Source organism: Hymenobacter humi (genome assembly GCF_042665855.1).
In the GTDB taxonomy this organism is placed as follows: Bacteria; Bacteroidota; Bacteroidia; order Cytophagales; family Hymenobacteraceae; genus Hymenobacter; species Hymenobacter humi.
This window is the reverse complement of the sequence record NZ_JBHTEK010000001.1, coordinates 1744166-1801836: the sequence shown is the minus strand read 5'-3', so window position 1 is coordinate 1801836 and position 57671 is coordinate 1744166. Positions and strand designations below refer to the sequence as shown.

Genomic DNA, 57671 nt, shown 5'->3' with positions numbered 1-57671 from the left:
GCACCCGCTTGTAGGGCTCGGGGCACTCGTAGAAGCCCAGGGGCACGCCGCTGGTCCCCTCGAGCAGGCGCTGGAAACGCTCGTTGAATACCTCATCGGAATCTTCCTGCTGGGCTAGCAGCCCTGTGATGACGATGACGGCCTCGGTGCCGGCCTCGTACACCTCCTTCACGAAATTGGCCTGCTCGGTGAGCGTGCCGGCAAAGGTGCCGGTGGCCACCACAGGCACGGCGCCGCCCGCCACGTTCACCACGTGGCGGATGCTTTGCAGACGCTCTTCGGCGCTCAGGCTCAAACATCTCGCTGGAGAGGCAATTGGCGAACAAACCGGCAGCTCCGGCCTTTAAGTACATCTCAGTCAAACGGGTAAGGGCGGGATAGTCAATTTGCCCGTCGTTTTGAAAGGGCATGAGCATGACTGGGATAAATCCCTTGGGCGAATTTTTCATAAGAATAGGGCTTGGTAACGGAGGCTGCGGGCGGGCCGTGGGGGTAGAAAAACGTGACTCCGCCTAGTGGACGGATTGTTGGTATGCTTCGGGAGTGGGGCGCACGGCGCGGCTCCGGCGAAAGCGCGTGAGCAAGAGGCCGAGCAGGAAGATGGTGAGCGTGCCCACCACGATGACCATGCTCTTATGCAATGGGTTGCGCAGGCCGGCCAGGGTATCGGGCAGGTTGGGCGAGAGCGTGAGCCAGACTATCACCAGCACGCCGATAATGGTGGCCGTGAGGGCTTCGGCGTTGCGGGTTTGGCGGCTGATGATGCCCAGCAGAAACAAACCCAACATGCCCGCCGCGAAGATGCCCGAGAGCTCCCACCACACGTCGAGCACGCTTTTCACGCCTATCATGGCAATGCCGACGCCCATGCCCAACAGGCCCACCGCCACTGTACCCAGGTGCAGCGTGCGCATGGTTTGTTTCACGCCAAGGTTGGGCCGGAAGTGCCGCTCGTAGATGTCGACGGTGAAGACCGTGGCCGAGGCATTCATGCCCGAGCTGATGGTGCTCATGGCCGCCGACAGGATGGCCGACACGATGAGGCCGACGAAGCCGGGCGGGATTTTCGTGACCATGAAGTGCGGCATCACCTTGTCGCCGTAGTCGGCGGGATGGAGCTGCGCCGCGACCTGGGAAATCTGGGCGGCGGTGGCGGCCAGGGGCAGTTTTTCGGCGGCCACTTTCAGCTTCACAGCCTCAATCAGTTCCGGATGCACTTGGTAGTAAGCAAACAGCGCCGAGCCAATGATAAAAAAGAGCAGCGAGGCCGGCACGTAAATCAGGACGCACAGCCAGATGGATTTGGCTGCCTGCTTGGATGACGTGGCCGTGTGGTAGCGCTGCACGTAGTTCTGGTCAACCCCGAAGTTATTGAGGTTAATGAAGAAGCCGTAGAGCAGCACTACCCAGAAGGTCGACTGCGTGAAATCGGGCGCAAAGCCTCCGAGACTGAACTTGTGCTGCTCCTGCCCAATGGCCATGATGTGCGAAAAGCCGCCCGGCATGTTGGTCACAATCAGATATAGAATCAGCAGCGCCCCGAAGGTTTTCACCACGCCCTGGACCACCTCGGTCCAGATAACGGCCTCGATGCCGCCCAGCACCGTGTAAACGATGATGCAGCAGCCGGTGACGAGCATAATCATCTCCATCGAAAAGCCGGTGAGCGCCTGCAGCGTGAGGGCAATGCCGAAGAAGATGGAGCCGATGCGGGCCAGCCTGCGTGAGCAGAAAGCACACCACCGCGTAGGTGCGCGCCCAACTGCCAAAACGGTGCTCCAGATGCGTGTAGGCTGAAATCTCGCCGGTGCTGCGGTAGAATGGCACGAAGTATTTCGTCGCCACCCAGGCCGCCAGGGGCATGGAAATGCTGAAGACAAAGGCGTTCCAGTTGGTGCCAAAGGCCTTGCCCGGCACGCCCAGAAAGGTGTTGCTGCTCAGGAACGTCGCGTAAATCGACATGCCGATGGCCCAGCCTGGAATCAGCCCGGAGGCGCTGGAGTACTGCTCGGCGTTGAGGTTTTTTCGGGAGAAGTAGGCTCCCACGGCTATCATGGCCACTAGGTACAGCGCAATGATGACCAGGTCAAGAACTCGCAAATTGCTCATGAGGCCATATTACCGAATTGCCGCGACATGTGGCCCAAAACCGGGCTTGTCGTCCCATTAGCAAATTTACCAAGCGCCCCGACGGGCCGCCTGTATGATTTTCCCCACCTGTTGTACCATCTTGACTATCCTGCGGCCCGCCCCGGCCCTACTGCACATCCAGGCCCGATACGCTGAGCCCGGCGGCATCGGTGCCGCTGAGCTTTATCTTGTAGCTGCCCGCGTTAATCATGCTGCCCGTTGAGCTGGCCAGGTAGTTCCACTTGCCCGGTTTGGAGGGCACCAGGGTCACCTCCTCTTCCCGCAATAGCGTGCCATCGGCCAGCGACACCGACAGCTTGCCCGTCAGCGGCTTGGCGAGCTGGTTGGCGTAACGCAAGGTGAGCGAATACGTATCGGCCACGCCCACGCTGATGGTCCACTCCACGGCCCCGCCGCGGGGCTCTTTGAAGGTGATGCTCTCCTTGGTATTGACGGTTTCCTTCGACATGCCGGGGCCAGTTACGCGGGCTGTAGCGGGCTTGTAGCCGGTCACCGATTTCAGGTCGTAGGCCGGCTCGATGGTGGTGGCCCGGTTCACGGCCACGAGGTAGGGCCGCATCTGCGCCAAGCCGCTGTTTGGGCCGAGGTTCACCGGGGCGCCGGCCGGAAAGCGTTGGCGGTACACGCGGTACTGGTGGCCGCCGTGCTCGTTGGTTTCCAGCGTGGTTTTGGTATCCTCGTAGGCTTGCAGCCAAGCCGGGCGGGTGCTTTGCCGGGCATCGAGGGCCACGTAAACATCGGCGGCTGTGGTGACGGTGAAGCCAAGGCCCGGCCCAACAACGGTGGGAACCTTCAGCGGACCCCGCAACCATTCGGCGCCGTACAATGCCGAAGGCAATGCACTAAACGCAATCGGCGAGTTGGAGTATGGCTGGCTGCCCGTATCGAGCCATGTTTGAGTGGACCATAGCGCGGCTTGGGCCGGATTGGCTACCCGTAGGCCGCTGATGATGCTTTGGGGCGCTGCTGCCGGCTGCGCGGAGGCACCAGTGCTGGCGATGGCAATGCCGGCAATGATGGCCTGCCCGGAAGACACGTGCGGGAAGGAGATGGTGAGCTGACCGTCCGTCACCTGCGCTTTCACGGTTTTCTTCAGCGCGTGGTCGTGGCCGGCTTCCTTCCAGATGTCGAGGTCTTTGAGGACGGTTTGCCCGTTGAGGGCCACGTCGAACAGCCGCCAGCCGGTGCAGTCCAGTCCCCGCCGGTGCCCAGCCAGGGCTCCACGAAATATAGCTCCACCAAGTACTCGCCGTTGGGCACCGGGAAGTAGTAGCGCAGCTTCTCACGCCCGTAGCGGAAGCTTTGAAACATGGGCCAATCGGTGGTACCGGCAATAGGGTCGTGAGTGCGGCGCTGGCTGGCAAAGAAGGGCGAGAGGCCCGGAAAATCCTGGGTCCACGATTCGGAGCCCCATGCTTGCGGGTTGGGGCGGGGCTGGTCGGCCTGCCAGGTGCTGCCGTGACGGTCCACGTACTCGGGGCCGCCGCAGTTCACGCGGTAGAGGTAGTTGTAATTGGGCTGGGGCTGCGTGATGGGCTGGGCATCGGCCAGGAAGGCATCAAAACCGGGCGCTTTGGGCAAGTGGTGCAGCACGATGTAGTCCTTGGCCACCGCTTTGCCGCCCACGTAGCCCACGGCGTAGAGCACGTTGTACTTAATATCGACACCGTCCCATTGAAAATGGGTGCCGACGCCGGCGCGCGTTTTCCGGCCCAACGAGGCAGCTTTCACGTCGTTAAACAGCTCCACTTCGTCGCAGTTGGAGTACACGGTTAGACTGTCTTTGCGTCCGGGCGTCAGCCAGCGGTCGGGCCAGGTGTGGGAGGCGATGTACACCATCGGCTCCTTTTCCTTGGGCGCGTAGTTGGCCCGGAACATGTAAAACGCGTCGGTGGGCTCCTCCCAGGGCGTGAGCAGCCCTTTATAATTCACCGGCCCAATGCGGTCGAGCTCGCGCTGGCCTTCGCCGCCCTGCACCCGGCCGGGGTTGTCGTGCGAGGTCAACAGCCAGAAAAAGTGGCCCGCGGTCTGGTCTTTGGCCGATTCGGCGAGGCGCACTTTCTGCTCCATGAGCTGGGTGAATCGGTCCTCGCTGAACGGCCCGCCGTTAAGCACGGGGGCCTTCGGTGTGCAGGTCGAGGGTGCGCCAGGCGCCGTACTCGCCGATGAGGACTTGCCGGGCCACGTCGGCGGCGTAGGTGGCGGGGTCGCCGCCATAGGTGCCGGTCCAGTTCTGGGGCACGTCCCAGTCGCTGCCCTGGCCGCCGTTGCAGGTCGTGACTTTGCGCTCGCGCGAAGCCGTGGGGTCGAGCTGACGGATGAGGGCAGTGCACTCGCGGGCGAAGTCGGCCGGCAAGGTGCTTTCGTTTTCCAAGCCCCACAGCACCACCGAGGGGCTGTTGCGGCGCTCCTTCACCCAGTCGGTGAGCAGATTTTTGAAGTTGGCGCGAAATGCCGGTGTGTCGTACCACACGTGCGCCGCCAGTTGTGGCCACCACAGCACGCCCAACGAATCCCAATTGGCTTGGTAGCGCAGGTTGTGCGGCTGGTGGGCATCGCGGAAAGCGTTGAAGCCGGCGGCCTTCACCTGCTGCACCCGCGTGCGGATTTGTGCATCGCTAAAGGCATGGCTCTGGCCTAGTAGGTGCTCGTATTCGGCAATGCCATTGATGAAAACGGGCTGGCCGTTGAGCAGAAATTGCTTTTGTGTAGCCGCAGTTTTGCCAATCGGCCAGCTGATCCAACGAATGCCGTAGGGCGTTTCCTGCTCGTCAATCAGCTGGTCTTTGGCAAACACGCGTGTCACCAACCGGTACAAGTATGGGTCGGCCAACGACCACAGGTGGGGCTGCTTCAGCTCCGGCAGCTGCAGGCGAAACTGAGCTACAGTTCCAGCCTTTAGCTTCTGCTTCGCCTTACTTTCCGCAACGGTCCTCCCCTGCCGGTCGAATAGTTGATTAATGACTGTCAGACTTTGAGGCACGGCGCCGTAATTCTTCACTTCCGTCTCCACGCTCAGACGGGCGACTTGAGCCGACAAACTCGAATCGGCCCAGACGTGTACGCCAAATGGCTCAATACGCACCGGATTGGTGATAACGAGCTGCACCGGCCGGAAGATGCCCATGGGTTGCGAACCCTCTGAGAAGCCGCGCTCCTCGGAACAGCCGCCGCATACCCAGGGCAGGTCCTGAATGCCAGCCGGGTGGTCGGCACGCACGGCCAACACGTTGGGCTGGCCGGTGGGCTGCAGGGCTGTGGTCACGTCGAGTGTGAAGGTGGTGCGCCCCCGGCGTGGGTGCCCACGGGCCGGCCGTTCAGCCACACCGTGGCATAGGAACCCACGCCTTCAAAAACAGGAAGTAGCGGGCGTCCTTTTGCGATGCGGGCGTTGCAAACGTCTTGCGGTACCAGGCGTAGCCGTGGCGGTTGCCGTGGCGCTGGCGGCGGTAGCCTTCGTAGGCGTCCCAGTTGTGGGGCACGGCTACGGTTTGCCAGCTTTGGTCCTTGAAATTGGGCTGCTCGAAGCCGGCAAAGGCCTGCTGGTTTTTGTCGTCGGCTACGGTCCGCCAGTTGTCAAGCAAGGGGATGGTAGTGCGCGGCGTCGTTTGGGCGTGGGCATCGCTGGCCCAGGCCAAGAGGACAAAGAGAAACAGGCTAATTCGCCGAAATTTCAGAAATCCCGACAACCCCAAACCGTCATGCTGAGCTTGTCGAAGCATCTCTACTGCTTCGTTGTGGCAGCTTGAATTACTGCTGCGGGAAAGATGCTTCGACAAGCTCAGCATGACGGTCTGTTATTTGATTTGTAAGTCACCCGTGAGCCTATACACTTTGCCGGGTTTGGTAGCCAGGCGCAGCTGCTTTTCGCCGTACCGCACCACGCACTCACGCCCGGCTTCGGACTGAATTTCTACTTCCTGCAGCTGGCCCTGAGCCCACTTCATATTCACCAAGAAGCCGCCCCGGGCGCGCAGGCCACGGATGGAGCCCGTAGACCACGCGCTTGGTAGAGCAGGTAGCAGGTCGAGGGTACCGGTTTGACTTTGCAGCAGCATTTCGGCCATGCCGGCGGCCCCACCGAAGTTGCCGTCAATCTGAAAGGGCGGGTGGGCGTCGAACAGGTTTTTGTAGACGCCGCCCTGCTCGCTGCCGGTGGCGTTTTCGGCTGGGGAGAGCAGTTTTTCCAGTACCCGCAGGGCGTGGTTGCCGTCGCGGAAGCGGGCCCAGAGGTTGACCTTCCAAGCCAGGCTCCAGCCGGTGCCATCGTCGCCGCGTTGCGTGAGCGACTGTTGGGCTGCCCGCATCAGGGCCGGGTTGGCTTCCCAGTTGATGTCGGTGCCTGGAAACACGCCCCAGAGGTGTGACACGTGCCGGTGCGTGTCGGCCGGATCGTCTCGGTCCTCTAGCCACTCCTGCAGGCGGCCGTGCCGGCCAATCTGGTTGGGGGCCGCCTGGCGGGCTTTTTCAACCAATACTTTCTGAAAATCCGCGTCGACGCCGAGGATTTGGGCCGCGGTGCTGGTGATGGTAAATAGCTCGCGGATAAGCTGGTGGTCCATGGTGGGACCGGCCACCAGGCCGCCGTGCTCGGGTGAATTGGAAGGCGTGCTGATGAGCCAGCCGGTGCGCGGGTCCTTGGTCAGAAAATCAGCGTAAAACTCCGCGGCCAGCTTCAGCACGGGGTACTGCTGGCGCAAAAACGCTAGGTCCTGCGTGAACTGGTAATGCTCCCAAATGGGCTGGCACAGCCACGCCGCGCCCGTCACCCAGATGCCGTGGTTGGCGGCGTTGATGGGCGCCGTGCCGCGCCAGATATCGGTGTTGTGGTGCAGCACCCAGCCGCGGGCGTTGTAGTTGTTTTTGGCGGTGGCCTGACCAGCCTGGGCTGCTTCGCTGATGAAGCTGACCAGCGGCGCTGTGCAAGCCGAGAGGTTGAGCACCTCGGCCGGCCAATAGTTCATTTGCAGGTTGATGTTGGTGGTGTATTTGCTGCCCCACGAAGGCGTTAGCGACTCATTCCAGATGCCTTGCAAGTTGGCGGGCAGCCCACCAGCCCGCGAGGAGGCAATCAGCAAATAGCGCGCGTACTGCATGTACAGCGCCAGCAGTGCGGGGTCTGAGGTCGCCGTAAAGTGCTTGATGCGCTCGTCGGTCATTATTCGTTTCTCACCGGGGCCGTGCCCGAGGTCAACGGAGAAGGTGTCAAAAAGCTTCTGATAATCCCGGATGTGCTCTGCTTTCAGGGCCTCGTAATTTTTTGTCGAGACTTTATCTAGGACCTTTTTTGCCAGCAATTCGGGTTGGGCCGAAGCGTCCTGATAATTCTTAAAATTGGTGGCGGCAGTTAAGAAAATCGTGGCTTCGTCCGCATTTTCAAGTTGAATCTGATTATTCGTCACACGTAGCCGGCCGCCTTTCGCGAGGATGCGCAGGTAGCTCACGCCGCGGAGCACCCCGTCGCGCACCTGCACTGCCAGGGCCAGCGTGTGGTCGTCAACCCGGTAAATTTTCCGGTTGCCATGCGGGCTGTTAAAGTGAGCTGTGAAATTGAGCTTACCCTTGGTGCCAGCACCCAGATGGGAAATAATGGTTTGACGTGGGGCGCTAGCGAAATACTCTCGCACGTAAGGAATGCCGCCTTGCCTGTAAGCCACCCGAGTCACGGCTTGGCCGATGTCCAAATCCCGTAGATAGGTGGTGGTGCTATCAGTATTTGGGAAATCCAGCAGCACATCGCCGAACGGCTGGTACGACGCTTGGTAGCTGGGCGCGAGCGGCGGGTTGGCGTCTTGCACCCAGTATTGCCACGCAGGGCTCAGAGGCACGCCAGTTTCGGGAGCGGCGCCTTCGGGGTACACCACCAGCACCGGCTGCTTTTCCTTCACCCCAATCAGGCCGCCCTTGTCGAAATAGTTGATGACCTGAATGGACAATTCGTTGCGGCCGGGGCGCAGCATGGCGGTGGGCACCCGATAGCGCCGCTTCTTGCTGATGCCTTCATCGGTGCCCACTTGCTGGCCGTTCACGTAGGTCACGTCCACGTCGCGAATTCGGCCCAAGCCCAGCGTGAGGTCTTTGCCGGCCCAGGCGGCTGGAAGTTCGATGGTGGTGCGGAACCACACGGCCCCGTCCAGGCCTTCGAGGCCGGCGCTTTCCCAGCCGTTGGGCGTGGGCAGGGCGAGGGTTTCCACTCGTGCGAGGCGCTGGTGGCCTCGGCCACGTTCACGGCGCGCAGCTTTTGCAGCCAAGCGGCTTTTTCAGCTTCGTAGCTTTCCTCGTGGTCTTTCAGGCCCATGAAGTGCTGCTCGGCCAGTTGCTCGGCTTCGGCCTGCTTGCCATCGGCTAGCAGTTGGCGGATTTGCGGCAGGTACTGCGCGGCGCCGGGCCGGTTGTAGTTGCGCGGGCGCCCGGTCCAGAGCGTGGCTTCGTTGAACTGAATCCGCTCCTGCGCCACCCCGCCGAACACCATGCCACCCAGTCGCCCGTTGCCAATGGGCAGTGCGTCGGTCCACTTCGCGGCGGGCTGGGCGTACCAGAGTTTCAGCGGTTGCTGCGCCATGCAAGAGCACGCCATGAGCCAGCAGAGCAGAAACAGGAGGCGCGGAAGGGGCATAAAGGTTGAAAAATGTAGCGTGGACTCTGCGAGTCCGCGCGTGGCGGAACGTTCTAGCAATGCGCGGACTCGCAGAGTCCACGCTACTGCCCTACCACGCGTTCGGTCACCGCTGCGTCTTGCGACACGGGCGCCTTCACGTATTTGAAATTGTTATTTTGCAGCACAATGCTGCGGGTTTTGGCGCCCTTGAGCTGGAGGAAGGTTCCGGTACCAGCGGCTGGAAACGAGTTGTACACAAAGGCGTCGGCGACGTTGGTCAGTTCCAGCGGGGTGCCGGCTAGGGGCGTGGCGCTGCCCACGCCATCGAGCCGCAGCAGCTGCACGTTTTCGGCACGCACTGCCGGGCCGATGGTATTGTTCACCTGCACGTTGTGAAAGGCAATGTTGCGCGCCTCTCGAATGGTAAAGCCCTGCTTGGCGTCGAGGCTCAGGTTGCTGAACGTGACGTTTTCGATGGGCATTTCGGCCAGGCCGTTGAGCAGGCCGGCCTGGTTGCCTTCGGCCGTGATGTTGCTGAAATGGATGTTGCGGAAGCGCGGCGTGCGCTCGCTCACCGGCTCGGCCGGCGCGTTGGCGTACTGCATGTCCAGCACTATCATCTGCTCCCGGATATTTTTCATCACCACGTTATCCACCCGAATATCCTCCACCACGCCGCCCCGGCCGCGAGCCGTTTTGATGCGGATGCCGCGGTCGGTGCCGTCGAAAATGCAGTTCGAAATGGTGATTTTCTTCACCCCACCCGACATCTCGCTGCCGATGACCACGCCGCCGTGGCCCGAGAGCATCGTGCAGTTGGTGATGGTGTAGTTTTCGGCCGGCACGTTCATCTTGCGCCCCGCCCTGTCCTTGCCCGATTTGATGGTAATGCAGTCGTCGCCCACACTGATGTGGCAATTGGAAATGTGCACGTTGCGGCAGGATTCCGGGTTGATGCCGTCGGTATTCGGCGAGGGAGGGTTGGTGATGGTCACGCCCGTGATGGTCACGTTCTCGCAGAATTCCGGGTTTACCGTCCAGAAGGGGAGTTGCGGATGGTGATGCCCTCAATCAGCACGTTTTTGCAGTGCATGGTCTGTATGAACGGCGGGCGCAGAAAGGCCCGCTCAATCACGCCCGCCAGGTCGGGCTTGAGGATGTCGGCGTTGAGCCGCTGAAACTCCTTTTGCCACTTCGAATCCTGGCTTTTGCGCGACTGCCCTTCGGCGTAGTCCCACCACTTTTGCCCTGCCCGTCGATGATGCCGCGGCCCTTGATGGTGATGTTCTCGGCCTTGTAGGCGTAGAACAGCGGCGAAAAACTAGTCACGTCGATGCCCTCGTAGCGCGAAGGCACCATGGGCAGGTAGTCGTCAAAATTGTCGCTGAAATAAAGGATGGCCCCCGCTCCTATCTCAATGGTGATGTTGCTTTTGAGGTGAATGGGCCCCGTGCGGTAGCGCCCCGCCGGGAAATACACCGTGCCGCCGCCCGCTTTCGCCGCCGCCGCAATGGCCTTGGCAATGGCAGCCGTGGCCAGCTTGGTGCTGTCGTTGCGGGCGCCGTACTTGAGCACGTTGTAGTAGCCCTGGGCCTGGGCAGCCGGAGTACAGAGCAGAAGCAGGAGGACGCGGAGAAGGTATTTCATTGGAAACGAAGAAGGCAAACCGTCATGCTGAGCGCAGCCGAAGCATCTCGCCCGCGCAACTGATTTTCATTTACTGCTGCACGCGAGATGCTTCGGCTGCGCTCAGCATGGCGGTCTGTTTTGCCCAAATATTTAGCCGGGCAGCTTCGCTGTCAGGCGTTTCAACTCGCTGGCGCGGCCGATTTCCTTGCCATCGGCCAGGATGCGCAGGCCCTGGCCCTTGCCGTATTTGGTGCCCGTTTTGTCCCAAATCACGGAAATCATGCGGCCGTGGTAGCGCACCTGGTCGAGGCAGAAGTAGTCCCATTGCCCGGTAGGTACTAGCGGGAACACCTCTACCACGTTGTCAGCACGCGGTTTCAGGCCCACCAGGCCGGTGATGATGAGGTCGGCGAAACCGGAGTGGTTGTAGTAGCTGCTGCGCGGGTTGTCGCCCTTCAGCCACTCGCCGTTTTTTTCGTCCTGGTACTCGCCCAGGTAGGGCACGCCATTTTTCTGGTGCGAGAGGGTGTATTTGCGCAGTTCGGCGTAGTACACCTGCGGGCTCATGCCGTCGTGGTGCTTGTACTGGGTGAGCAGGTTGGCCAGGCCTTTTAGGGTTTGGGTGGTGGCGTAGGGCCACACGGCGCCGTCCCACTCGCAGCCGTGGCCCGAGCCGTGGGTACGAAAACCGGGCGCGCGCCGCTCGGCCGTGGTGATGCCCCACGGCGCCTGAAAGCCGGCCGGGTCGGTGAGCTGCTCCCACTGCTTGGCGTATTTAGCCTTGTCGGCCGGCAGCGAGAAATACCACGGAATGTAGCCCAATTCCTCGCGCGCTTCGCAGAGGCCGCCCTTTTCGTACTGCACCTTGAAGAAGGAAGCTTTGTCGTCCCACAAAGTACGCTGCACGTCGGCGCGCGCCTGCTTGGCTTTCCGGGCGTATTTGCGTTCCAGGCTGTCGGTTTTCGTCAGCTTGGCCATGGCCGCCATAGCGGTGGCATTGCCGTACATGTAGCTATTGATGGTGGGCCGGATGTTCTTCGCTTTGCGCCCACCGCTGATGGATTCCTCCATAGCATCGCGCACATCAAACTGCCAGAACAGGCCGTTGGGCAGCATTTTCTCGGCTTCCCACTGGCGGTAGTCGGCGCTGAGCACGGGCAGCAGTTCCTGCACCAGGGCTTGGTTTTGGCTTACCAGGTACATGCTATACACCGCATCCTGCAGCCAACTGCTGAAGGCGTGCAGCTTCTTGGTTTTCTTGGAATCCACGTTGAGCCAAAAGCGGGTGTACTGCTCTGTGAACTGCGGGTCGTGCAGCCAACGGCCTTCGTTGAGGTGGTGGCCAAGGGCGCTGCTGATGGTGTTGTGCAGCCCCGCGTGCTTCATCGGCGTGATGAATTCTGTGAACACAAAGCCGTCGGGCGTCTGCTTGAGGTGCTTGCGGTAGGTCCACCAGCGGTAGTAGTACGTTTCCTGCAGCGCCGAATCGGGGCACTCGAACAGCGGCACCTGTTGGGCCAACCAGTCGGCCGCCTGGGCATTGGGCACGAGGTTGATGACGTCCTCCTGGTCCAGGGCATTGAAGCGGGCCACGCTGGCGCGCAGGTGCTCAGCCGTCAGCACCGACGCGGGCGCTTGTTGCGCGGCCACCTCGGCCAGGCCGGTTAAGCCCAGCAGACTCAGAAGGAATAGAAACGGTTTGGTTCGCAACTGCATGGCGGGCTGAATTACTCAAATAACCAATCGATTTCCTTGACCTGCTCGCCTCCGCCGCCCAGGCCCGCGTTGTAGGTGCGCAGGGGTTGGTCGGCATCCATGAAACCGAGGATGAGGCAGGCGCCGCGGCCCAGGTTCAGGGTGTGCGTGCCTGCTTTGAAAGAATAGGCATGCACGTTCACCGGCGGCTGGCCGGCGACCAGCGCCGCGTTGGCGATTTTGATATCGGCTTGGCCGTAGTCGTTGGCGCTGGCGTCGGTTTCGAGCTGCGGCGAGGACAGGTAGCCGGGCTTTTTCTGCGTGAAATAGCCCACCAGCAGCTTCACCGGCTTGGCGGTTTTGAAGCTTACCTCGGTGCCCTGGCTTGCTTGCTGGGCTTTGCTCAGCCGCAGGCCTTTCAGGGCCAGCAGCTCCGGCGCCAGGGCGGTAATCTGCGCGCTGGTGTCGGCAAAAGGCGATTGTCCAAGGGCCAGTTTGTAGGGGCTGCCCGCTTTGCTCAGCAGGGTGACGAAGGCATTGTTGGACACGGCCAGCTTCTTAGCCGCCGGCACGGTTTTCACGGCCTTGAGCGAGTCGATGTGGTGGCGCAGGTTCACCAGGCTCCTTTTGGTACACTGGCAGCATTTCTACCCAGGTTTTGTAGGTGCCGTCTACGCCGCGCATGGGGATTTTGCGCTGCGAGGTCTGCATGCTATTGGCGTACAAATACGTGCCCTGCGTCAGGCCCACCAGCTTTTGCCAGTAACTCAGGCTGCGCTCCAGGTAAGGCACGGCCTGCTCCAGGTCGGCCACGTTGTGCGAGTACTTGTAGCGCAGCACGCGCAGGGCGGCCTGCACCTTTTCGGCGTAGAAATTGGCTAGGGCATCCTGGCAATACATATCGTTTTTCAGGCGCCCGAATTCCGCTTGGTTTTTGGTCACGACGGGGGCGGCGCGCTCAATGGCCGCGATGGCAGCCTTGCCGTGCGCCACCACTTCGGTGGCTACCTGCGGCGGCGTTTCGCCCACGTGCGGCAGCCCTTTCGCCTCTTTTTCGGCGTACTCGATTATCATCTCCCCTCCGGCGCTTCCGACTCATACAGCAGCGTGAACAGGCCGTAGCGCTTGGGGTTGATGAGCTGGCCCATGAGCATACCCAGGGTCAGGGTCTGGCGGTTGCCGTCGGTGATGCCGTAGCGGCGCAGCAGTTTCGGCTCAATTTCGCCCGCCTGCTCGTAGGCTTCCATTATCTGCTTGCCGGCGGTGGCATCGCAGCCGTACATCGTGCCCAATTCCTGGCCCCAGTAGGTCTGCTCGGCCGGGCGGGGGCGGTCGGCGTGCCAGGCGTAGCGCGACCACGCCTTGTACCAGAGCCAGTCGCGGTCGATTTGCAGCAGGCGTTCGGGAGCTTTGTCGGCGGTGTAGGGCCAGTCCCAGTACGAGGCCTGCGGGTAGAGGTGCAGGCCGTTGGCGCCGTAGGTGTTGTGCATGGCCAGCACGCTTTTCTGAATAAAATCGGCCGAGCCGTAGCGGAACGGCTCCAGGTTGGCCAGGATGTGCACATTCTCGATGTGCACCGAATTCATCCCGCTCAGCGTGCGGTGCAGCTCGGCCCAGGAGCCGCGCGGCGTGTAGGTAGTGAGCGCCTCGCCGTTGAATTTGGCCTCGGTGTAGAGGTTTTTGTAGAGCGGCAGGGCGGCGGTTATCACGCGGGGCGCGTCGGTGTCGTGGGCGCGCAGCACGATGGGTGGCAATTCCGTTTGCCCGGCGGCCTTGAGGCCGTCCAGCACGCCGGGAATGATGGTTTTCGTGAACCAGTCCACGTCGTCCTGCCCGGCGCCTTCCATGGCTTCGCCCAGGGCCACCATCAAACCCACGTTGGGGTATTTCTCCACGAAAGCGGCAATGGACTTGCGCGTGTAGTCGGCAATGAGCGGCACGATGGGCCGGGCGCGGTCCTGGGTTTTGATGTTGTGGTGCTCGGCGAAGGGCTTGGAGACGATGATGTTGTAGAACATCTGAATCACCCAGATGCCGCGCTTGTCGGCCTCGGCGGTCAGGAAGTGGTACATCTCCTCGTTCTTCTTGAAGGTGGCGTCGTCCACTTCCACGGCGTAGGGATAGTCCTTCAGCCGCACCAGGGAAGCAAACGGGTGCCCGTTCCAGAGGTAGAGCGAGTTCATGCGGTTGTCGGCCAGCAGGTCGAGGTAGCGCACCCACAGGGCCTTGTCGTAGAGCCACGGGAAGGTTTCGGGCGTGTACGGGTACTCGTACACGGTGCGGCCCGGCAGGTAGTAAGGCTTCTGCACGCCAATGCAGGCGCCGCGCAGCACCATTTCGGGCTGGTCGGTGAGATTTAGGCTTCCGCTGATTTTGCCTTGGCTGCGCACCCGCTCGGCCAGCTCCAGGCAGCCGTAGAGCGCCCCGGAATTGTCAGCGCCCGCAATGATAAGGGCGTTTTTCTCGCCCGAGACGATAGAAAAGCCTTCTTTGCCCGGCGTTTTGCCCGGGCTCAAATGGTACGCGGCGGTGGCTTGCCGCAGGAGTTCGTCGGTAGTCCGGCCCACTACAATCAGGCCGTTGCCGCCGGGCAGCTTATCCTGCTGCTGCACTTTCACCTGGTAACCGGCGGCCCGCAGGGCAGTAGCCAGCCGGGCGGCACCGTACCGCAAGCGGGCATGAGCACTCTTGGGCAGCAGAATGGTGCGATTGGGCTGCGCAGGCACCGGCGCGGCGTGGGCATCTACGGGAGCCAGCAGCCAGCAGCTTAGGCAGAAATAGCTGGTGGCAAGAAGCTTCCACAGATTCCGGGGCATTGGCGCGGCTTGTTAGAGTTAGGTCAGTATCCAACGGCTGCCTCTGCCGGGCAGAAGGGAGCATGGACGTTATCAAAATTACCGGACTCGCGTGCCGGCACTGTATACCATCTTCTCCGGCTGTTGTAGAATGTTGCCATCGCAAAACGAGGGATTTTGCTGGTCCCAACTCAGCGGTAAGTGCTCCCTCACCCGCAGGGCGCACTTAACAGTAAGCAGGAGGCGTTCGGCGTACTTTGCAACAGCTGTAGCGGCGCTGGGCCCAGCCGCAGGAACCTATACGCTATCAAAAGGAAATTTCGCAGGCTTTCGGCTGGCTCTGCCGCAACGGTGCCCGCAGCTGAGCCTATCGATTAAGAAGCGGCCCTGATGGCTAAATTGCTGGTTCCAGACTGACTGCGCCCGGTCGCGAAATGGAATGATAACATCCTACAGAGGGTCGAGAAAATGGTATAGGTGCCCGGGGCTTTTGCCTTGTTATTTCGCTTCGGTCAAACTCCTCCACCCCACCCATGAAAAAACCGGTTGCTTCCCTCTGCGCTTTAGGCCTCTTTTTCTCGACGCAACTCGTGGCGCGGGCCCAGTACCCCTCCATTCCGCCGGATATCGCAAAGGCCAGCGCGGACATGATGGCCGCGGCCAGCCGCCAGTCCGATATCGCCTGGAACAAGGCCTACCCCATCATTCAGAAGGAGCAGCGCGAGGGCAAACCCTACATTCCATGGGCAGCCCGCCCCATTGATTTGCCGCAGGCCGGCATCCCGGCGTTTCCGGGCGCCGAGGGCGGTGGGGCTTACACGTTTGGGGGCCGCGGCGGCCGGGTGATTGTGGTGACCAGCCTGGCCGATAGCGGCCCCGGCTCGCTGCGCGAGGCCTGCGAGCAGGGCGGCGCCCGCATCGTAGTGTTCAACGTGGCCGGCATCATTCGGCTGAAAACTCCGCTCATCATCCGGGCACCTTACATCACCATTGCGGGCCAGAGCGCGCCCGGCGACGGCATTTGCGTGGCCGGCGAATCGGTATGGCTCAACACGCACGATGTCATTGTGCGCTTCATGCGCTTCCGCCGCGGCGAGACTAACGTGGGCCGGCGCGACGATTCCATCGGCGGCAACCCCATTGGCAACATCATGATTGACCACGTCTCGGCCTCTTGGGGCCTCGACGAAAACATGTCGATGTACCGCCACATGTACAACGATAGCACTGGCATTCCCGAGCAGAAATTGGGCACGGTGAACATCACCATTCAGAACTCCATTTTCTCGGAGGCGCTCGATACCTGGAACCACGCCTTTGGCAGCACACTGGGCGGCGAGAACTGCACCTTCATGCGCAACCTGTGGGCCGACAACGCGGGCCGCAACCCCTCCATTGGTTGGAACGGGGTGTTCAACTTCGCCAACAACGTGATGTTCAACTGGGTGCACCGCTCCACCGACGGCGGCGACTACCGCGCCCTCTACAACATCATCAACAACTACTATAAGCCCGGCCCCTCTACGCCGAAGAACACCAACATCGGCCACCGCATTCTGAAGCCCGAATCGGGCCGCAGCAAGCTCAAGTACCAGGTGTACGGCCGCGCCTACGTGGCCGGCAACATCGTGGAAGGCTACCCCAACGTGACCAAGGACAACTGGGATGGCGGCGTGCAAGTGGAAGAGCTGCCCAACGCCGGCAAATACATGGCCGACATGAAGGTGAACAAGCCCTTGCCGATGCCGGAAATCACCATCATCCCCGCCGAAAAAGCCCTCTCCTACGTGCTGGAAAACGCGGGCGCCACCCTGCCCAAGCGCGACGCTGTGGATGCCCGCGTGATTGAGCAGGTGCGCACCGGCAAAATCACCTACAAAGAAGGCGTGAAACTGCCCGACACCCAGTTCAAGCACCGCCGCCTGCCGATTGATTCCTACAAAAACGGCATCATCACCGACCCCGCGCAAGTAGGCGGCTACCCCACCTACGCCGGCAAGCCCTACGCTGACTCGGACAAGGACGGCATGCCCGACGACTACGAAAAGAAGAACGGCCTCGACCCCAAAAACGCCGCCGACGCCACCCAGGCCAAGAGCAAAGACGGCTACACCAACATTGAGAACTACCTGAATAGCTTGGTAGCAGTGAAAACCGTGAAGCCGTAACCTCACCCCTACCAACCGTCATGCTTCGCTGCACTCAGCATGACGTGCTTTCTGAGCTGCTGCCCGAAAACAAACTCCCTGTGCCCCACCCCACCCGCTCCTTCTATTTCCTGCTCCTGGCTGGTCTGCTTTCGGCTGGCACGGCCGTGGGGCAAGGCAAACCCAAGCCCATTCCCAAACCGGCGCCCGTGGCCGTGGGCCCGCAGGGCAAGCTGGTGTATACCCCGGATTCACTGGGAAACCGCATTCCGGACTTTTCTTACTGCGGCTACCGGGCCGGCGAGCAAGCCATTCCCATGGCCGAAATCCGCGTAGTAGTGCCGGTGCGAGCCGGCGATGCCACGGCCCGCGTGCAGGCCGCGCTCGACTACGTAGCGGCGCGGCCTCTGGGCAAGGATGGCCTGCGCGGCGCGGTACTGCTGGAAAAAGGCACGTATGAAATTGCCGGCCGGCTGTTTATTCGGGCTTCTGGTGTGGTGCTACGCGGCAGCGGCATGGGCGAGGGCGGCACCATCATTCTGGGCAGCGGCTCGAGCCGCGACCACCTCATCACCATTGCCGGCCGCCCCGACCGTAAGCTGGAAACGGCCCAAGCCATCACGGACCGGTACGTGCCCGTGAATGCCCGCACCGTGCGGGTTGCCAATGCGGCGGCCTTCAAAGTGGGAGACCGGGTGCTGGTGCAACGGCCTTCCACAGCCGCCTGGATTGAGAAACTGGGCATGCAAACCTTCGGCGGTGGCCTTTCGTCGCTCGGCTGGAAGCCCGGCCAGCGCAATCTGGGCTGGGACCGGCAGGTGGTAGCGGTCGACGCCACGGGCATCACCCTGGACGCGCCCCTAACCACCGCCCTCGACCAAACCTACGGCGGCGGCACCGTGGCCCGCTACACCTGGCCGGGGCTGATAACTCAGGTGGGAATCGAAAACCTACGCTTGGAATCGACAGTTGACGCAACCAACCCTAAGGACGAAGACCACCGCTGGATGGCCGTGGTGCTGGACGACGTGCAGGACGCCTGGGTACGCCAGGTGGCCTTCCGGCACTTCGCCGGCTCGGCGGTGCTGGCGCACAATACCGCCCGCCGCGTCACGGTAGAAGACTGCATTTCCACGGAGCCGGTATCGGAAATCGGCGGCGAGCGGCGCAACACTTTCTACACCTTGGGCCAGCAGACCCTGTTTCAGCGGCTGTATGCCGAAAATGGCTACCACGATTTTGCCCTGGGCTACTGCGCCGCCGGCCCCAATGCCTTTGTGCAGTGCGAAGCCGAGCAGCCCCTGAGCTTCAGCGGTGGCATCGATAGCTGGGCCTCAGGGGTGCTGTTTGACATCGTGAAAGAATACGGCCAGGCCCTGCGCTTCGGCAACCGCGAGCAGGATGGGCAGGGTGCCGGCTGGGCCGTGGCCAACAGCGTGCTCTGGCAGTGCACCGCCGCCCGCGTGGACTGCTACCAGCCACCCACGGCCCAGAACTGGGCGTTTGGCACCTGGGCGCAGTTCAGTGGCAACGGCTACTGGGACATGTCGAACGAGTCCATTCAGCCCCGCAGCCTGTACTACGCGCAGCTGAAAGACCGGCTGGGCGATGCCGTGGCCAGCCGTGTCATTCTGCTGCCGGTGAGCACCGAGGCCTCGAGCAGCCCCAAAGTGGCCGTGGCCATGGAGCTCACCAAGCTCTCGGCCAGCCCGGCGCCTACCTTGCTGGCGTTCATTCAGGCCGCGCCGACCCGCCAGCCCATTGCTACGCAGCACTCGGCGCCCTCCATCGACAAGCTGAAGGTGAAAATGCCTGTTGCCCCCGCCTACGCCGCGCCCTTGCGAGTAGCCCAAGGCATGGTGGTGCGCGGTAACGCCCTGGTAACGGGCCGCCGCCAGGACGTGCCCTGGTGGAACGGCAGCGCCCGGCCCCACGGCCTGACCAACCCCAAGCCGCACATCACGCGCTTCGTGCCGGGCCAAACGGGCCGCGGCCTGACCGACGACCTGCCGGAAATGACCGACTCGATGCAAACCCAGAACGTAGTGGCCCTGGCCCACAACTACGGCCTGTGGTACGAGCGCCGGCGCGACGACCACGAGCGCATCCGCCGCATGGACGGCGAGGTGTGGGCGCCGTTCTACGAGCTGCCCTTCGCCCGCAGCGGCACCGGCCAGGCCTGGGACGGCCTGAGCCGCTACGACCTCACCAAGTACAACCAATGGTACTGGAGCCGGCTGGCTCAATTTGCCGACCTGGCCGACCAAAAAGGGCTGGTCCTGCTCAACAACCACTATTTCCAGCATAACATTATCGAAGCCGGCGCCCACTACGCCGACTTCCCCTGGCGCCCGGTCAACAACGTGAACAACACCGGTTTTCCGGAGCCGCCGCCCTACGCCGGCGACAAGCGGATATTCATGGCCGAGCAGTTTTATGACGTGACCGACGCGGCACGGCGCCCCTTGCACCGGGCCTACATCCGGCAGTGCCTCAACAACTTCGTGGGCAAAACGGGCGTCATTCACCTCATCGGGGCCGAATTCACGGGGCCGCTGGCCTTCGTGCAGTTCTGGCTGGATACCGTGAAGGAGTGGGAAACCGAAACCAGCCAGCAGGCCACCATTGCCCTGAGCACCACCAAGGACGTGCAGGACGCCATCTTGGCCGACCCGGCGCGGGCTGCGGTGGTCGACATCATCGACATCAACTACTGGCACTACCAGGTCGACGGCAAGACCTACGCCCCGGCCGGCGGCCAAAACCTGGCCCCGCGCCAGCACGCCCGCCTGCTCAACCCCAAGCGCAGGCTCGTTTGAGCAGGTGTACCAGGCCGTGCGCGAATACCGCCAGCAATTCCCCGACAAGGCCGTGCTCTACTCCGCCGATGGCTATGAGGCCTTCGGGTGGGCGGTGCTGCTGGCCGGCGGCTCGCTGGCCAGCGTGCCCCGCGTAGCCGAGCCTGGTTTCGCCACATCGGTAGCCGGCATGAGGCCCGTGGAACTGCCCGGCAAGCCCGCCAGCCAATGGGCCCTGAGCGACGGCAAAACCGGCCTGCTCGTGTACCGCGACGGCCCGGCGCCCGTGCAGCTGGATTTGGCCACCATGTCGGGCACATTCACCGTTCGGCACCTGAACCCGAAAACGGGCCAACTCGTCGGCAAAACGGATTCGGTGAAAGGCGGAAAATTGGTAAAGCTGACTACGCCAGCTACCGGCGCAGAAGTCCTTTGGCTAACGAAGAAATAATGAAAATACGCGGGCTCATCGGACGGGTGCTGGTACTGCTGGGGCTCGCGCTGCCGGCTCAGGCCACCGTGGTGCTGCCCCGCGTGCTGGGGCACAACATGGTGCTGCAACGCGCCAAGCCCGTACCCATTTGGGGCACCGCGGCGCCGGGCGAGGCCGTGACCGTGCAGTTTGCCGGGCAGCGCCCCCGCACCACGGCCGACGCCGCGGGCCGCTGGCAAGTGACGCTGCAGCCGCTCAGCGCCTCCGCTACTCCGACCGAGCCTGGTTATTTCGGGCACGAATATCATTCGGCTGCACAACGTGCTCGTGGGCGAGGTGTGGCTGTGTTCGGGGCAGTCGAACATGGAGTACACCATGCGCAAAAACAGCAAGGTGCCATCCCCGCCTGGCCTCAACCCAAGCCCAGTGGACGAGCTGAAATATGCCCACAACCCCGCCATTCGCATTTTCCTGGTCAACCGCAAGGAGCTGGCCAAGCCCGACTCCCTGCACCGCGGCTGGAGCGTGGCCGAGGATTCGGCCCTGCGGTCGTTTTCCGCCGCGGCTTACTTCTTTGCCAAAGAGCTGCAAAAGCGGCTCAACGTGCCAGTGGGCATGATTTCCTCGGCCGTGCCGGGCAGCCGCATTGAGCCCTGGATTTCGGAAGCGGCGTTTGCGCAGGACAAGTACTATGCGGGCCAGAAAGTGGAGGGCGAACCGGGCAAGTTCTACGAGCCGATGATTCGGCCGCTGGTGCCGTTTGCGGTGCAGGGCTTTTTGTGGTACCAAGGCGAAACCAACTGCTTTCTGGCCGAAACCGTGAACTACGCCCACAAGATGAAAACGCTGATTGAAAGCTGGCGCACGGCCTGGGGCGGCTCTGGCCTGCCCTTCTACTACGTGCAGGCTGGCCCCGTTTAAGTATTCCGACGCCACGGGCAAAGTAGTGATTACCCCCGAAACCCTGCCCCGCTTCCGTGAAGCGCAGGAGCTGGCCCTGCAGCTGCCCCGCACCGGCATGATTGTCACGACTGATTTGGCCGACAGCCTCGGCGGCATTCACCCCGGCTACAAGTGGGAAGTGGGCCGGCGTCTGGCCCTGCTGGCCTTGGCCGGCACCTACAAGCAGCCCAATGTGGTAGCCACCGGCCCGGTGTTCCGCAGCCTGAAAGTGAAGGGCGCTGTGGCCACGCTCACCTTCGCTCCCACCGGGGGCCGCTTGGTGAGCAAAGACGGCAAGCCGCTCACGGGCTTCACCGTGGCCGGCGCCGACGGCGTGTTTGTGCCCGCGCAGGCGCGTATTGAGGGTTCGCAGGTGCTGGTTTCAGCCCCCGGTGTGGCGCGGCCCGTGGCAGTGCGCTTCGGCTGGCACGAGGTACTGCAGCCCAACCTGTTTTCTGACCAGGGCCTGCCCGCGCGTCCCTTCCGGACCAACCAGCCGGAGGCGCGGGTGAGCATCCGCTAGCCGCGCCGGCTTCCTTCCACTTCATTTTACCTCCATACTTTTTTAGCCATGAGCCAGCACGCCCATACCCGTCGCGATTTTCTCAAGGCCAGGCTCGCTGCTGACGGCTGGGCTGCTGCTACCGTGGCCAAGTTGGGCCAGTAGCCGCGCCAAAAAGCTGACCTACAAAATTGCCGTCGTTGACTTGATGATACTCAAGCGGCAGAAGCTGGGCGCGTTGCAGCTCACCAAGGACATTGGGGCCGATGGCGTGGAGGTGGACATGGGCGGCCTGGGCCAGCGCGAGACCTTCGACAACCAGGCGGCCAAGCCGGAAATCCGCCAGCAGTTCATCGACAAGGCGAAGGAGCTCAATTTGGAAATCTGCTCGCTGGCCATGACGGGTTTCTACGCCCAGTCGTTTGCCACGCGCCCCACTTACCAGCGCATGATTCAGGACTGCCTCGACACCATGAAGGCCCTGAACGTGAAGGTGGCCTTTCTGCCCCTGGGCACGCAAGGCGACTTGGTGAAGAACCCCGAGCTGCGCCCTGCCATTGTGGAGCGCCTGAAAGTGGTAGGTAAAATGGCTCAGCGAGCTGGCGTGGTGGTCGGCATCGAAACTTCGCTCGACGCCGCGGGTGAGGTGCAGCTGCTGCGCGAAATCAACTCGAAGCACATTCAGATTTACTTCAACTTCTCCAACCCGCTGAAAGAAGGGCGCGACTTGCACCAGGAGCTGAAAACTCTGGGCCGCAAGCGCATCTGCCAGATGCACGCCACTGACGAAGACGGGGTGTGGCTGCAGAACAACACCCGGCTCGACATGAACAAGGTGAAGCAGACCCTGGCCGACATGGGCTGGGATGGCTGGCTGGTCATCGAACGCTCGCGCGACGCCAACGACGGCCGCAACGTGAAGAAAAACTTCGGCGCAAATACGGCTTACCTCAAGTCGATTTTCCAGGCAGGTTGAGTTGGAGTATGCTGCTTTTTCGGCTGCACAATTCTTCTAGAAAATTGCGCTTAGCGATGCCAGCCCAATTGCTCGGCTTCGGCAACGTTTGGGCTGCATCTTACTGGCTGGAAAGCCCGACTAAAATGCCCTGAATCGCCTAGGAATCGCTACTTTGTAGGTATCTGTCCTCTGGCCCGGAAAAAGGATAGTTGATATGATAATATCGTACAATAAGTTAGTGAAAACAGACATATTCTTCCTTTGAGAGGCGTGTAACTTGCTACTGTTCTTTAGTTACGCGCAAATTATGAATTCCCTACTGCGAAGCCTGTTTTTGGTAAGCGCTCTAGCCGCAACTGCCCTTCCGCAGGCGATGGCTCAGGCACCGGCCCCAACTGAGACCAAAGAAGCTGCTTATAAGCGCACCATCACCGAGCGGGCGGCCAAAATTGTGGCCAAGCTTGACGGCCTGAAGTCCAAAGATTCGGTACAGGTGCGCGACGTAATTGCCGAGCAGTACCGCCAGCTCAACGACGTGCACGAAGCGCGCAAAAGCCGCCTGGCCGCCCTCAAAGCCCAGCCCCAGACCGACGCCACCAAAACCGAAGCCGCCAAGGTGGAAACCGAAACCACTGCCTCCCTCGACAAGCTGCACGCCCAGTACCTCAAAAATTGAGCCGTCGCCTTACTCCAGCCCAAGTCGACCAGGTGAAGGACGGCATGACCTACGGCGTGCTGCCCATCACGATGCGCGCCTACGACGACATGCTGCCCATCCTCACCGCCGCCCAGAAAGCCCAGATGCTGGCCTGGCTGACGGAGGCCCGCGAAAAGGCCATGGACGCCGGCACCTCCGAGCAGAAACACGCTTGGTTTGGCAAATACAAAGGCAAAATCAACAATTACCTCTCGGCCGCCGGCATCGACATGAACCAGGCCGGCAAAGACTGGCAGGCCCGCATCGCCGCCCGCAAGGCCGCCGAAGCCTCTCACTAGCATTCTTCACCTCATTCCCGGTTTAACCCACCAAACTGTTATGGCTCAATTTTTACCCCTGCAGTTGCCCCAGGTAGCTGGCACCCCCACCCGGCTGGCCTGCGCGCTGCTCGTGGGCGGCGCCCTCCTCGGGACCAACCCGGCCGAAGCAGCCCCACTGGCCACGCCACCGGCCTCGGCCAAGGACATTAAAGTGGCCTTCACAGGCTTGGTGAAGGACTCCAAAGGCAACCCACTACCGGGCGTGACCGTGCTGATTAAAGGCACCAAAACCGGCACCACTCGGGTAGCGACGGGGTTTTTCACTTCAACCTTCCCACGGGCAACGAAACCCTGATTTTCAGCTTCGTCGGCTTTAAAACCCAAGAGGTGGCAGTGAACGGCCGCAGCACGGTGGAAGTGAGCCTGCAAGAAGACAACGCCGCGCTTGAAGAAGTAGTGGTGGTGGGCTACGGCACCCAGAACAAGGCCACCCTGACGGGCGCCGTGGGGGTGGTTGACATGAAGCAAATCCAGGACCTGCCGGTGGGCAGCTTGTCCACGGCCCTGCAAGGGCAGCTGCCCGGCGTGAGCGTGAGCGGCGGCACGGGCCGCCCCGGCGAGGCCGGCCAGATTACCGTGCGCAACCCTATCATTCTCTCGAAGGACGGCGGCACCCTGCGGCCCCTCTACGTTATCGACAACGTGGTGCGCACCGAAGACGACTTCAACGTGCTCGACCAGTCGGAAGTAGAATCCATCTCTGTTCTCAAAGACGCCGCGGCGGCCATTTACGGTGCCCGCGGCGCCCAGGGCGTGGTGCTGGTGGCTACCCGCCGCGGCCAGGTGGGCGCGCCCAAGTTCAGCTACAGCGGTTCGGTGGGCTCCACCGACGCCGCCATGCTGCCCAAGATGATGACCGGCGTGCAGCAGGCCAGGTACATGAACGACCTCAACCAGTTGAACGGCAAGTCGGCCACCGACCCGCTGATTTACACGCCGGACGAGCTAGACCACTTTGCCGCCAACAATACGAACTGGCTGAAAGAAGCCTGGAAGCCCGCCACCGTCACGCGCCACGCCCTGAATATGAGCGGCGGCACCGACCGGGTAACCTACTTCGCCGGCGTGAGCTACAACTACCAGAACGCCAACTTCGACAACATCAACGCCAACAAGTGGACCTACCGGGCCAGCACCGACGTGAAGGTGGCCCGCGGCCTGAAGGTGGCGCTGTCGGTGAGCGGCGACTTGCAGCAGAAGCGGATGTACTACCTCAAGCAGGGTGGCGAAAACATCGAAAACGACATGAAGAGCTTGCTCTACACGCCGCAGTGGGCGCCCATGTACGTGAACGGCCTGCCGGTACTGCTCTCCAACAGCGGCAACGTGAACACCGTGGATGCCTTCCACTTCTTTGAGGTGCAGAAGTCGAACAACTACACGTCCAGCCGGAACACCGGCCTGAACGTGACGGCCAGCGCCGACTACGAGCCTGCCCTTTGTCAAGGGCCTCAAGGCGCGGGTGTTGTTCAACAAAACCATGGACAACAGCTTTGGCAAGCAGTACGGCACGAAGTACAACGTGTACCGCCTGACGATGCTGGGCACCAACAAGCACATTTACGGCGGCGACGTGTCGGGCAACCCCGTGGTACTCAACAACGGCGACCGGGTGCGCCTGAACCCGACCACGTTCGACAGCTACCACTCAACGGCTACCTCACCTACGACCAGCAGTTCGGCAAGCACCACGTGTCCGCCATCGGCTTGTTTGAGCAGTCCGAAACCACGACGGACGGCGTGGCTGCCATGGCCGAGGGTGCCATCATCGGCGACGGGCTCGACAACATGAACTTCGCCACCGGCATACAGACCACTACCGAAAGCGCCAGCGAGGCGGGCACCTTATCCTACGCCGGCCGCTTCAACTACGACTACGCCGGCAAGTACCTGCTCGAAGCCTCGCTGCGCTACGACGCCTCCACCAAATTTGCGCCGGAGTACCGCTGGGGCCTGTTCCCGTCGGTGTCGGTGGGCTGGGTGATATCGGAAGAGCCATTCTTCAAGAACGCTGCGCCCTTCGTAGACTTCCTGAAGGTGCGGGGCTCGGTGGGCTTCCTCGGCGGCGATGCCACCAAGCCCTACAACTGGCAAACGAGCTACGGCCTGAAAACTGGTCAGGGCGCCGTGTTTGGCGGCAACGGCGACCGGTCGCTGGTGTTCTCGGCCAACAACGCCCTGGCCAACCGCGCCGCCCGCTGGGACGATAACACCAAGTACAACGCCGGCCTAGACGCGCAGTTTCTCGGCAACCGCCTCTCGCTGGGCATTGATGGCTTCTACGACCACCGCTACAACATGCTCACGGCCCTGTCGGGCTCGGCGCCGCTGCTGATTGGCGCCCCGCTCCCCTCCGAGAACTACTCGTCGGTGGACGGCTTCGGCTACGAAATTTCGCTGGGCTACAACGACAAAATCACCAGCGACTTGTCGTACCGGCTCAACACGTTCTTCTCCTGGAACGACAACAAGCAGATTCTTGTCGATGTGCCCCGCGGAGTGCTCGGCAATTACGACGACCCCACCGGCCGCTCGACTGACAGGGGCGTGCAGGGCTACGAATACCAGGGCATGTTCCGCACCCAGGCCGACGTCGACAAGTACCTGCAGGCCAACCCCGGCTACACCCTTTTTGGGGCTGCGCCCAAGCCCGGCATGCTGTACTACCAGGACATCCGCGGAGCGAAAGATGCGTCGGGCCAGTACACGGCTCCCGACGGCAAAATCACGGAAGTGGACCAAACCTACCTGACCCCAAAGGAAAGCAACCACTACGGCGTGGGCTTCAACCCCAGCATCAGCTACAAGTCGCTGACCATCTCCGCCACGATGGGCATCTCGTGGGGTGGCCAGGCGATGGTGGAGTCGGCCGCCCGCAAGCAGGGCACCCTTACTTCAAACCGGCCCGCTTTCTGGGCCGACCACTGGACGCCTGAAAACACGGATGCCGAGTACCCCGCGCCCCTCTACGCGGCTACCTACGACCTGCCTTCCTCGTTCTGGTTCCGGAGCTCGTTTTCGGCCGGTATGCGCAACGCCAACATTTCCTACGCCTTGCCCACCGGGCTTGTCAACCGCGCGGGCGTGGGCTCGGTGCGCATGTTCTTCACGGCCATCAACCCCTTCAACTTCTATAACCCATACAGCTACAAAAACTACGGCGGCGCTTACGATGCTTATCCGACGCTGCGCTCGTTGTCGCTTGGTTTGAACGTTGGCTTCTAATTCCCACTTCCTCAGCAACATGAAACCATTTCATCTCATCGCACTCGCTACCATTGGCTCCGCTTTCGCGTTGAGCAGCTGCGAAAAAGTGCTGGACAAGGAAAACCTGGGCGCGGCCGACGCTGAACTCATTTTCAAAGACTCCACGCTGACCAACCTCAACCTGAGCTACATCTACGCGCAGAACACGCCGGAGTGGGGCAGCCCGTTCACGAACACCGTCAACGGCAACGTGAACGTGAGCGGTTTGTCGGACGAATCCTCGGCCGATACCAAGTTCCTGGAAGGCACGCTGCAACAGTCGGACGTGGGCGACTTTGGCACGACGCTGAGTGCGACCAACAACTACGGGAAAATCCGGACCATCAACATGTTCCTGCGCGACGTGAAAATCGGCCCGCTTCCGGCTGGCACCAAGGGCCGCCTACGGGGTCAGGCCCAGTTTTTCCGGGCGTGGCGCTACTTCGAGCTCGTGCGCGAGTACGGCGGCGTGCCGCTGGTGATGTCGCCCCTGAACGGCGTGGGCGTGGAAGCCCGCGACCTGACCTACCTGCCGCGCAATACGACCACCGAAACCTTCGCCGCCATCACCGCCGACCTGGATTCGGCTATTCAGACCCTGCCCGGCAAGTGGGCCGCCAACGCCGACTGGGGCCGCATCAATAAGGGCGCAGCGGCCGCCTTCAAGGCCCGGGTGCTGCTGTACGCCGCCAGCCCCCAGTTTACCGCCGACAACGCTGCCAAGTGGCAGACCGCCTATACCGCCAGCGTGCAAGCCCGCGACCTACTGACGGCCAATGGCTTTCGCCTGCACGCGTCCTTCGACCAGCTCTGGTTTCAGGAAGTAGGCAACCCCGAAGCGGTATTTGTGACGGGGTATAACAACGTGACCGGCGACCAGGTACGGCGCAACAACCAGTACGACAACGCCACCCGCCCCTCTTATACGGGCACGGGCGGCGGCTCCAACCAGCCCACCTGGGAGATGGTGAAAGCTTTCCCCATGCTCGACGGCAAAAAAGCCGGCGAATCGACCAAGTACCCGTATTCAGACCAGTTGTTTTACAAAAACCGCGACCCCCGCTTCGACAAAACCATTGGCTACAATGGAGCCACCTGGCCCCTTAACGGCAACACGGCGTACAAGCTCTGGACCTATTACAAGGGCACGACCTCGGTAGAAAACAAGGCCACCAACACCGGCTTTTACACCCGCAAGGCCATCAACCCCACGGCCAACGTGAGCGAAGTGCAGTTCTTGGGCACCGACTGGATTGAGATTCGCTATGCCGAAGTATTGCTCAACCTGGCCGAAAGTGCCTGCGGCATCAACAACTTGACCGAAGCCTACACCCAGCTGAAAGCACTGCGGGCCCGGGCCGGCATCGAAGCCGGCACCGACGGCCTGTACGGCCTGAAATCCGGCATGAGCCGCGCCGAGATGTTCGACGCCATCCTCTACGAGCGGCAGCTCGAGTTGGCCTTCGAAGGCAAGCGCTTCTGGGATTTGCGCCGCTGGCGCAAGATGGAGAGCGTGCTCAACGGCAAGCGCCGCACGGGCGTGACCATCACCCTGAAGCCCACCGGCGTGCCCGCTGACTTCGCCACCACCCGCGACAACGTGAGCCTGGACCTGGCTTACACCACCTATTTCACCCTTGCGTTCAAGACGCTGGACTCGCGCTACGCCATCAACTGGAAGCCCGAGTACTACTTCTTTGGCATCCCGCAGGCCGCTATCGACAACAACCCTAAGCTGCAGCAAAACAATACCTGGGGCGGCCCCTTCGACCCCATGCGCTAAGCTGCGCGGCATCCCAATCACCGACTTGTGAATTAATGCGCCGCTATTCTGGCTGAATGGCGGCGCATTAACATATCCGGCCTTTCCGTTTCTCGTCAATTCCTTCTGTCACATGAGCACGCGCAGCCGCAATACGCTGGCCATCGGCCTGATAACCTCGCTGTTTTTCCTTTGGGGCTTTGCCCTGAATTTGAATCCCATTCTGATTCCGCACCTGAAGAAGGCCTGCCAGCTCACCGATGCCCAGTCGGCATTTATTGACTCGGCCTCCTACCTCGCTTACTTTCTGCTGGCTATTCCGGCCGGGCAGTTCATGAAGCGCTTTGGCTACAAGGGCGGTATCATCGTTGGGCTGTTGCTGTTTGCGGTGGGCGCTTTTCTGTTTTACCCCGCGGCCGCGGCTCGGTCCTATGGCTTCTTCCTGACTGCGTTGTTCGTCATCGCCTGCGGCCTGACCTTTCTGGAAACGGCGGCCAACCCCTACATCACCGTGCTGGGCGACCCCGACGGGGCCGCCCAACGCATCAACTTCGCGCAGTCGTTCAACGGCCTGGCGGCCATGCTGGCCCCGCTGCTCGGCGGCATGTTCATCCTTTCGGGCACTAGCCTGACGGCCGCGCAGGAAGCCGCCATGACCGGACCGCAGCTGCAAGCCTATCTCGACCACGAGGCTCAGGCCGTGCAGATCCCCTACCTGCTCATTGGCGGCGTGGTGCTGCTGGTGGCGCTGCTACTCGTGCGCACCCCGCTGCCCGAGCCTGGCCGAGGAAGAAGCAGCCGGCAGTAACGCGGGCGGCTCGCTGCTGCGCGAGAAAAACCTGCTGCTGGGCGTGACAGCGCAATTTTTCTACGTAGGCGCGCAGGTCTGCGTAAGCAGCTTCTTCATCCGGTTTGCCCAGCGCGTGGCGGGCATCGAGGAAAAGGCCGCGGCGCTCTACCTCTCGGCCGCCTTGCTGGGGTTCATGGCCGGGCGCTTCATTGGCACGGCGCTCATGCGGTACGTGGCCCCAGCCCGGCTGCTGGCCACCTACAGCCTCATCAACTTCTTTCTGGTGCTGGCAGCGGTGCTGCTCCACGGCAAGCTCTCGGTGTACGCGCTGATTGGGGTCGAATTTTTCATGTCCATCATGTTCCCCACCATCTTCTCGCTGAGTATTCGGGGGCTGGGTGCTAAAACCAAGGAGGGTTCCTCGCTGGTGATTATGTCCATCGTGGGCGGGGCCATCTTCCCAGTCATTGCCGGGCGCGTGTCCGATGCCAGCAACATCCAGGTGGCCTACGTGGTGCCGGCGCTGTGCTTTCTGGTGGTGCTGTATTTCGCTGTGCAGAACCTCAACGTCAAGCATGTGCCCCGCGCCCAGCTCATCCCAGCGCACTAACACGTGGCTGGCCTACTTGTCCGGATATGGGACCGCCGGACACATTCTTGAGCTGAATCCCGAGACCGGTGGCGAACCCTTGTCCGGCTCCCTCTCCGCATCCCATTAACCCCACCCCTAACGTCCCACCCGGTGTGAACCCTTTATGCCCAAAATTGACGCCCACCAACATTTCTGGCACTTCGACCCCGAGCGCGACGCCTGGATAACCGACGACATGGCGGCCATTCAGCGGGACTTTTTGCCCGCGGATTTGGAGCCCCTACTGCAGGAGCACGGCTTCGAGGGCTGCGCGGCGGTGCAGGCCAGCCAGTCGGAGGCGGAAACTAATTTCTTGTTGGAGCTGGCAGCTCAGCACTCTTTCATTAAGGGCGTGGTGGGCTGGGTCGACCTGCGGGCCGACAACGTTGAAGAGCGCCTGGCCCATTACCGTCGGTTCGAAAAGCTGAAGGGCTTCCGGCACGTGCTCCAGGGCGAAGATGACCGGGCGCTGATGCTACGCCCGGAGTTCCGGCGGGGCCTAGCCGCCCTGCACGCCCACGGCTTCACCTACGACGTGCTCATTCTGCCCGACCAGTTGGGCTATGCGGCCGAGCTGGCCGAGGCCTTTCCAACGCAGCCGTTCGTGCTTGACCACCTGGCCAAGCCCCTCATCAAAAGCGGAGAAATTGAGCCTTGGCGGCGGGATTTCACGGCCCTGGCCGCGCGGGAGAACGTGTGGTGCAAAGTGTCGGGACTCGTCACGGAAGCGGACCGGCAGCACTGGCAGCCTGCCGACTTTCGGCCTTACCTGGATGCGGCCTTCGAGGCCTTTGGGGCCCGGCGCCTGATGTTCGGCTCGGACTGGCCGGTGTGCAACGTGGCCGGCGGCTACGGCCGCGCCCACGCGCTGGTGGCCGATTACCTGGCGGCGTTTTCAGCCGACGAGCAGCGCCAATTCTGGGGCGACAATGCCATTTCCTTCTACGATTTATAGCCGACGACTTCATGGATTTACAGCTGCAGAACAAGGTCATCATCGTCACCGGCGGGGCCAAAGGCATCGGCGAAGCCATTGCGCGCTTGCTGGCCCAGGAGGGCGCCATCCCGGTTATCGTGGGCCGCCGCGCGGCCGACAACCAGCAAGCCGTAGCGGCGATTGAGGCCGCGGGCGGCCAGGCCTGGCAGGTGGTGGCTGAGCTCGCTGAGCCAGACGCCTGCGCCCAGGCGGTGCAGGCCGTCATCGCCCGGTTTGGCCGCATCGACGGGCTGGTGAACAACGCCGGCGTGAACGACGGCGTGGGCTTGGAGTACGGCGACTACGCGGGCTTCATGCTGAGCCTGCACCGCAACGTGGTGCATTACTACCTGATGGCCCACCACGCCCTGCCCGAGCTGAAAAAGTCGCAGGGCGCCATCGTCAACATTACCTCCAAAACCGCCGAAACCGGCCAGGGCAACACCTCCGCCTACGCCGCCGCCAACGGGGGCCGCAACGCTCTCACCCGCGAGTGGGCCGTGGAGCTGCTCAAATACGGCATCCGCGTGAATGCCGTGATGGTAGCCGAGTGCTGGACGCCCGCCTACGAAGCCTGGGTTCAGACCCTGCCCAACCCGGAGGAAAAGTTGCGCGAAATCACCAGCAAAATCCCGCTCGGCAACCGCATGACCACCGCCGAAGAGCTGGCCAATACCACGGCCTTCTTGCTTTCGCCCCGCTCCAGCCACACCACCGGCCAAATCCTGCACGTCGACGGGGGCTACGTGCACCTGGACCGCGCCCTGGCCAACGCTTAAAACCATGTTTCTGCTATGAACACCTTAGTCTGCACCGAGCCCGGCCACTTCGCCTATGAATCCCGGCCGGCCCCAACGCCCACGGCCGGCCAGGCCCTGCTGCGCATCCGGCGCATCGGCATCTGTGGCACCGACTTGCACGCCTTTCAGGGCACGCAGCCGTTTTTCAACTACCCCCGCGTGCTGGGGCACGAGCCTGGCCGGCGAGCCTGGTGGACACCGGGGGCGCCCCCGGCTTTGCGGTGGGCGACGCCGTCACGTTCATTCCTTACTTCAACTGCGGGCACTGCATTGCCTGCCGCGCGAGCAAGCCCAATTGCTGCGCGCAGATAAACGTGTGCGGCGTGCACGTGGACGGCGGCATGGCCGAGCCTGCTGGCCGTGCCAGCCGAACTGCTGGTACACGGCGACGGTCTGAGCTACGACGAGCCTGGCCCTGGTGGAGCCGCTGGCCATTGGAGCCCACGGCGTGCGGCGGGCCGGCATGCAGCCCGGCGAGTTTGTGCTGGTGGTTGGGGCGGGCCCCATTGGGCTGGGCGTGATGGAATTTGCGCGCATCGCCGGCGGCCAGGTCATTGCCCTGGACATCAACCAGCAGCGCCTGGCTTTCTGCCAGCAAGAATTAGGCGTGGCCCACACCGTCAACGCTCTGGATGCTGACGTGCTGGCTCAACTGGCCGCCATAACCAACGGCGACATGCCCACCGTGGTCATTGACGCCACCGGCAGCCAAAAGGCCATTCTCAATGCCTTCCAGTACCTAGCCCACGGGGGCCGCTACGTGCTGGTGGGCCTGCAAAAAGGCGACCTGAGTTTCTCGCACCCGGAGTTTCACAAGCGCGAGGCTACCCTCATGAGCAGCCGCAACGCCACGCGTGCGGACTTTGAGCACGTCATCCACTCGATGAATCAAGGCTGGGTGAAACCCACCACCTACATCACACACCGGGTGCGCTTCGACGAAGTAAAAACGGCGTTTGAGCCTTGGTTGGACCCCACCAACGGCGTAATCAAGGCCATGGTAGAATTGAATTGATTACGTAAAAAGCCCGGCCCCCACTCTCGACGAAGGCCGGGTTTGGGTGTCCGGAGCAGGGTGCGGGGCAGCCTAGCTGGGGCCGTTACTTGAGGCTGTTTTCTGGGCTTCCTGAGCCGACACTGACTCGCCCAGGTAGTTGCCATAGCCGACGATGACCGTGGACAGCACCACCGCCAAGATGCCCAGCGACACCGTGCGCATGGTGAGCCGATTGGCCCCGCGCCACTCGTGCAAATACAAGCCCCAGAAACTGCTGAAGGCGATGATGAAGGCCATGTGCAGGGTCCAGCCCGAAAAGCGGTATTCGCCCATCTGGCTGTCGCCCATGCCGTAGAAGAAGAACTGAAAATACCACGTGAAGCCCGCCAGCGCGCAGAAGATGACGTTACGCAGCGCCGGAAACGACGGGTTGAGGTAGTCGGTGTAGGTCTTGTTTTTAATGTTGAGGTAGATGCACCACACCGCGTTGGTAGTGAGGCCCCCAAGCAGGATGACTACCAGAATGGCGTTGTTGGCGAATAGCTCACTGGTGCCGCTTTTAGTGGCCAGGGTGGCAATGGGCTGCCCGGCGGTGAGGCCAAACGAGAAGCAGGCGCTCATGATGCCCGAGAACACGGCCACCAGCACGCCCTTGCGCAGCGAGAACTCAGCAATCGTTTCCTGCTTTTGCGCCTGCGTGAGCGACTTTTCTTTCATGAATCCAGCCAGGCCGCACACCACAATGCCCATCACGCACACCACCAGGCCCATGAGGATGACCTGCCCGGAGGCCGAATGCACCAGCGCGGGGAAGGTGCCCAGCCAAAGGGGCGGCACCACCGTGCCAAACACCGCGCACAGCCCCAGCGTGACGGCCATGCCCAGCGACAAGCCCAGGTAGCGCATGGCCAGCCCAAAGGTGAGCCCGCCAAATCCCCAGAGCACGCCCCACAGATACGTCCAGGCCAGGGTCGTGGTATCAGCCTGGGCCAATACGCCAAACAGGTTGTGCACCGTGAGCGAACCCATAATGAGGGGTGCGAACACCCACGATACGATGCCGCCCACCAGCCAGTAGCTTTCCCAGGCCCAGCCGCTGATTTTCTTGTAAGGCAGGTAGAAACTGCCGGAGGCAAAGCCGCCCAGCGCATGAAGGAGTACTCCCCAGATGACAGCCATAATCGTTCGGTAAGGTTTCAGGCAAAGCTGCCGGGTTGCCCAACGCAAACCCTCCTGTGCTCTCCTGACTGCGAAGTAAAGCCGGACGCCGGCACGGGCCAGCTTTACTTTTCAAGTTAAGCTGATTCGAGACCGGTGCCTTTTTTATCAGCAAGCAGGAGAGTGCAGGAGGTTGCTGCCGGACGGCCCGGGCACCTTTGTAAAAAAGCAATTCTATCCCGTTTACTGCGCAACGCAACAGCAGCATTATCATGGAAAAAACCCTCACTTTCCAGCACGTCAGCTACCTCTGGGACGAAACCAAAGCCGCGGAGCTGGCCGGCGACGAAGTAGCTCTTTTCCTCTACCGCTCCAACCTGCTCGGTGCCGACCTGCGCCTGACCAACTACGCCGGCGGCAACACCTCCGTTAAAATCACCGAAACCGACCCGGTTACCGGCCAACCCGTCGAGGTCATGTGGGTAAAGGGCTCGGGCGGCGACATCGGCACGCTCACCAAGGCCGGCTGCGCCAACCTCTACGTCGAGAAGCTGCACCAGCTCAAGAACCGCTACCGCGGCCTGGCGCACGAAGACGAGATGGTGGGCCTGTTCGAGTACTGCCTCTTCGACCCTAAATGCGCCACGCCCAGCATTGATACCCCGCTGCACGGCCTGCTGCCCTTCAAGCACATCGACCACCTGCACCCCGATGCACTGATTGCCATCGCGGCCAGCCAGGACGGCGAGCAGATTATGAAAGCAATCTGGGGCGACACCATGGCCTGGCTGCCCTGGCAGAAACCTGGCTTCGACCTGGGCCTGCAGCTGGAAAAAGTGGTGGCCGACAACCCCGGCCTGCGCGGCGTCATCCTCGGCGGCCACGGCCTGTTTACCTGGGGCGACACCAGCTACGAGTCCTACCTCAACACCCTCGAAGTTATTGAGCAGGCCGCCGCGTACCTGGAAGCCAACTATGGCCAGAAAGGCCCCGTCTTCGGCGGCGAAAAACTTGAGCAGACGCTGGACGCGGCCGGCCGCCGCCAGGCCGCCGCGGCCGTGATGCCGGTGCTGCGCGGGCTGGCCAGCAGCCAGCGCCGCATGCTGGGCCACTACACAGACGACGCCCGCGTGCTGGAGTTTGTCAACTCGAACGATTTGGCCCGTCTGGCCGCCAAAGGCACCGCCTGCCCCGACCACTTCCTGCGCACCAAAATTCGCCCGCTGGTACTCGACCCCGAGGCCATGCTCGCCGATGCGGCCGGCGTGAAGACGTACCTGGAGGCGCAGTTTGAAGCCTACCGCCAGGACTACGCCGCCTACTATGAGCGCAGTAAGCACGCCAACTCGCCGGCCATCCGCGATGCTAACCCGGTTATCATCCTCTGGCCCGGCGTGGGCTTGTTTTCCTTCTCGAAAGACAAGCAGACGGCCCGCGTGGCCGCCGAGTTCTACACCAACGCCATCAACGTGATGAAGGGCGCCGAGGCGGTGAGCACCTACCAGGGGCTGCCCGAGCAGGAAGCCTTCAACATCGAGTACTGGCTGCTTGAGGAAGCCAAGCTCCAGCGCATGGCTCCGCCCAAGGCCCTCTCGGGCAAGGTGGCCTACGTGACCGGCGGAACCGGCGGCATCGGCAAAGCCATCTGCGAGGAGCCTGCTCAAGTTCGGCGCCTGCGTGGTGGCCGTGGACCGCGACCGGTTGGAAGAAACCCAGAATGAGCTGCGCCAGAAGTTTGGAAAAGACAGCGCCCTCACGGCGGCCATCAACGTGACCGATGCCGAGAGCATCGCCGAGTCGTTGCGCCAGGCGGTGCTGCAGTTTGGCGGGGTCGACATCATCGTCAACTGCGCGGGCCTGAGCATCAGCAAACCGTTGGCCGAAACCACGCAAGCCGATTGGGACATTCTCAACGACGTGCTGGTGAAGGGTCAATTCCTGGTGAGCCAGGCGGCCGTAGCCACCCTGCGCCAGCAGGCCTTGGGCGGCGACATCGTGAACATCGCCAGCAAAAACGGCCTGGTGGCCGGGCCCAATAACGTGGCCTACGGCACGGCCAAAGCCGCCCACCTGCACATGAGCCGCCTGCTGGCCGCCGAGCTCGGCCCCGACAAAATCCGGGTGAACACCGTGAACCCCGACGCCGTGCTCCGCGGCTCCAAAATCTGGGAAGGCGACTGGGCCGCGGGGCGCGCCAAGGCCTACGGCATCTCGGTCGAGGAGCTGCCCCAGCACTATGCCAAGCGCACCCTGCTGGGTGAAGAGCTGCTGGCCGAAGACATCGCCAAGGCCGTGCGCGTGTTCGTCGATGGCTCGCTGAGCAAGAGCACCGGCAACGTGCTCAACGTCGACGGCGGCGTGGCCATGGCCTTCGTGCGTTAGACGGACCACACAACATTACTTCAGGCGGCTGCCTGTTGCTTTTACCGTCTAAAAGCATAAAAAGACCATCATGCTTCGACTCAGCTCAGCATGATGGTCTTTTTACATGATGTTATGTCATGTGCAGCATCCGGCGAAAAAGTCGCACCGTCCAGCTGCGTTGTCATTGCTGAAATGGCTACATTTGGAGGAAAACCTCTTCCTTCTTTCCATTTGCGCCGCTGCTACCCGCCAGGTTACACAATCGTTTGTGCAGCGACCTCGGCATGACTTGCCCCCGGGATGTACCAACTCCAACTAAAGCCCCTAGACAAAACCCCGAAGTACAAGCAGATTGTACAGTCGGTTATCATGGACATTGAGCGCGGCGTGCTGAAAAACGGTGACCACCTGCCGAGCATCAGCGAACTGAGCGTGGAGCATTACCTAGCCCGCGACACCGTGGAAAAAGCGTACCGCGAGCCTGCGCCAGCGGGGCTTCATTACGTCGGTACAGGGAAAGGGCTACTACGTGGAGGCCAATGACGCCTCCAAGCTGAAGGTGTTGCTGGTGTTCAACAAGTTGAGCTCCTACAAAAAGATTATCTACTACTCCTTCCTCGAAACCCTGGGTGAGTGCGCCACCGTGGACCTACAGATTCACCACTACAACGTGAACCTGTTTCAGGAAATCATCGAGAAGAACCTTGGCAAGTACAACCACTACGTGGTGATGCCGCACTTCACCCTCGACACTCCCAAAGCGCAGTACCTCGCCATCCTGAACACCATTCCCTCGCAGGAACTGGTGCTGCTCGACAAGGATATTCCCGAGCTCAAGCACGACTGCCTGTGCGTGTTTCAGGACTTCGACAAAGACATTTTTACGGCCCTCGAAAAAACGGAGGACTTGCTGGAAAAGTACTCCCGCCTGGTGCTGGTGCTGCCCTCCGACGCCAACCATCCAGAGGAACTGCCCTGGGGCTTCCGCTCCTTCTGCCTGATGCGCAACAAGGAGTTTTCGGTGGTCGAAAACGCCATGAACGAGGTAGTGGCGGCCGGCACCGCTTACGTGGTAATCCGAGAAACCGACCTAGTGGAAATCGTGAAGAAAATCCGCCAGACCAGCTACCTCTTGGGCCGCGAGGTGGGAGTAATTTCGTTTAACGAAACGCCCCTGAAAGAGCTGCTCAACATGACGGTGATTACCACCGACTTTGAAGCCATGGGCCGCACGGCCGCTACCCTGCTGCTGGAGAAACAGCGGGTGAAGGTGAAGAACCCGTTTTACACCATTCGGCGCGGGTCGCTGTAGAAGGGCCGGGGTGAGGTTTTTTCGGCTAAACAGGAGAGCCCAGAAGAGTTGCGGCGGCCGGCCCCTGGTAATTTGCTCCTCCCTACCCCGGACCATTTTCCACGCTCCCCACCCAACGCGCATGTTCTCTGACCAACGCCTTGCCGACCTCAACCAGCCGCTGCTCGCCGAGCACCAGCAGCAGTTCCAGCACCTGGCTGACGATCCGCGCCTGCGCCGGGCCGACGTGCCCGCCGTGGTGCAGAAGCTAGTGGATTTTCAGGTGGCCATTCCGAGCCTGGGCGCTGGGCACGGGCGGCACCCGCTTCGGCCGCTTCGCGCTGGGCGGCGAGCCCCGCACGCTGGAAGAAAAGATTGGCGACGTGGGCATTCTGCAAAGCCTCAACCGTTCGTCCAACTCCATTTCGCTGCACATTCCCTGGGATATTCCCCAGGACATTGCCGGCCTGCAGCAGCTGCTCCGGCAGCAGGGCCTAGTGATTGACTCGGTGAATTCCAACACCTTTCAGGACCAGCCAAACCAGCCCCACTCCTACAAATTTGGCTCGTTGAGCCACACCGAAAAGGCCGTGCGCGAGCAGGCCATTCAGCACAACATCGACTGCGTGGGCTACGGCCGCCACTCGACGCCCGGACGCTGACCGTGTGGCTGGCCGACGGCTCCAACTTTCCTGGCCAGCAGCACCTACGCCGCGCGTTTTTGCGCACCCAGGAGTCGCTGGCGGCCATCTACGAGGCCATGCCCTCGGACTGGACCATGCTCATCGAGTACAAGCCCTACGAGCCCAACTTCTACTCGATGGTGATTCCCGATTGGGGCACCTCGCTGGCCTTATGCCAGGCCATCGGCCAGAACGCGCAGGTGCTCGTGGACCTGGGCCACCACCTGCCCAACACCAACATTGAGCAGATTGTGGGCCGCCTGCGGCAGTTTGGCCGCCTCGGGGGCTTCCACTTCAACGGCTCGATGTACGGCGACGACGACCTGACCACCGGCAGCACCAAGCCCTTCCAGCTATTCTTGATTTTCAACGAGTTGGTGGACGCCGCCCTCGACCAGACGGTACCGGCCGAAGCCGTGGCCTACATGATAGACGCCAGCCACAATGTGAAAGACCCGCTGGAAGACCTGCTACAGTCGGTCGAGAACATCCTCTCAGCCTACGCCAAGGCCCTTTTGGTTGACCGCGCCGCTCTTAATGAAGCCCAGGAAGCCAACGACGTGGTGCGGGCCGAAGAAATCCTGCGCGACGCCTTCCTCACCGACGTACGGCCCTTGGTGGCCGAAGCCTACCGCCAAAGCGGCGGCGCCCTGAACCCCATCGCGGCCTACCGCGCCGAGGGCGTGCGCGAGCAACTCATTCGCCAGCGCGGCAAGCACAGCGTTTCCACTGGGCTATGAAAAAGTCGGTTTATGCGGTATTCGACATTGGCAAGACCAATAAAAAGCTGATTCTCTTCGATGAGGACCAGCAGATTATTGACGAGGAGCAGCACGTGTGCACCGACGTGCTCGACGACGACGGCTTCGTGTGCGACCATCTGCCCCGTCTCACCGAGTGGGTGCTCGACCACTGGCACCGCCTGCGCCACCACCCGCACTACACAATTAAGGGCGTGAACTTCACGGCCTACGGCGCCAGCTTCGTGCACCTTGGGGCCGACGGCCAGCCCATGCTGCCGCTCTACAACTACCTCAAGCCGCTGCCAGCTGAAATCGAGGAGAAGTTCTACGCCGAACTGGGCCAGTCGCCAGAAGCCTTCGCGGCCGAGACCTGCTCGCCGCAGCCTGGGCCTGCTCAATTCGGGCCTGCAGCTGTACTGGCTCAAGTACGCCAAGCCCGAGCAGTACGCCCAGATTCACACCTCGCTGCACCTGCCCAACTACCTCTCCTACCTGATTTCGGGCGAGAAATTCAGCGACTACACCTCCGTGGGCTGCCACACGGCGCTCTGGAACTACCAGCGCGGCGAGTACCACGACTGGGTGCGCCGCGAGGGTATCGACGAGAAGCTCGCGCCCCTCACCCGCGACTCCATCGCCTCGGTGGTCGACGGCATCCTGGTGGGCGTGGGCCTGCACGACAGCACCGCCGCCGTGATGCCCTACCTGGCCGAACACGAGGAGCCGTTTGTGCTGATATCGACCGGCACCTGGTCGGTCACCATCAACCCCTTCAACAGCCAGCCCCTGACCCCGGAGCTGCTGCGCCGTGACTGCCTGAGCTTCATGACGCCGCGGGGCGAAGCCACCCGCGCTGCCCGGGTGTTCCTGGGCCGCGAGCACGACTTTCAGGTGGAGCGCATCGCCGCACACTTCCACGTGAAGCCGGATTTCTACCGCTCCATCGTGCTGGCCCGGCCCTACGACGAAACCTCAGCCGACTTCCGCCCCGGCTGCATGGCCGGCACCGGCCCCTTCCCCGACCAGCTCGCCGGCGAATGGGACCTGTCGGGCTTCCGTACCGCTTCCGATGCCTACCAGCACCTCATGCACGGGCTGATTGCCATCTTGCTCGAATCCATCCACCTGGTCTGGCAAGGCGAGAAAATCATCTTCGTAGACGGCGGCTTTGCGCGCAACCCGCTGTTCATGCAAACCTTGAGCCTGGAATTTTCCGAAAGCCGAAATCCGCACGCTGGAAGTCCCGCAAGCCACGGCCCTGGGCGCCCTGGTACACCTGGAGCAAGGCGAGGCACTCAAGAAAACGCAGCCGCTCTTCACCAACGAAGCCGACCTCCCGCAGCTAGAGTCGCAAGGCCGCCCGGGGTGAAGGGTTGAGCTGCCCCCGCTCAATGAGTCGTTCCCCGGGGACGTCCCCGCCAGCATTCATTATCAAGCTCCATGAAAGTTGCCCTCTTCGTCCCGTGCTACATCGACCAGTTCTACCCGCAGGTAGGCGTGGCGACGTTGCAGCTGCTGGCGAAGCTGGGCGTGCAGGCGCACTTCCCAGCCCAGCAAACCTGCTGCGGGCAGCCCCTGGCCAACAGCGGCTGCGAGCGCGACGCGCTGCCCATCTACCGGCATTTCGTGGAGACGTTTCGCGACTACGACTACGTGGTGGCGCCCTCCGGGAGCTGCGTGTACCACGTGCGCAAGCATTTCGACAAGCTCGACCAAACTGCCGAAGTTCAACACGTGCGCGCCGCGGCCTACGACTTGATTGACTTCATCAGCTCTGTGCTGAAGGTGGAAACACTGCCGGGCGTCTTCCCCCACAAAGTGGGCCTGCACCTGAGCTGCCACGGCCAGCGCGGCCTGCACCAGGCCAACGAATCGGAGATAACGCCGGTGCGCGACGGCCGCCTGCGCCGCCTGCTGGCCTCTCTGGAGGGAATTGAGCTGACCGAGCCTGCGCCGCAACGACGAGTGCTGCGGCTTCGGCGGCACGTTCTGCGTGTCGGAAGCCGGCATCTCGGCCCGCATGGGCCAGGACCGGGTGGCCGACCACGTGCGGAGCGGCACGCAGGTGCTCACCGGCAGCGACATGTCGTGCCTGATGCACTTGGAGGGCATCGTGCGCCGCGCCAAGTTGCCGATGCGGGTGATGCACGCGGCGGAAATTCTTAACGGACTCACGCCATGAACCACGCCCTCCGCGCCGATACGTTTTTGCTCGATGCCGACCGCACCACTTGGCACGACGAAACGCTCTGGTTTGTGCGCGAAAAGCGCGACAAGGCCGTGTACGCCGTGCCCGAGTTCCAGAGCTGCGCGAGCTGGCTTCCCAAATCAAAGACCACACGCTAAGCCGGCTTGACCTGTATTTGCAGGAGTTCGAGGCCGCCGCGCAGGCCAATGGCGTGCACGTGCATTGGGCCGCCGATGCCGCCGAGCACAACGCCATTATCCTGGGCATCATTAAGCAGCAGGGCGCCACGCGCATCGTCAAGAGCAAGTCCATGCTCACCGAGGAATGCCACCTAAATCCCTACCTCATCAAGCACGGCATTGAAGTGGTGGACACCGACTTGGGCGAGCGCATCATTCAGTTTCGGGAAGAAGCACCCAGCCACATTGTGCTGCCCGCCATTCACCTGAAAAAGGAAGACGTAGGCGACACCTTCCACATTCATTTGGGCACGGAGAAGGGCGAAAGCGACCCGCAGCGCCTCACCGAAGCGGCCCGCCAGCACTTGCGGGCCAAGTTCCTGGCAGGACAGGTGGCGATTTCGGGCGTCAACTTCGCCGTGGCCGAAACCGGCGGCGTGGTCGTTTGCACCAACGAAGGCAACGCCGACCTGGGCGTAAATCTGGCGCAGGTGCACATTGCCTGCATGGGCATTGAGAAATTGATTCCACGGCTCACCGATTTGGGGGTGTTTACGCGGCTGCTGGCCCGCAGCGCCACCGGGCAGCCGGTTACCACTTACACCTCGCACTTCACCAAGCCCGCCGCGGGTAAGGCAATGCACATTGTCATCGTCGACAATGGCCGGACGCAGCAATTGGGCCGGCCCGATTTCCGGGCGTCACTCAAGTGCATCCGTTGCGGAGCCTGCATGAACACCTGTCCCGTGTACCGGCGCAGCGGCGGGCACAGCTACGATTTCACCGTGCCGGGCCCCATCGGGGCCATTCTGTCGCCAAACATCGACCTGAAAAAGCACGCCTCGCTGCCCTTTGCCAGCACGCTGTGCGGCTCCTGCACCGACGTGTGCCCCGTGAAAATCGACATTCACACCCAGCTCTACAAGTGGCGGCAGGTGCTGGGCGAGGCCGGCGAAATTCCCGCGGCCAAGAAGTGGAGCATGAAGTTCATGGGCCGCCTGCTCACCAGCCCCCAAGCCTTCGGCCTGAGTGGGCAGCTGGCCCGCAACGCCTTGCGCCGGCTGCCCCACGGCGTCACCCACGCCAGCACCTTCAACGCCTGGGCCGTGGCCCGCGAGCTGCCCGAGCCGCCCAAGCAGAGCTTCCGCGAGTGGTACGAGCAGCAGCCCAAGGCAATGCAGCAACCCAAGCAATCCCGGGACCCAGCATGAGCATCTCCTCCCGCGACCGGATTTTAGCCGCGGCCCAGGCCAACAAGCCGGCTGAAATGCCCCTACCTACTGTCCCCGACTTTGGCGGCGATGCATCGGTCGAGCGGTTCACCACCGTACTGACCAGCATTAGTGGGCGGGTGATGTGGCTCGATGGCTTGGAGCAGTTGGTGACCACCCTGCAGCAGCTATTCCCGGAGGCGCGCCATTCGGCCTCGCCCCTATTTCAGGCCACGGTGCCGGTTGATACCCTCACGCCAACCGACGTGCTGGCCGACATTGAACTAGCCGTTCTGGCGGGCGAAATCGGCGTGGCCGAGAACGGCGCTGTATGGCTGCCCGAGGCCAACATGCTCCACCGCGCCCTGCCCACCATCACCCAACACTTAGTGCTGGTGCTGGACCACCGCCGCATCGTGGCCACCATGCACGAGGCGTATTCAAAGCTGCCGAGCACTGGGGGCTACGGCAAATTTGTGGCTGGCCCCTCCAAAACCGCAGATATTGAGCAGTCGCTGGTGATTGGGGCACACGGCGCGCGCAGTTTGGTAGTGCTGCTGTATTAGATGGCCAAAGTCAGTCCATGGCTCAAGGCACTACCTCAACCTAAAAGGCTTTTTCAAGGGTCATCGCTTTGAACAGCGAATTGAGCGGCTGTCGGATTAAGCTTCGGAGCGAGCGGACTCAGGAAGCTAGCCCCCTAGGGAAGGTCGCCTGGAGCGGGGGTAGCAACGGTGACAACGCTGACGTGATGCGCAGCAGAAAAGGATAAAAGAGGACTCCCACCCAATCTTTTTCTATCCTGCTACGCATCAGCCAGGTTGTATTCGTAACTCACCCTACAAAACTGCAACAGGGCCCAAAGTAAACCCTCCCGCACTCTCCTGCCTGCGCTAAAAGAAAGCAGCGCTGGGGCCGCAGCCCCTGGCAGTGGCCCTTTTGCTAGAGCGCTTTCGTGGTGGTGTGCCAAGGGCGAGGGCCGCGCCCCAGTCTATCCGTCACTTCTCCCAGACGGTCGGGCTGCAAGGCTGGAGCGTCGGCCCGACACTCGGCGGGCAAGGTCCTGCCGTTTTGCAAGTATGACACCATGGCCGACGGCAACTGGCTCAAAATCAATTAGGCTACCTGTTCGGACTGCCAGCATTGCTCCCGGAAGCCCACGTGCGTGCTCGTGGCCAAGCGCAAGCAACTCGACCGCATGCTCTACGACGCTCAAGTATTGCTAGGGTGGCAGGAGCAGCAGAGCCGCTGGGGCCAGCGCATGCGGCGGGTCCGCCACAGCACCGTCGAGCCCGTGTTCGGAAATTTGCTTTATCACTACGGCTTGCGCCGGGTTAACGTACGCGGACAGGTCGGGGCGCACAAAACCATGCTGCTCTCCGCCGTGGCCTACAACCTCAAGAAGCTCCTCAAGTACCGGCTCCAACAGCAGCTGATTCTAGCGGTGGCCTTGCCCCGGCCTTTTCTGGCTGCGAATACACGCTCTTGCAGACGAAACAGGCGCATCAATAGCGCCAATTCGGGCACTCGCGAAGCGGCTGCTCAGCACTAGAACCACCTAAACCCAGTTCTGCAACAGTTACAGTGATAATCTTAAACCAACGTAGAGCAATCCCCCTTCAGTTAAATCTAATTGAAGGTAAAAGAGGAGGCAATAGCCGGGGGACCCGTCAGGGGACCCGTGGCTCATCTCGCCTATATCAGGACCTACCAGACTGGACACTAGTCTGCATACCAAACCGCCAAAAAGGCCAGAGAAGAGGGTTTTTGTCTGTTCCCATCTAGCTCAACAAGCAATTTCCGGGCCTTACACGACCACCAGTTTATCAGAAAATGCCCTGTAAATCAAGTATTTACAGGGCATTTTTCTTTTTGCCGTATCGAAAGCGTATCGCTTTCGCAAAGATTTACGGCGAGGGGCCCCTCTTTCGTTAAATTTCTTTGAGCACCATTTTGGAAAGGACGCTGCAAACCTGCCGCTACTTCTATCGGCTTGCAAGCGCCCAGCGAAAGGCTAACTGAGTACACGGCTGAGGGGAGCCGTTGAAGGGGTTGGGCTCATTGCCATGAAAATCCGCGCCCGCTACCCCCAACTGCAGGACCCTGCCGTGGTCAAGGTCATGGTCGTCCGCTCGGTGCACTCCTCCATGGCCCTGGCGAACCGGCCCGTGCCCGTGGCCCGCTTGGAGGCCCTGTACGCGCAAACCGCGCCACCTACCCCAACGGGTATGGCGGGTTCTTAAGCCCCGCCGGTCTGGACAACCAAGGCGGCCCGGCCTCCCTCGTCACCGCCGCGCGTCATAACCGTCTAGGATGCATCTTTGTAAGCGTTTTTCACCTGCTTCGATGATTCCTACGTCTTTTTCACGGTCCGTAACTGTTTTTCACGGCCGCACGGCGCCCGAGCCGGGTACCTTGGTGGGCTACGGCGCCCTGATCGAAGCCCTGCAACTCGCCGTTCCGTTGCCCCGCGACGTGGCCCTGATCAGCACCAAGCGCCGACAGTACCACGTGACCGGGTGGCGCGTCTTCACGCCGCGCCACCAGCCCGCGGACACCCTCTGGGCCCACCTGGTCTTTGCCCTCAAGTACGAAGGGCTGGACCTGCTCTTCTTCAAAAAGCTGTTCGTGCAGCTGCCAGCCGCCACCCTGGAGGAGTGGGTCCGGCACGCCCCGCAGAGCCGCTACGCCCGGACGGTGTGGTTCCTCTACGAATGGCTGCTGGCCCAGCGCCTGGACCTGCCCGACCTGACGCAGGGCAACTACGTGCCGGTGGTCAACGAGCAGCTGCAGTACGCCGCGGCGACGGGCGTACCCATCAGCCGTCAGCGCCTGCGCAACAACCTGCCGGGCGTGGCAGGCTTCTGCCCGTTGGTGCACAAAACCGCCACGCTGGAGCAGTACCTGGCCCGCGACCTGGGCGGCCGGGCGCAGCACGTGCTGCGCGGGCTGCACGCCGACGTGTTGGTCCGGACCTCGGCCTTTCTGCTGCTGAAGGACTCCAAGGCCTCCTTCACCATCGAAGGCGAGCAGCCGCCGCCCACCCGGGCCCTGCGCTGGGGCCGCGCCATCGGCCAGGCCGGTCAGCAGCCGTTGAGCCGCGAAGAACTGCTGCGCTTGCAACAGCTGGTCATTGAAAACAGCCGCTTTGTCCGCCTGGGCTACCGCACCGAGGGCGGCTTTGTCGGGGAACACGACCGCCAGACGGGGACCCGATTCCGGACCACGTCTCCGCCCGCTGGCAGGACCTGGAGAGCCTCATGGGCGCGTTGCTCGACGCCGCGGCCCACCTGGAAACCGCGGGCTTCCCCCGTGCTGAGCGCGGCCGCGATTGCCTTCGGCTTTGTCTTCATCCACCCCTTTGTCGACGGCAACGGGCGGGTGCACCGCTACCTGATCCATCACCTGCTGGCCCGCTTGGGGTTTACGCCCCCGGCATCATCTTTCCGGTCTCGGCCGCGATTCTCGAGCACCTGCCCGCGTACCGGCAGGTGCTCGAGAGCTATTCGCACCCCGTACTGGAGTTCATTCCCTGGCGGAAGACCGCCGACCACAACGTGGAGGTACTGGCGGACACGAGCGACTACTACCGCTACTTTGACGCCACGGCCACGGCCGAATTCCTGTTTGCGTGCGTGGCGTATACCTTGGAAAAGACCATTCCCCAGGAAGTGGCCTACCTGCAGCGCTACGATGCGCTAAAGGCGTGGCTGGACGAGCACTTCCAGATGCCCGACAAGCTGGTGGCCACCTTGATTCGTTTCCTGGAGCAGAACCAGGGCATCCTCTCGAAGCGGGCCCGCGAAAAGAATTGGCGCTGTTGACGCCGGAAGAAGTTGCCCAGATCGAGCATCAATACGCCGTGCATTTCCTCAACTAAACGCCAGTCCGGTAAAACCAGTATTTTTTGGCGGCGCACCGGCGCAGATGGGTTTTGGGGACCTACCCAAGGCTTCTGCAACAGCCACGGTCCGAATCAAAACGCGCTTGCTCAAGAGCAGACACCGCATCTAGATGGCGTCCAGCCCCGGCAAGCCGAGCAAACCAGCGGCGCGCCGCGCCACGGTTTTGACACTGGCGATATCCGGGCCGGTGATGGTCAGGTGGCCCATCTTGCGGCCTGCGCGCGCGTGCAGCTTGCCGTACAGGTGCAGGTGCATTCCCGGCAGGCTCAGCACGGCGGTCCAGTCCGGCTCCCGCCGTTGCCCGCGGGCGTCAAACCACACCTCGCCCAGCAGGTTGAGCATGATGGCCGGGGAATGCTGGCGCGGCTGCGGCAAGGGCAACCCCGCCATGGCATGGACCTGCAGGTCAAACTGCGACGCGTCACAGGCGTCCAGGGTGTAGTGGCCGCTGTTGTGCGGGCGCGGGGCCATTTCGTTGACCACCAGGCCGCCGTGCGCACTGCCGTCGTCCACCACAAAAAACTCGACGCAAAGCACCCCGACATAGCTGAGATGATGCGCGATGGAAACGGCCGCCTCGCGGGCTCTGGTTGCCAGGGCGGACGGCATAGTTCCTTCGTACGCGTGGGTCACGGCCAAAATTCCATCCACGTGCACGTTGCGCTGGGGGCGAAGCTAACGACCTGTCCGTCCCAGCCGCGCGCCACCAGCACCGAACACTCGGCCATTAGCGGCAGCATCTTTTCCAGCACGCAAGCGGTGCCGCCCAACTCCGCCCAGGCGGCAGCCAGTTCGCCGGCGGTCTTCACGCGGACCTGGCCCTTGCCGTCGTAGCCCATGCGCGCGGTTTTCAGGATGCCGGGCAGCAAATCAGCTCTGCCGTCCTGGACGGCCTGCAGCTGGGCCAGCGTTTCAATCACCGCATAGGGCGCGCAGCTCACCCCCGACACGTCGGCGCAGGCTGTGAAGTGGGCTTTTTCCTCGATGCGGTTTTGCGCAATGCCCACCACGGCCGCGCTAGGCGCTACGGGTCGGGTCAGCGCCAGCGTTTGCAGGGACTGGGCAGGCACGTTTTCAAACTCGGTGGTGATGGCCTGGCACAGGCGGGCCAGTTGCGCCAGCCCGGCCGGGTCGTTGTAGTCGGTCTGGATGTGGTGGTGACTCACCTGCCCGGCCGGGCTCTGTGCGTCGGGCTCCAGCACGGCGGTGAAGTACCCCAGGCGCTGGGCGGCATGCACAAACATCCGGCCCAGCCTGGCCGCCCCCAGCACCCCCAGGGTAGCCGGCTGGCCCGCGGCGTCTACACTGCCCGGGAAAACAGGGGTCATGGCTGCAACGTGAATACTGGCGCTCATACCGGCAGTGTCATGGCGCGAGCGGCTTCGGTTTGTTCGGCACGAAACGCCTGCAGCTTGGTCGCCAGGCCCGGGTCGTGCAGGGCCAGCATGCTAACCGCGAACAGCGCGGCATTGGCCGCCCCGGCATTGCCAATCGCAAACGTGGCCACGGGCACCCCTTTGGGCATTTGTACGATGCTGTGCAGCGAGTCCACCCCCTGCAAATGGCGACTGGCCACCGGCACCCCCAGCACCGGCAGCGTGGTTTTGGCGGCCATCATGCCCGGCAGGTGAGCGGCCCCACCCGCGCCGGCGATAATGGCCTGCAAGCCGCGCGGGCCGGCTTGTTCGGCGTAGGCAAACAAGTCGTCGGGCATGCGATGGGCCGACACTACGCGCGCTTCATGGGCCACGCCAAAGTGCGCGAGCATCTGCACGGCATGCTGCATGGTGTCCCAGTCGCTGCTGGAGCCCATGACCACGCCGACCAGCGGCTTGCCCGGGACGGTGCCGAGGCTGGGGGTGTCGGATGGGAGAACGGTACTCATGGTTAAGTAAGCTTTATAGAACGTCATGCAGAGCGCAGCGAAGCATCTCGCGTGCAGCAGTGTTCAATCAATTGGATTAGTAGTGGCACGCGAGATGCTTCGCTGCGCTCTGCATGACCACCTTTTATTTTCGGACAGCTCAACTAAATCAGCGCTCCAGCAGGACTTCCGTACCTAAAATCACCAGGTCTACCCGGCCTTTTAGCGTCTGGTCGAGAAAGGGTGTGTTCTGGGATTTGGATTTCATGAATTCCCGCGTGAAGGTCGTTTCCGCTGCGGTATCGAACAAAACGCAGTTGGCTGGTTGGCCGACTTCGAGGGCGGCGACCGGCAGGCCCATCAGGCGGCGGGGCTCCGCCGAATAGCGCTTCACCACCACGTCCCACCCGAATTTGCCGGGCTCAACGAAGTGGTGATAGAGCGAGACAAGGGCCGTATCCAGGCCGGTGATGCCATTGGGCGCGCTGATGAAATCCTGGGCTTTTTCGAAGGGCGTGTGCGGCGCATGGTCCGTGGCAATGAGGTCGAATACGCCTTCGATGAGCCCCTCGAGCAGCGCATCACAATCGGCCTGCGTGCGCAGCGGCGGGTTCATTTTATAGTTCGTGTCGTAGTCGCCGATGTGCTCGTCGGTGAACATCAGATGGTGCGGGGTTACTTCCGCCGTGACCTTCACATCGCCGCGGGATTTCCACCAGCGGATGGTTTCCATGCCGAGCTTGCTGGACACGTGCTGGATGTGGACGTGCGCGCCCGCTGCGTGGGCCAGGCGGATGTCGCGGTCGATGATGATTTCCTCCGCGCACGCCGGCGAGCCCTTGATGCCGAGCCGGTAGCTCATCACCCCTTCGTTCAGGGCACGCGGCCCGGCCAGCTCCGGCACTTCGCAGTGGCTGGCGAAAAACATCCCAAACTCGGTGGCGTACTGCATCGCCCGAAGCAGCACCGCCGGGTCGTGGGTGGTGTCCCCGTCGTCGGTGAGCATTTTCACCCCGAGCTCGCGCATGCCCTCGATTTCCGCCAGCTCCTTGCCCTCGCGGTTCTTGGTCACGCAGCCGGAAGTGTACACCGGAATGCGGGCCCGTTCCTTGGCATTTTCCAGCACGGTGGCCACCGCGGTCGCCGAGTCGAGGGCCGGGCGGGTGTTGGGCATCATGACCACGCCGGTGACGCCGCCGTTGATGGCCGCTTCGCTCCCCGTGGTGATGGTTTCCTTGTTTTCAGACCCGGGGGCGCGGAAATGGACGTGGGCATCAAACATGCCCGGCATAAGAACGCGACCCCGCGCGTCGATGACGCGGGCACCCTCGGGAACGGCGAGGCTTTTGCCGATTTGCTGAATTATTCCTTCGACAAGCAGGACATCGCCCTCGACAAGCACGGGTGAATTTTCGTTGGCGAGGCGGGCGTTTTGAAGGAGGAGCATGGATGGAGGAGTGCTGTAAACCGGCAAGTGATGGGTGGGTATTGGGCTGTTGAAGGAGAAAATACACGGGCGGCGCTACGGCATCCGCCGCCGCGTCCGGCATTTAGGGCAGAATGACCGTCGAGCCGGCGCGCGGCTGTGCGGCATACGCTTCCTGCTTCGGGAAGTCTCCGCCCGGCGTGAGCCAGTCGAGTACGGACATGCGAACGGAGATGCCGTTTTCGACCTGGTTGGTGATGAGGCTGCGCTCGTAGTCCATGACGGCGTCGCACAGCTCAACCCCCGGTTTACGGGGCCGGGGTGCATGATGTAGAGGCCGCGGTCGCGGATTTCCGCCAGCCGGGCGGTGGTGATGCCGTAGACCCGGTGGTATTCGCGAACGCTGGGAAAAACTGCACGTCCTGGCGCTCCAGCTGCACGCGGAGCAGGTACACCACATCGGGCGCCCAGGCCATGGCCGCTTCATAGTCGGTGAAGCGGGGGATGGTTGCCGGGCCGTACTTGGGCACCAGCGACCCCGGGCCGAGGTAAGCGACCTCAACGCCCAGCTTTTGCAGCAGGGTGCTGGTGGAGCGCGCGACGCGGGAGTGGAGAATATCGCCGATGATGAGGACTTTTTTGCCCCGGGGGTCGGGAAACTTTTCCTTGATGGTGAAGGCGTCCAGCAGGGCCTGGGTGGGGTGCTCGTGCGCCCCGTCGCCGGCATTGATAACCGACGCCGTGGTTTGGCGGGCTATCATGGCGGGCAGGCCGGGGTGACCATGGCGAACGACGATGTAGTCGGTACGCATGGCCTGCAGCGTCTCAATCGTCTCGCGCACCGACTCGCCCTTGGTGATGGAGGAGTGGGCGACGTCAAAGTTCGTCACCTCCGCCGAGAGGCGTTTGGCGGCAACCTCGAAGGAGGAGTGCGTCCGGGTGCTGGCCTCGTAGAACAGCATGAGCACGGACTTGCCTTCGAGGGCGGGAATTTTTTCACCGAGCGGGTGAACAGTTTTTTAAAGGACGTGGATTGGTCGAGCAAAAACTCGATTTCCTCACGGTGAAGGGATGCGATGTCGAGCAGGTCTTTACGTGCCATACCGGAGTTGGGAAAACATGTACGTGGTCAGTACTTGCGAGTCGGAGTTTTTACCCTATTTGTTTAACAACGCCCAACGCATTGGACATAAAAAAACCGTTTCGGAGTCCGAAACGGTGGCGGGGCAACACTCAGAAAAAACAACGGAAATGCCAAAGGCAAAATCGGGAGAACCGATGGTGGCGAAGACCTTCCGGTCCATTCGCGGGTCCCAGCCGAGCAGGGTCCCGCGCTTCATCAACAAGTTTTTTGGTTGAAGCATGATGCAAAATTACGGCATTGTTAGGCCCGGCAATTCTTCGGCAATGTTAATTTTTTTGCACCGCTTTTCTCAAATTTCATTTTCGACCCAACGGGCTAAACGACGCGCTTTTTATCATTCTTTTCGCCCTCAAAAAAATTATGGCCCGCGTAACCAATTGCTTGGCAAGCACCATCCCTCTTAACTTTAGCTCTTTATTCCGCAGCCTTAGCTGCCGGGCCGCCATTATCCGGCGGCAAGCAGCCCATGAATTATCCGGTAGTTCATGGGCTGCTTCATTTTCGGCCGGCACAATGCGTACCGAGGTGGTCTGGTTAGGTCGAACCCGGGCGGGCGGTCCTCTTTCGGTTCCGGCTCAACCCCAGCAGCGCCCGTCGCCATGGATACCTTCTTGGCCCTCAACCGCTGCCCGCACATCGTGGCCGGCTTCACGGGCTTCTTTGTGGCCCCGGCCGTGCGCAAAGGCGGGGCAGCGCACCAGCGGTGGGGGTGGCCTACAGTTCTGGGCGTGCCGCTTACCCGCTATTGGTACCAGCGCGGGCGGGCGCAGCGCGTTAGCCCCGCACCAGGCTCCGGTTTATTCGGCTCACGAGCGCCGGCCCTTCGTAGATAAAGCCGGTATAAAGCTGAATCAGCGAAGCCCCGGCAGCCAGCTTTTCCTGCGCATCGGCCGCCGAATGAATGCCGCCCGCGCCAATAATTGGCAGCCCGCCGTCGGATTTCTGGTGCAGGTAGCGGATGACTTCGGTGGCCCGTGCCCGTAACGGCCGGCCGCTCAGCCCGCCCGCGCCCAGCGAGGCCACGTAGCCCGGCTCGGTACTCAGATTATCGCGGCTAATGGTGGTATTCGTGGCTACAAGACCACTGAGCTGCGTTTCACGGGCTATTTCCAGAATGTCGTCGAGCTGCGAATCAGTGAGGTCGGGCGCGATTTTTAGCAGCAGCGGGCGGGGCGTGGGCCGAGCCAGGTTGCGGGCCTGCACCTGCTGCAACAGCTCAATCAGCGGCCTTTTCTCCTGGAGCTGGCGCAGGTTGGGCGTGTTGGGCGAGCTCACGTTGACCACAAAGTAATCGACTACCTGGGCCAGTGCCTCGAAGCAGGCCACGTAATCCTCCGCGGCGCGCTCGTTGGGCGTGTCCTTGTTCTTGCCGATGTTGCCGCCGATGATGAGCTGCCGGTTTTGGCGCCGCGCCAGGCGCGCCGCCACAGCCGCCGCGCCCTCGTTGTTGAAGCCCATGCGGTTCACAAGCGCCTCGTCCTGCGGCAGCCGGAACAGGCGCGGCTGCGGGTTACCGGGCTGCGGCCGCGGCGTCACCGTCCCGATCTCCACGAAGCCGAAGCCCAATGTGGCCAGTTCATCGGTCAGCGCTGCATTCTTGTCAAAGCCCGCCGCTAGCCCCACCGGGTTCGGAAATTTCAACCCAAACACCTCGCGCGCCAGGCTGGGGTGCCGGAAATCATACATTGCCCGCAGCAGCGCTTTGGTACCCGGCACCCGAGCCGCCCGGCGCAGGTTGTCGAAAACGAGGTGGTGGGCGCGCTCGGCGTCGAGGGTGAAGAGCAGGGGTTTGACGAGGGGCTTATACACGGGCAGCGGGGCCAAATTGGCGGGTAAGGTCGGTGAATAAGTCCTACAAAACCAAGCGTAGGCCCGGGATAATGTCTGGTGACATTTGCAACAGCCTTGCCCGAGCACCGCGGGTACCAGGAAGGACATCATAGGAGCAGGAAGCCGAACAGACATGGCGGGCGATGAAACCGGCAAACGCAGGATGCCAGCAAGCCGGCGATAATCAATCCGCCAACCGAGAGCAAATATGGCATAGTCGCGTCAGATTGCTCCACTAGGGAGCGCTTGGTTTTGAGTTTACGAAACTCATCTCCTCGGCACGTTTCGTAAACGAGGAATCGTAGACGGGTTTCGTAAACTCGCCCCGCGCTACAGCGGCCTGCTGGCACCTGGTACCAGCCAGTTGCCAGGTGTTCAGGGCAAGGAGTATTATTCTATCCTAAGGCAGCAACACGTAGTAGGCAAATAGCCCAATGGGAATGGCCACATTTAGGGCCCAAGCCCACCAAACCGTGTACAGCTTTCGTCGCAAGAACAACCAGCTTACCACGCCCACGTGCAGGGCCAAGAAGCCGCTGCACACGAGCAGGCTTTCGTCATCGTGTCCTGCGCCAGAGCCAAAGGCGAAAAAACAAACAAAGGCGGCGACGATTTGCCAGAAGAAATAGCCCCCACAAGTAAGCAACAATCCCAACGCGAAGCGCACAACCTGCCCCGCCTTCGTGAAATGCAACCAAATCTTCAGCTTCTGATAAGAAATCGTCATCACACCGGCAAAGTAGCACGGGATAGTCTACTGAAACGGTCGTGGCCGTTGCAGAACGTCCAGCAAGCGGATTTCGAGACTTGTTGCCGGCACCTCTTGGGGGCCGGCCCTTTCGCTGAGCCTTTTTTCGCCCGCATTTAGGCCAATCACCCGGCCGGTTCTGTGCCGGTGCCGTTTGGCAATCCCCGGGCCCTCAGGGCCGTGGTTCGAGGCGAAAGGGCGGGGCGAGCGCTTGCATCGCCCCGGGGGGCGTCCCCGCAAAACCTCCTCGGTCCGCTCGTGGAACAACCGCCCAATCGGCAGCTCGGCCCCCGGCACCTCCATGTGCCGGGCGCTGTAGGTGCGAATTTTGTCGAGGGCGACGATAAACGAGCGGTGAATACGCAGGAAATTGCTCTCCGACAACATCTTTTCCAGGGCCGCCACCGTCTGCTTCACGACCAGCGGGGGCAGCCGCCCGGTGAATTTTGACGAAATTCCGCATGCCTTCGACGTAGAGCACGTCGCGCAGCAGCACCTTCACCATTTTGCGGTCGGTGCGGAAGTACAGGAACGCGTCGGGGTTGGCGGCCTCCACGGGCGCCGCCGCCGCCGGAGCCGCCGCGGGCCGGCTGGCCTTGGCCACGGCTCTGAGAAAGCGCTCCAGCGACACGGGCTTGAGCAGGTAATCCACGGCGTCCAATTCAAAGCCCTCGCAGGCAAACTCACGGTACGCGGTGGTGAAAATAACCCGCGGCGGCCGCTGCAGGCTGCGCAGAAAATCCGTGCCCAACATTTTCGGCATTTTGATGTCCAGAAACAGGAGGTCGACTGCGCGTTCCTGCAGCACGCTGAAGGCCTGCAACGCGTCGCCGCAGGTGCCCACCAGCTCCAGGTGCGCCACTTGCCGCACGTACCCTTCGAGCACCTCCAGCGCCGGGGCTCGTCGTCGACCAACAAGCAGCGCAGTTTCATGGCCGTTACGGATTGGGAGTGAAGTGCCGGCGGCCGGCGTTAACCGGCGGTTCTATCCTTTCCGCTGGGGCGGGTGCCCCGGCGAAGCCCCGTGCAGGCGCAGAACCACCAAACAGGTGTCCGCCGCAAACACGAGGTCCAGGCTCGTGCCGGTCGGGGTAGAGGCGGCGCAGCCGCTGCCGGGCGCCGGTCAGCCCCGGGCCGTCGCGCCGTTCCGTCGCGCCTCCTTCCAGGCCGTTGATTATCTTGAAGATAATATAATTTTCGCTCGCCACCAAGTCGATGCTCACCCAGGAGCATTCCAGCTGAGGGCCGGTGCCGTGCCGAAACGCATTCTCCACGAACGGCAAGAGCAGCAGCGGCGCGATGGCGTGGGCGCCGAGGGCCCCGCTGCAGCTGAGCGACACGTCCACGCCCGGGCCCAGCCGCAACCGTTCCAGGGCGACGTAGTGGTGCAGCATCTGCACCTCGTCGGCCAGCGGCACGGCGTCCTGCTGGCTTTCGTAGAGCAGGTAGCGCAGCAGGGCCGAGAGGTGCAGCACGGCGGCCGGCGAATCCGGAGATTTTTGCGCCGTCAGGGTGCGCAAGGTGCGCAGCGCCTGGAAGAGAAAGGGGGCTGGAGCTGGGCTTTCAGCAGCTGCAGGCTCGACTTGCAACTGCTGCCGCCGCAGGTGCTGCCGGAGCCGCTGCTGCTCGTGCCAGCCGCCGACGACCTTAATCGCACCAGCGAGGCCGGCGATTAGCAGCATCGGGAAAAACCCCAGGCGCAGCTCCCGGGCCACTTCCTCCCAGTGGAAGGCCCGGTCCGGCATTTTGTGAAACAAGCGGGGTGCCAGGACAAACTCGTAGAACGGTTCCATCAGGTTGTTCAGCACGGCGCCGGCCACCACCCAGCCGGCCAGCAGCAGGAGCAGCAGCGGCAGCGGCCGTTGCGGAGCCCCGAGCACCCGGGGCAGCAGCCCATAAATCAGCGAATAGGTGGCCAGCAGAAACGTCGGCAGCAGCGCGGTGAAGTAGAACGGCCAGGGCCAGGGCGTGCCGGCAATCAAATGCCCGGGCAAAAACATGAGCATGAATCCCCCGAAACCACCGCCCAGAACAGCACGTGCCGGACCGCCCGGCGCGGGAGCCACGCGCTCATGCGCGCCGGGGAGTAAGGCCTGGCGGCGAGGGCCTCGCCGCTCCGGACCGCCGGCTGCCGGCGGTCAAGGCCGGGAAGGGATGCCGGGCCCGGGACGGGCGGGCAGGACCCGGTTCTGGCAACTTGAGCGTGAGGTGCACGGTGAACGTGTCGTCGCGGGCGTCGATTTCGAAGCGGTGCTGCTGGGGGTAAAGCAGGCGCAGCCGCTGCTGCACGTTCAGCAGGCCGATGCCGTGCGGCACCCCTCCCGGGAGGGTGCCGGGGCTTTTGGTGTTGGCGATGACGCAGCTAAAGCAGCGGCCTTGCACCGCCAGGGCAATGCCGATGTGCGCCGGCCCCAGGCTGCTCCGCGGCGCCGTGCTTGAAGGCGTTTTCGACCAGGGGCAGCAGCAGCAGCGGCGCAATGAGGGGCGAGGAGCGGCGCGCGGCGGGAATGCCCGTGGCCCGAAATTCCAGGGTTAGCCGCGGGCCGTAGCGCAGCTGTTCCAGGGCCACGTAGTCGCGGAGCAGGGCCACCTCGTCGCGCAAGGCCACCCCGGCGGTATTTCCCTGCGCCACCACGGCTTGCAGCAGGCCGGTGAGGCGGTCCACCACCTCGGGGGCCTGGTCCGACTGCTTGAGGGTCAGCGCGTAGAGGGTGTTGAGGGTGTTGAACAGGAAGTGCGGGTGAAGCTGCGCTTTGAGCAGCCGCAGCTCGGCGCGGACGTTCTCGCGGGTGAGCCGCGCGTTGGCCAGCGCCTGCCGCCGCCAGCGCCGGTATACCCGCAGGCAGGCAGCCACGCACGCCGGAGCCATCGCCACCGGGATGGAATTGGGGGCAAACACCTTGCGGAAGCCTTCGCTGGTGAGGGTCTCGCTTTGCCGCATCGGCAACAGAATGAAGTACCGGTGGGCGTAGTTCAGGGCAGCACCGAAGACGACCCAACTAGCCAGCAGCAGCAGCAGGCGGCCCCGCCGGTCTTCCCGCCACAGGGCCGGCACCACGCCGTAGAGCAGCGGGTAGGTAACCGCCACGTGCAGGCCCGTGAGCAACAGCGCGTTCTGCAGGGCATTCCACCCGCCCGTCGCGCTGCGGATGCCAAATAGGACAAACCAGACCACGAAAACAAAATCGGCCAGCCAGAACAGCCCGTGCCGCAGCCAGAACCGCTCGTCGATGGCCTTCAAGGTCGGGCCCAGCCCCGGGGTGATTGCCTGTTTCATGCGGAAGTCAGCGGTTGAAGCCGGATGAATTTACCCATTTATTGTCAAATGATGCCCAGGAAAACCCGCTTTGGGGACAAACGGCCAGCCAGCACCGACGAAGAACCAGACCGGCCATTCGTCCCCGCCGCGCTGCTGTTTAACCACTGCCCGGGCAGGTCCGGCAACTAAGCGGGCGGCCCCTGGGGGGATTAGCCATCTTGGGGTACCACCGCGCCAGGACCTCTCCGCCAGGGCAATACCCCTGGCACCCCGCCCCGAGGCCCTGATTTTTAACACCTTCATTCCCCTTCCGCCATGAAAAACCTTAAACACGTTCGACCATTTAAGCAGCGGGCGCTGCCGCTGCTCCTGGGACTGCTCCTGGCCACTGCCTGCCAGGACGACGACGACAAGGCACTTCCTCCGCCGACGGCGGCGGCGGCGGCCACGTCGCCCGAGGCCGTGCTGGCGTGGAACCGCGCCGCCACGGTGGCCGTCGCGCGCATGACCGACCCGGCCACCGGCTTTTTCGTCCTGCCCCACCCCGAAGCGCGGCTGTACGCCATCGTCCACCTGGCCATGTACGACGCGCTCAACAACATCCGGCCCCAGAACGCGCCGTACGCCTTGCAGGGTCCGCAACGGCCAGGCGCCGACCCGGACGCCGCGGTGGGCGCGGCCGCCCACGACGCGCTGGTAGCGCTCTTGCCCGACCAGAAGGCGTACGCCGATTCCCTCTACCAGGCCCGGCTGGCCACCATCGGCGCCGGCGACGCCAAGACCCAGGGCG

Annotated in this window: 48 protein-coding genes and 11 pseudogenes (2 of these 59 running past the window's edge); 30 read left to right on the top strand and 29 right to left on the bottom strand. The window is 62.4% G+C overall.

The annotated features are described in order from the left end of the window. The 14 genes and pseudogenes from ACFQT0_RS10170 to ACFQT0_RS10105 form a co-directional block, all read right to left on the bottom strand. Positions 1 to 295 carry the 5' portion of a dihydrodipicolinate synthase family protein gene (locus ACFQT0_RS10170; RefSeq protein ID WP_380202450.1) on the bottom strand. 479 nt of this gene lie to the left of the window's left edge, so 295 of the gene's 774 nt are visible here — the first part of the coding sequence; its start codon is at positions 293 to 295; its stop codon lies off the left edge, out of view. Positions 296 to 512: 217 nt separating this feature from the next. Next, a pseudogene (locus ACFQT0_RS10165) lies at positions 513 to 2109 on the bottom strand (sodium:solute symporter). Between the two features lie 148 nt (positions 2110 to 2257). Beyond that, positions 2258 to 3316, bottom strand: a complete 1059-nt coding sequence (locus tag ACFQT0_RS10160; RefSeq protein WP_380202448.1) for a malectin domain-containing carbohydrate-binding protein — start codon at positions 3314 to 3316, stop codon at positions 2258 to 2260. Beyond that, entirely contained in the window at positions 3244 to 4266 is a 1023-nt protein-coding gene (locus ACFQT0_RS10155; protein ID WP_380202446.1) for a malectin domain-containing carbohydrate-binding protein, read from the bottom strand. The genes ACFQT0_RS10160 and ACFQT0_RS10155 overlap by 73 nt, the downstream gene beginning before the upstream one ends. Further along, positions 4259 to 5416, bottom strand: coding sequence for a glycoside hydrolase family 2 protein (locus tag ACFQT0_RS10150; RefSeq protein WP_380202444.1), 1158 nt, complete (start codon positions 5414 to 5416; stop codon positions 4259 to 4261). The genes ACFQT0_RS10155 and ACFQT0_RS10150 overlap by 8 nt, the downstream gene beginning before the upstream one ends. 52 nt (positions 5417 to 5468) lie before the next feature. Beyond that, positions 5469 to 5789, bottom strand: coding sequence for a hypothetical protein (locus ACFQT0_RS10145; RefSeq protein ID WP_380202442.1), 321 nt, complete (start codon positions 5787 to 5789; stop codon positions 5469 to 5471). 159 nt (positions 5790 to 5948) lie between these two features. Beyond that, positions 5949 to 8111: a glycosyl hydrolase family 95 catalytic domain-containing protein gene (locus ACFQT0_RS10140; protein ID WP_380205972.1), complete on the bottom strand. Its 2163-nt coding sequence runs from the start codon at positions 8109 to 8111 to the stop codon at positions 5949 to 5951. Positions 8112 to 8185: 74 nt separating this feature from the next. Continuing rightward, complete coding sequence (locus ACFQT0_RS10135) at positions 8186 to 8767, bottom strand: glycoside hydrolase N-terminal domain-containing protein (protein WP_380202440.1); 582 nt, start codon at positions 8765 to 8767, stop codon at positions 8186 to 8188. A gap of 83 nt (positions 8768 to 8850) precedes the next feature. Then, positions 8851 to 9759 (bottom strand): glycoside hydrolase family 28 protein, encoded by a 909-nt coding sequence (locus tag ACFQT0_RS10130; RefSeq protein ID WP_380202438.1) that lies wholly within the window; start codon positions 9757 to 9759, stop codon positions 8851 to 8853. Positions 9760 to 9880: 121 nt separating this feature from the next. Then, entirely contained in the window at positions 9881 to 10396 is a 516-nt protein-coding gene (locus ACFQT0_RS10125) for a glycosyl hydrolase family 28-related protein (RefSeq protein ID WP_380202436.1), read from the bottom strand. 132 nt (positions 10397 to 10528) lie between these two features. After that, the gene (locus tag ACFQT0_RS10120) at positions 10529 to 12094 is read right to left on the bottom strand and encodes an MGH1-like glycoside hydrolase domain-containing protein (RefSeq protein WP_380202434.1); all 1566 of its coding nucleotides are present in this window, start codon (positions 12092 to 12094) and stop codon (positions 10529 to 10531) included. 11 nt (positions 12095 to 12105) lie between these two features. After that, positions 12106 to 12690 (bottom strand): hypothetical protein, encoded by a 585-nt coding sequence (locus ACFQT0_RS10115; protein WP_380202432.1) that lies wholly within the window; start codon positions 12688 to 12690, stop codon positions 12106 to 12108. Then, on the bottom strand, positions 12632 to 13147 hold the full coding sequence (locus tag ACFQT0_RS10110; RefSeq protein ID WP_380202430.1) for a hypothetical protein: 516 nt from the start codon (positions 13145 to 13147) through the stop codon (positions 12632 to 12634). The genes ACFQT0_RS10115 and ACFQT0_RS10110 overlap by 59 nt, the downstream gene beginning before the upstream one ends. Beyond that, entirely contained in the window at positions 13144 to 14889 is a 1746-nt protein-coding gene (locus ACFQT0_RS10105; RefSeq protein ID WP_380202428.1) for a hypothetical protein, read from the bottom strand. Before ACFQT0_RS10105 ends, ACFQT0_RS10110 begins: the two co-directional genes overlap by 4 nt. A gap of 512 nt (positions 14890 to 15401) precedes the next feature. Here ACFQT0_RS10105 and ACFQT0_RS10100 point away from each other — a divergent pair. The 3 genes from ACFQT0_RS10100 to ACFQT0_RS10090 are packed head-to-tail and all read left to right on the top strand — an operon-like array spanning position 15402 to position 20264. Continuing rightward, the gene (locus ACFQT0_RS10100; RefSeq protein WP_380202426.1) at positions 15402 to 17036 is read left to right on the top strand and encodes a pectate lyase family protein; all 1635 of its coding nucleotides are present in this window, start codon (positions 15402 to 15404) and stop codon (positions 17034 to 17036) included. Positions 17037 to 17056: 20 nt separating this feature from the next. After that, complete coding sequence (locus ACFQT0_RS10095) at positions 17057 to 19834, top strand: DUF6298 domain-containing protein (RefSeq protein ID WP_380202424.1); 2778 nt, start codon at positions 17057 to 17059, stop codon at positions 19832 to 19834. A gap of 4 nt (positions 19835 to 19838) precedes the next feature. Then, positions 19839 to 20264, top strand: coding sequence for a DUF6298 domain-containing protein (locus ACFQT0_RS10090; protein WP_380202422.1), 426 nt, complete (start codon positions 19839 to 19841; stop codon positions 20262 to 20264). 58 nt (positions 20265 to 20322) lie between these two features. Here ACFQT0_RS10090 and ACFQT0_RS10085 read toward each other — a convergent pair whose 3' ends face one another. Beyond that, positions 20323 to 20460, bottom strand: coding sequence for a hypothetical protein (locus ACFQT0_RS10085; RefSeq protein ID WP_380202420.1), 138 nt, complete (start codon positions 20458 to 20460; stop codon positions 20323 to 20325). Positions 20461 to 20567: 107 nt separating this feature from the next. Here ACFQT0_RS10085 and ACFQT0_RS10080 point away from each other — a divergent pair, with 107 nt between their 5' ends. The 11 genes and pseudogenes from ACFQT0_RS10080 to ACFQT0_RS10030 all read left to right on the top strand — a co-directional run bounded on the left by ACFQT0_RS10080 (position 20568) and on the right by ACFQT0_RS10030 (position 32906). Next, positions 20568 to 21167: a sialate O-acetylesterase gene (locus ACFQT0_RS10080; RefSeq protein WP_380202418.1), complete on the top strand. Its 600-nt coding sequence runs from the start codon at positions 20568 to 20570 to the stop codon at positions 21165 to 21167. 25 nt (positions 21168 to 21192) lie between these two features. Then, positions 21193 to 21711, top strand: a complete 519-nt coding sequence (locus tag ACFQT0_RS10075; protein WP_380202416.1) for a hypothetical protein — start codon at positions 21193 to 21195, stop codon at positions 21709 to 21711. Between the two features lie 187 nt (positions 21712 to 21898). Continuing rightward, positions 21899 to 22666 (top strand): sugar phosphate isomerase/epimerase family protein, encoded by a 768-nt coding sequence (locus ACFQT0_RS10070; protein ID WP_380202414.1) that lies wholly within the window; start codon positions 21899 to 21901, stop codon positions 22664 to 22666. 289 nt (positions 22667 to 22955) lie between these two features. Beyond that, a pseudogene (locus tag ACFQT0_RS10065) lies at positions 22956 to 23644 on the top strand (DUF3826 domain-containing protein). 64 nt (positions 23645 to 23708) lie between these two features. Beyond that, positions 23709 to 23981, top strand: a complete 273-nt coding sequence (locus tag ACFQT0_RS10060) for a hypothetical protein (protein WP_380202412.1) — start codon at positions 23709 to 23711, stop codon at positions 23979 to 23981. Continuing rightward, a complete protein-coding gene (locus tag ACFQT0_RS10055; protein WP_380205971.1) occupies positions 23978 to 26911 on the top strand; it encodes a SusC/RagA family TonB-linked outer membrane protein in 2934 nt (977 codons plus the stop codon). Before ACFQT0_RS10060 ends, ACFQT0_RS10055 begins: the two co-directional genes overlap by 4 nt. A gap of 19 nt (positions 26912 to 26930) precedes the next feature. Beyond that, the gene (locus ACFQT0_RS10050) at positions 26931 to 28715 is read left to right on the top strand and encodes a RagB/SusD family nutrient uptake outer membrane protein (protein ID WP_380202410.1); all 1785 of its coding nucleotides are present in this window, start codon (positions 26931 to 26933) and stop codon (positions 28713 to 28715) included. A gap of 112 nt (positions 28716 to 28827) precedes the next feature. Further along, positions 28828 to 30094: pseudogene (fucP, locus tag ACFQT0_RS10045) on the top strand (L-fucose:H+ symporter permease). Between the two features lie 145 nt (positions 30095 to 30239). Next, on the top strand, positions 30240 to 31070 hold the full coding sequence (locus ACFQT0_RS10040; RefSeq protein ID WP_380202408.1) for an amidohydrolase family protein: 831 nt from the start codon (positions 30240 to 30242) through the stop codon (positions 31068 to 31070). An 11-nt stretch (positions 31071 to 31081) separates the two neighbouring features. After that, positions 31082 to 31870, top strand: coding sequence for an SDR family oxidoreductase (locus tag ACFQT0_RS10035; protein WP_380202406.1), 789 nt, complete (start codon positions 31082 to 31084; stop codon positions 31868 to 31870). A gap of 15 nt (positions 31871 to 31885) precedes the next feature. Then, positions 31886 to 32906: pseudogene (locus ACFQT0_RS10030) on the top strand (zinc-binding alcohol dehydrogenase family protein). Between the two features lie 72 nt (positions 32907 to 32978). On the opposite strand, the gene rhaT reads toward ACFQT0_RS10030, so the two are convergent. Beyond that, complete coding sequence (rhaT, locus tag ACFQT0_RS10025; RefSeq protein ID WP_380202404.1) at positions 32979 to 34067, bottom strand: L-rhamnose/proton symporter RhaT; 1089 nt, start codon at positions 34065 to 34067, stop codon at positions 32979 to 32981. Positions 34068 to 34318: 251 nt separating this feature from the next. Here rhaT and ACFQT0_RS10020 point away from each other — a divergent pair. From ACFQT0_RS10020 to ACFQT0_RS09955, 14 genes and pseudogenes are all read left to right on the top strand, one after another. Next, positions 34319 to 36428 (top strand): annotated as a pseudogene (locus ACFQT0_RS10020) (bifunctional aldolase/short-chain dehydrogenase). A 282-nt stretch (positions 36429 to 36710) separates the two neighbouring features. Next, complete coding sequence (locus tag ACFQT0_RS10015; protein ID WP_380202402.1) at positions 36711 to 36953, top strand: GntR family transcriptional regulator; 243 nt, start codon at positions 36711 to 36713, stop codon at positions 36951 to 36953. Further along, the gene (locus ACFQT0_RS10010) at positions 36940 to 37722 is read left to right on the top strand and encodes a GntR family transcriptional regulator (protein ID WP_380202400.1); all 783 of its coding nucleotides are present in this window, start codon (positions 36940 to 36942) and stop codon (positions 37720 to 37722) included. The genes ACFQT0_RS10015 and ACFQT0_RS10010 overlap by 14 nt, the downstream gene beginning before the upstream one ends. 226 nt (positions 37723 to 37948) lie before the next feature. Then, positions 37949 to 39124: pseudogene (locus ACFQT0_RS10005) on the top strand (TIM barrel protein). Further along, positions 39121 to 39939, top strand: coding sequence for a hypothetical protein (locus ACFQT0_RS10000; protein WP_380202398.1), 819 nt, complete (start codon positions 39121 to 39123; stop codon positions 39937 to 39939). Before ACFQT0_RS10005 ends, ACFQT0_RS10000 begins: the two are co-directional and overlap by 4 nt. Continuing rightward, entirely contained in the window at positions 39824 to 40504 is a 681-nt protein-coding gene (locus ACFQT0_RS09995; protein WP_380205970.1) for a hypothetical protein, read from the top strand. Before ACFQT0_RS10000 ends, ACFQT0_RS09995 begins: the two co-directional genes overlap by 116 nt. 63 nt (positions 40505 to 40567) lie before the next feature. Further along, positions 40568 to 40756: pseudogene (locus ACFQT0_RS09990) on the top strand (heterodisulfide reductase-related iron-sulfur binding cluster); the annotation flags it as partial. 364 nt (positions 40757 to 41120) lie between these two features. Then, on the top strand, positions 41121 to 41309 hold the full coding sequence (locus ACFQT0_RS09985) for a hypothetical protein (RefSeq protein ID WP_380202396.1): 189 nt from the start codon (positions 41121 to 41123) through the stop codon (positions 41307 to 41309). Next, a pseudogene (locus ACFQT0_RS09980) lies at positions 41306 to 42705 on the top strand (lactate utilization protein B). Before ACFQT0_RS09985 ends, ACFQT0_RS09980 begins: the two are co-directional and overlap by 4 nt. After that, positions 42702 to 43271, top strand: coding sequence for a LutC/YkgG family protein (locus ACFQT0_RS09975; protein WP_380202394.1), 570 nt, complete (start codon positions 42702 to 42704; stop codon positions 43269 to 43271). Before ACFQT0_RS09980 ends, ACFQT0_RS09975 begins: the two are co-directional and overlap by 4 nt. 572 nt (positions 43272 to 43843) lie before the next feature. Next, positions 43844 to 44257: pseudogene (locus ACFQT0_RS09970) on the top strand (transposase); the annotation flags it as partial. A 514-nt stretch (positions 44258 to 44771) separates the two neighbouring features. Beyond that, positions 44772 to 44948 (top strand): hypothetical protein, encoded by a 177-nt coding sequence (locus tag ACFQT0_RS09965; protein ID WP_380202392.1) that lies wholly within the window; start codon positions 44772 to 44774, stop codon positions 44946 to 44948. A gap of 103 nt (positions 44949 to 45051) precedes the next feature. Then, on the top strand, positions 45052 to 46407 hold the full coding sequence (locus tag ACFQT0_RS09960) for a Fic family protein (RefSeq protein ID WP_380202390.1): 1356 nt from the start codon (positions 45052 to 45054) through the stop codon (positions 46405 to 46407). After that, entirely contained in the window at positions 46377 to 46529 is a 153-nt protein-coding gene (locus ACFQT0_RS09955; protein ID WP_380202388.1) for a hypothetical protein, read from the top strand. Before ACFQT0_RS09960 ends, ACFQT0_RS09955 begins: the two co-directional genes overlap by 31 nt. A 186-nt stretch (positions 46530 to 46715) precedes the next feature. Here the strand turns inward: ACFQT0_RS09955 and ACFQT0_RS09950 are convergent, their stop codons facing one another. The 6 genes and pseudogenes from ACFQT0_RS09950 to ACFQT0_RS09925 all read right to left on the bottom strand — a co-directional run bounded on the left by ACFQT0_RS09950 (position 46716) and on the right by ACFQT0_RS09925 (position 50892). Further along, a complete protein-coding gene (locus tag ACFQT0_RS09950; RefSeq protein ID WP_380205969.1) occupies positions 46716 to 46952 on the bottom strand; it encodes a hypothetical protein in 237 nt (78 codons plus the stop codon). A gap of 126 nt (positions 46953 to 47078) precedes the next feature. After that, a pseudogene (locus tag ACFQT0_RS09945) lies at positions 47079 to 47938 on the bottom strand (ATP-grasp domain-containing protein); the annotation flags it as partial. A gap of 23 nt (positions 47939 to 47961) precedes the next feature. Further along, positions 47962 to 48495 (bottom strand): 5-(carboxyamino)imidazole ribonucleotide mutase, encoded by a 534-nt coding sequence (purE, locus tag ACFQT0_RS09940; RefSeq protein WP_380202386.1) that lies wholly within the window; start codon positions 48493 to 48495, stop codon positions 47962 to 47964. Between the two features lie 148 nt (positions 48496 to 48643). Beyond that, positions 48644 to 49921, bottom strand: coding sequence for a dihydroorotase (locus ACFQT0_RS09935; RefSeq protein ID WP_380202384.1), 1278 nt, complete (start codon positions 49919 to 49921; stop codon positions 48644 to 48646). Positions 49922 to 50024: 103 nt separating this feature from the next. After that, complete coding sequence (locus ACFQT0_RS09930; protein WP_380202383.1) at positions 50025 to 50180, bottom strand: hypothetical protein; 156 nt, start codon at positions 50178 to 50180, stop codon at positions 50025 to 50027. Positions 50181 to 50208: 28 nt separating this feature from the next. Beyond that, positions 50209 to 50892 carry an aspartate/ornithine carbamoyltransferase family protein gene (locus tag ACFQT0_RS09925; protein ID WP_380205968.1) on the bottom strand — a complete coding sequence of 228 codons (684 nt, stop codon included), beginning with the start codon at positions 50890 to 50892 and terminating at the stop codon, positions 50209 to 50211. Positions 50893 to 51643: 751 nt separating this feature from the next. Here ACFQT0_RS09925 and ACFQT0_RS09920 point away from each other — a divergent pair. After that, positions 51644 to 51877, top strand: a complete 234-nt coding sequence (locus tag ACFQT0_RS09920; RefSeq protein ID WP_380202381.1) for a hypothetical protein — start codon at positions 51644 to 51646, stop codon at positions 51875 to 51877. Here ACFQT0_RS09920 and ACFQT0_RS09915 read toward each other — a convergent pair. From ACFQT0_RS09915 to ACFQT0_RS09885, 7 genes and pseudogenes are all read right to left on the bottom strand, one after another. Continuing rightward, complete coding sequence (locus ACFQT0_RS09915; protein WP_380205967.1) at positions 51819 to 52853, bottom strand: quinone-dependent dihydroorotate dehydrogenase; 1035 nt, start codon at positions 52851 to 52853, stop codon at positions 51819 to 51821. The genes ACFQT0_RS09920 and ACFQT0_RS09915 overlap by 59 nt on opposite strands. Positions 52854 to 53274: 421 nt before the next feature. Continuing rightward, positions 53275 to 53604 carry a hypothetical protein gene (locus ACFQT0_RS09910; protein WP_380202379.1) on the bottom strand — a complete coding sequence of 110 codons (330 nt, stop codon included), beginning with the start codon at positions 53602 to 53604 and terminating at the stop codon, positions 53275 to 53277. Positions 53605 to 53628: 24 nt separating this feature from the next. Beyond that, positions 53629 to 54009: a LytTR family transcriptional regulator DNA-binding domain-containing protein gene (locus tag ACFQT0_RS09905; RefSeq protein WP_380202377.1), complete on the bottom strand. Its 381-nt coding sequence runs from the start codon at positions 54007 to 54009 to the stop codon at positions 53629 to 53631. Between the two features lie 274 nt (positions 54010 to 54283). Then, positions 54284 to 54430, bottom strand: a pseudogene (locus ACFQT0_RS09900) (LytR/AlgR family response regulator transcription factor); the annotation flags it as partial. A gap of 130 nt (positions 54431 to 54560) precedes the next feature. Continuing rightward, positions 54561 to 55688, bottom strand: a complete 1128-nt coding sequence (locus tag ACFQT0_RS09895; RefSeq protein ID WP_380202375.1) for a sensor histidine kinase — start codon at positions 55686 to 55688, stop codon at positions 54561 to 54563. A gap of 4 nt (positions 55689 to 55692) precedes the next feature. Further along, positions 55693 to 56004: a hypothetical protein gene (locus ACFQT0_RS09890; protein ID WP_380202373.1), complete on the bottom strand. Its 312-nt coding sequence runs from the start codon at positions 56002 to 56004 to the stop codon at positions 55693 to 55695. Then, positions 55985 to 56899: a sensor histidine kinase gene (locus ACFQT0_RS09885; RefSeq protein ID WP_380202371.1), complete on the bottom strand. Its 915-nt coding sequence runs from the start codon at positions 56897 to 56899 to the stop codon at positions 55985 to 55987. Before ACFQT0_RS09885 ends, ACFQT0_RS09890 begins: the two co-directional genes overlap by 20 nt. A 297-nt stretch (positions 56900 to 57196) precedes the next feature. On the opposite strand from ACFQT0_RS09885, the gene ACFQT0_RS09880 reads away from it, so the two are divergent. After that, positions 57197 to 57671, top strand: the 5' portion of a protein-coding gene (locus ACFQT0_RS09880) for a hypothetical protein (RefSeq protein ID WP_380202369.1). 188 nt of this gene lie beyond the right edge of the window; 475 of the gene's 663 nt are visible here — the first part of the coding sequence; it begins with the start codon at positions 57197 to 57199; its stop codon lies off the right edge, out of view.

Bases quoted from the DNA above. Each gene is read 5' to 3' on its own strand.
- ACFQT0_RS10140 (WP_380205972.1), bottom strand. From the start codon at position 8,111: ATGCTGCGCCCCGGCCGCAACGAATTGTCCATTCAGGTCATCAACTAT.
- ACFQT0_RS10135 (WP_380202440.1), bottom strand. From the start codon at position 8,767: ATGCCCCTTCCGCGCCTCCTGTTTCTGCTCTGCTGGCTCATGGCGTGC.
- ACFQT0_RS10125 (WP_380202436.1), bottom strand. From the start codon at position 10,396: ATGAAATACCTTCTCCGCGTCCTCCTGCTTCTGCTCTGTACTCCGGCT.
- ACFQT0_RS10120 (WP_380202434.1), bottom strand. From the start codon at position 12,094: ATGCAGTTGCGAACCAAACCGTTTCTATTCCTTCTGAGTCTGCTGGGC.
- ACFQT0_RS10110 (WP_380202430.1), bottom strand. From the start codon at position 13,147: ATGATAATCGAGTACGCCGAAAAAGAGGCGAAAGGGCTGCCGCACGTG.
- ACFQT0_RS10105 (WP_380202428.1), bottom strand. From the start codon at position 14,889: ATGCCCCGGAATCTGTGGAAGCTTCTTGCCACCAGCTATTTCTGCCTA.
- ACFQT0_RS10100 (WP_380202426.1), top strand. From the start codon at position 15,402: ATGAAAAAACCGGTTGCTTCCCTCTGCGCTTTAGGCCTCTTTTTCTCG.
- ACFQT0_RS10095 (WP_380202424.1), top strand. From the start codon at position 17,057: ATGCTTCGCTGCACTCAGCATGACGTGCTTTCTGAGCTGCTGCCCGAA.
- ACFQT0_RS10070 (WP_380202414.1), top strand. From the start codon at position 21,899: ATGATACTCAAGCGGCAGAAGCTGGGCGCGTTGCAGCTCACCAAGGAC.
- ACFQT0_RS10050 (WP_380202410.1), top strand. From the start codon at position 26,931: ATGAAACCATTTCATCTCATCGCACTCGCTACCATTGGCTCCGCTTTC.
- ACFQT0_RS10040 (WP_380202408.1), top strand. From the start codon at position 30,240: ATGCCCAAAATTGACGCCCACCAACATTTCTGGCACTTCGACCCCGAG.
- ACFQT0_RS10035 (WP_380202406.1), top strand. From the start codon at position 31,082: ATGGATTTACAGCTGCAGAACAAGGTCATCATCGTCACCGGCGGGGCC.
- rhaT (WP_380202404.1), bottom strand. From the start codon at position 34,067: ATGGCTGTCATCTGGGGAGTACTCCTTCATGCGCTGGGCGGCTTTGCC.
- ACFQT0_RS10015 (WP_380202402.1), top strand. From the start codon at position 36,711: ATGTACCAACTCCAACTAAAGCCCCTAGACAAAACCCCGAAGTACAAG.
- ACFQT0_RS10000 (WP_380202398.1), top strand. From the start codon at position 39,121: ATGAAAAAGTCGGTTTATGCGGTATTCGACATTGGCAAGACCAATAAA.
- ACFQT0_RS09995 (WP_380205970.1), top strand. From the start codon at position 39,824: ATGCCCTACCTGGCCGAACACGAGGAGCCGTTTGTGCTGATATCGACC.
- ACFQT0_RS09975 (WP_380202394.1), top strand. From the start codon at position 42,702: ATGAGCATCTCCTCCCGCGACCGGATTTTAGCCGCGGCCCAGGCCAAC.
- ACFQT0_RS09965 (WP_380202392.1), top strand. From the start codon at position 44,772: ATGAAAATCCGCGCCCGCTACCCCCAACTGCAGGACCCTGCCGTGGTC.
- ACFQT0_RS09960 (WP_380202390.1), top strand. From the start codon at position 45,052: ATGATTCCTACGTCTTTTTCACGGTCCGTAACTGTTTTTCACGGCCGC.
- ACFQT0_RS09950 (WP_380205969.1), bottom strand. From the start codon at position 46,952: ATGCTCAACCTGCTGGGCGAGGTGTGGTTTGACGCCCGCGGGCAACGG.
- purE (WP_380202386.1), bottom strand. From the start codon at position 48,495: ATGAGTACCGTTCTCCCATCCGACACCCCCAGCCTCGGCACCGTCCCG.
- ACFQT0_RS09935 (WP_380202384.1), bottom strand. From the start codon at position 49,921: ATGCTCCTCCTTCAAAACGCCCGCCTCGCCAACGAAAATTCACCCGTG.
- ACFQT0_RS09930 (WP_380202383.1), bottom strand. From the start codon at position 50,180: ATGGACTACGAGCGCAGCCTCATCACCAACCAGGTCGAAAACGGCATC.
- ACFQT0_RS09920 (WP_380202381.1), top strand. From the start codon at position 51,644: ATGGATACCTTCTTGGCCCTCAACCGCTGCCCGCACATCGTGGCCGGC.
- ACFQT0_RS09905 (WP_380202377.1), bottom strand. From the start codon at position 54,009: ATGTTGTCGGAGAGCAATTTCCTGCGTATTCACCGCTCGTTTATCGTC.
- ACFQT0_RS09885 (WP_380202371.1), bottom strand. From the start codon at position 56,899: ATGAAACAGGCAATCACCCCGGGGCTGGGCCCGACCTTGAAGGCCATC.